This window comes from Streptomyces sp. RLA131 (assembly GCF_056270125.1).
The window spans coordinates 3,372,437-3,429,437 of sequence record NZ_JBWDOQ010000002.1; the positions used below are offsets into that span (position 1 = coordinate 3,372,437).

Consider the following 57,001-nt stretch of genomic DNA (forward strand, 5'->3'; position numbering starts at 1 on the left):
CGACGGGCGGCTGCTGCTGGTCGACACCGCCGTGGAGGACGGCACCGGCGAGGTCACCGAACTGACCCGGTCCGCCAACGGCCCGGTCCGTGACCTGGCGTTCTCCCCGGGCTCGGCGTGGCTGGCCTGGTCGCACCCGGGCATCGGCCGCTCGCTGCGCCAGATCAGGATCGCCAAGCTCGCGGACCGGACCGTCATCGACGTCACCAACGGCCGTTTCGAGGACGAGCAGCCCGTCTTCACCCGCGACGGCCGCTACCTCGCCTTCCTGTCCTGGCGCGGCTTCGACCCGGTCTACGACGTGCACACCGGCGACCTGTCCTTCCCGCTGGGCTGCCGCCCCTATCTCGTCCCGCTCAACTCGGCCACCCCGTCCCCCTTCGCGCTGCCCGTCGAGGGGCGCCCCGCCGTCGGCGGCATGGACCCGGTCGACGGCGGCAACGGGCCGGTCGCGGTGGAGGCGCAGGGCCTGCCGAGCCGGGTGACCCCGTTCCCGGTGCCGGCGTCGAAGTACAGCTCGCTGGAGCCCGTACGCGGTGGCCTGGCCTGGCTGCGCTGGCCGATCTCGGGGGCGCTCGGCGAGACCTTCACCAATCCCACCGACCCCTCGGCCCGGCCCACCCTGGAGTACTTCGACCTGGCCAAGTCCAAGCGGACCGAGCTGGTGCAGCACATGGACTGGTACCGGGTCAGCGGCGACGGCACCCGCCTGGTGGTGTACGACGAGGGCGAACTCACCGCGCTGCCCGCCAACGAGCTCGGCGACCGCGACTCGACGGTCTACATCGACATGCGCCGGATCCTGCACGACGCCGACCCGGCCGCCGAGTGGCGGCAGTCCTTCGACGAGGCCGGCCGCATCATCCGTGACTACTTCTGGGCCCCCGACATGTGCGGCATCGACTGGCCCGCCGTCCTGGACCAGTACCGCCCGCTCGTCGAACAGGTCGCCTCGCCCGACGAGTTCGCCGACCTGCTGCGCGAACTCCTCGGCGAACTCGGCACGTCGCACGCGTACGTCTCGCCGGCCCGCCGCAACGAGGGCCCGCCCCACTACCAGCGGCCCATCGGGCTGCTCGGCGCCAACTTCAGCCTCCGGGACGGCGCGTGGGTGCTCTCGCGGATCCTGCCCGGCGAGTCCTCCGACTCCAAGGCCCGTTCGCCGCTGGCCGGCACCGGCATCCGTGAGGGCGCCGCGCTGACCCATGTCGACGGCCGCCCCGTCGACCCGGTCGCCGGGCCCACGCCGCTGCTCGCCGCCGCCGGCGGCACGACCGTGGAGCTGACCTTCACCTCCCCGGACGGCAACGGCGGGCCCCCGCGCCGGGTCGCCGTCGTCCCCCTGATCGACGAACGGCCGCTGCGCTACCACGACTGGGTCGCCAAACGCCGCGAGGTCGTCCGCGAGATGAGCGGCGACCGGTGCGGCTACCTCCACATCCCCGACATGGGCGGCTCGGGCTGGGCTCAGTTCAACCGCGACCTGCGCATGGAGGTCGCCCTGCCCGCGCTGATCGTCGATGTACGCGGCAACGCCGGCGGCCACATCAGCGAACTGGTCGTCGAGAAGCTGACCCGCACCATCCTCGGCTGGGACCACACCCGCAACGCCGAGCCCGTCTCGTACGCGGGCAACGCCCCGCGCGGCCCGATCGTCGCCCTCTGCGACGAGGCGACCTCCAGCGACGGCGACATGATCACCGCGGCCTTCCGGCTGCTCGGCCTCGGGCCGGTCGTCGGCACCCGCACCTGGGGCGGGGTGGTCGGCATGACCGGCCGCCACAAGCTCGGCGACGGCACGGTGATCACGGTGCCGATGAACGCGGCCTGGTTCGACGCCTACGGCTGGTCCGTCGAGAACTACGGCGTCGAGCCCGACATCCCCTCCCTGCGCACCCCGCTGGACTGGGCCGAGGGCCGTCACATCGAGATGGACGTCGCCGTCCGTACCGCCCTCGACCTGCTGGAGAAGCACCCGGCCTCCACCCCGCCCGACCTGTCGGAACGCCCCGACCGGCGGCGGCCCCCGCTCCCCCCGAGGTCCTGAGCCCCCCGAGGTGCTGAGCGCGGCCGAGGTGCTGAGCGCGGCCGCGCTCAGCACGGCGGAAGGGGCGCGCCCCGTCGGGCGCGCCCCTTCGTCAGCCTGACGGCTCAGCTGTCCCAGCGGTCCTCGCCGGACACGCCCTCGTCGGGCATGTCCTTCTGCGACGACTTACGCCCGCGCTGCTGCTCGGACGGCCGACCGGAGCGCTGCGGGTCCTGCGGCCGCTGCGGGTCCTGCGGCATGACGCCCTGGTCCATGTCCATGTCGTCGAGGTCGCTCAGCGGGTCCTGCACGCCACGCCTCTGCTGCGCCTTCTTGGCGTGGTCGCCGGCGTTGCCCTTCATCGGGTCGTTCTTGCCCATGATCACTCCTTTGGGATGTGCGGGATGGGCCCCGACCAGAGTGACACGGCGTGGCCGCGCGCGCACTTTCTGCGACTACACGCAGCTCAGCGGCTTACGGAGGCGCTGTCTCCGCCGCCGCTACCGCCGGCGCGACTGCGCTCGTCCGCCTCACCGCCCCGTCCGACCAGTCCGCGCCGTACGCCGCCCGCGACGGCCACCCTCCGCTCCAGCCGCCGGACCTCCCGCTGCCCGAGCGCGCCGCCGATGATCCCGGGCAGATATCCCCGCACGGACTGCATGCCGCGCAGCCACCTCTGGGCGTAGACGTGCGCCGACCGCCGCTCCACACCGGCGGCGATCCGTTCGACGGCCGGGTCCAGCGGATACGTACGGTTCGCGGGCCACGGCAGCCGCCGCCGCGCCTCCCGCATGACGTCGTCCTCGTCGGCGCCTCGCACCATGTCGGTGTCGGTCCAACTGAGGTAGCCGACACCGACCTTGACGCCCTTGTGCCCGACCTCGGCCCGCAGGCAGTGGGCGAAGCTCTCGACGCCGGCCTTGCTCGCGCAGTACGCCGACATCATGGGCGCCGGGGCGATCGCGGCCAGCGAGGCGATCTGCAGCAGATAGCCCTTCGACTCCAGCAGCGCGGGCAGGAAGGCACGGGCGGTGGTGACACTGCCCAGCAGGTTGACCTGCACGACCCGTTCGAAGTCCCGGGCGTCGACCTCCAGGAAGGGGCCGCCGGTGGCGACTCCGGCGTTGGCGACGACCACGTCCACCGCCCCGAAGCGCTCGACGACCTCGCGGGCCACGCCCGCCATCGCCTCGTGGTCGGTGACATCGGCCGTCCAGTACGCCGCCTCCGGCCCGAGGCCCTCGGCCACCGCCTTCAGCTCGTCCGGCTCCAGCCCGACGAGGGCCAGCCGGGCGCCCCGGGCCGCGAGTTTGCGCGCCAGCAGCTCGCCGACACCACGGGCCGCGCCGGTCACCACGACGACCTGGCCCCGCAACGACGTACGGCTCATGCCGTGGTCTCCTCTGCTTCTGCTCCTGCTCCTGCTCCTGCTCCTGCTTCCGCTCCGGTCCCGGTTCCGGCGGACGCCAGGTGGTCCCGGACCAGGGCGCGGACGGCGCCGGCGACGGCGGCCGGGTCCTCGACGGGGGTCATGTGGCCCAGGCCCGGAAGTTCGGTCAGCCCGACGCAGTTGGCCAGCCGGGCCACCATGGCGTGGGAGTGGACGGGCGGGGTGAGCTTGTCGGCGCCGCCGACCAGGACGGCGGTGGGCGCCTGGATGGCCGCGATACCGGCGTCGAGGTTCAGCTCGGCCAGCACCCGGCCCCAGGCGGCCCGTGGCCGGCGCCCGCAGGCGTGCACGACCCGCGCGGTCGCGGCGACCTGCTCCCTGGTGGATCCGGGCGCCATCACGCCGTACTTCAGGGCGGCCCGGGTCAGCGCGGTCCGCGGCCCCAGCGGGGCCGTCGAGATCAGCAGGAACCGGTGGAAGGCCCGGCGCAGCCGCGCCGACCGCACCCCGGGCGGCAGTACGGCCGTCTCGGCGAGCAGCCTCCCGCTGCCGGTACTGACCAGCAGCACGGCCGCCGTCCGGGCCTGTACGCCGGGCCGGTCGCCGGCCGCCATCACCGTCATACCGCCCATGGAGTGCCCCACCAGCACGGCGCGTTCGTCCGCGGCCAGGAAGGCGTCGAGCACCGCCGCCAGGTCGTCGGCCAGCGCCTCGGTGCTGTATCCGCCCTTGCCGGGGGTGTCGCTGCCGCCGTGCCCGCGCTGGTCGTAGGCCACCACCCGGAAGTCCCCGGCCAGCCGGCGGATCACCGGGGCCCAGAAGAGCGTCCCGCAGGTCCAGCCGTGGATGAGCACCACGGCCGGCGCGCCGTGCGGGCCGTACTCCTCCACATGGATCCGGGTGCCGTCCGCCGAACGTACCGAGCCGGTACGGCGGGCCTCGGGAAGGTCGTACTCGCCGGCGGTCGTGGTGGCGGTCATGAGGCCACCTCCACCGGGGTCGCCGAAGTGCCGGCGGTCGTGGGTTCCTTGCGCAGCACCGCGTACTCCTCCAGTTTCAACCGCCGGGTCGCACGCCGGAATTGGGCCGTCGTGCCGGGCCAGGCGGTGGTGTTGCGGCCCTCGGAGTCCAGATACCAGCTCTTGCAGCCGCCGGTCGTCCACACCGTCCGCGCCATCCGGCGCCGCATCTCGGTGTTCCAGGACCGCACCGCCCCGGGCCTGGCGTCCAGGGCCGCCGCGCCCGTCTCGCCCAGGGCCCGCAGATACGCGGAGACGTAGTTCAGCGAGGACTCGATCATCAGGATCATCGAGCTGTTGCCCAGCCCGGTGTTGGGGCCGATGATCAGCAGCAGATTGGGGAAGCCGTCGACCGTGCAGCCACGCAGCGCGGCCATGCCGTCCTTCCAGTGCTCGGCCAGGGTGAGCCCGTCGGCGCCCACGACGCGGTCGCCGATCGGCATGTCCGTCACATGGAAGCCGGTGCCGAAGACGATCGCGTCGACCTCGCGTTCGGTGCCGTCGGCCATCACCAGGGTCGAGCCGCGCACCTCCTTGAGGCCGGAGGCGACCAGTTCGGTGTTGGGCCGGACGAGCGCCGGATAGTAGCTGTTGGACAGCAGGATCCGCTTGCACCCGATGGTGTAGTCGGGGGTGAGCTTCGCCCGCAGCTCCGGGTCCTTGACGGCCCGGCGGATGTTGTTCTTCGCGAGCTGCTCCACCGCCTTCATCAGCTTCGGCCGCTTGACGAACGCCCCGACCTGGAACTCCCGCACGAGCCAGAGCAGTCCGCGCCGCGCCCTGGCGGTCGCCGGGATCTGCCGGTGCAGCCACTGCTCGGCCCGGTTGATGCCCCGGTCCATACGCGGCATCACCCAGGGCGGGGTGCGCTGCACAACGGTCAGCGACTTCACCCGGGGCTGGATCGCCGGGACGATCTGGATCGCCGAAGCCCCGGTGCCGACGACCGCGACCCGCTTGCCGGCGAGGTCGTAGTCGTGGTCCCAGCGGGAGGAGTGGAAGACGGCACCGGGGAAGCCGTCCAGGCCCGGCGCGTCGGGCAGTTTCGGGTCCGACAGCGGGCCGGTGGCGGAGACGACGAGGTCGGCGGTCAGCTCGCCCTTCGTCGTACGCAGCCGCCAGTGCCGTGCCTCGTTGTCCCAGCGGGCTTCGAGGAGTTCGGAGCCGAAGCGGATGTGCGGCCGCAGCCCGAAGGTGTCGGTGACCCGCTCCAGGTACTCGCGGATGTGCGGCTGGCCCGAGAAGGCGCGCGGCCACTCGGCGTTCGGCGCGAAGGAGAAGGAGTACAGATGTGACGGCACGTCACAGGCGCAGCCGGGATAGCTGTTGTCCCGCCACGTCCCCCCGACGGACTCCGCCCGCTCCAGCACGACGAAGTCCGTCACGCCCTCACGCCGCAGGCGTACCGCCGCCCCGAGCCCTCCGAAGCCCGAACCGATCACCGCCACCCGCACATGCGTGCCGCCGCTGCGCTCAGCCATCCCGCCTCCGTCCCAACACCCCAACGATCGCGCCAGCAATCACTGGCATGGTTGGAGGGTAGGCCAATCCCGTTACCAGCGGTAGAGGGCTGTACCCGTCCTCGTCCTGGTGATCGCACGGCCCACGTAGGCTGCAGGCGTGGCGAAGGACGACAACGACGGAACGCACAACGACGGAACGCGGCAGCCGCCGGCAGGCGAATACCGCATGGACGAGCTGGCCCGGGCCGCCGGCGTACCCGTCCGCACGGTCCGCTTCTACCGCGAGCGCAAGCTCCTGCCGCCGCCCCGCCGGGAGGGCCGCATCGCCTGGTACAACGAGCACCACCTCGCCCGCCTCCGCACCATCACCGGCCTGCTCGACCGCGGGCACACCCTCGGCGGCATCGCCGAACTGCTGGCCGCCGCCGAGAGCGGCCGCGACGTCGCCGAGGTGCTGGGGCTGGACGCCGTCCTGGCCACCCCCTGGTCCGAGGAGAACCCCGTCCGGCTGCCCCCCGAGTCCCTCGCCGACTACTTCGCCGGCCAGGCCACCGCCGACAACCTCGCCACCGCCCTGGAGATCGGCTACATCGCGGTCGACGGCGACGACGTGGTCCATGTCAGCCGCCGCCTCCTCGAAGCGTCCTCCGCCCTCGTCGAGGAGGGCATCCCGCTCGCCGACGTACTGGCCGCCGGCCGCGACATGCGCGGCCGGCTCGACTCCCTGGCCGACCTGTTCGTCGAGCTGGCCCGCACCCACATCCGCAGCTTCCCCGAGGCCGAGGCGGGCCTCCAGGCCGGCGACCCCACGGCCCTGACCGACGCCATAGCCCGGCTCCGCCCGCTGGTGAAGAACATCGTCGAAGCGGAACTGGCGCTCGCCATGGACCGCCGTATGCGCCACGAACTCGACAAGGCGCTGCGCGAGCCCGGCGCTTGACCTGACCCTGCCGGTGATCTTGGTTCCTGGTGCGGCAGCGATCTCGCGCCGGGGACCGGGGACACCGATACGGCCGTCCGGTCCGCCTGGGCAAGAACCCCCCGGCCCGAGACCAGGACCAACACCACCGGCAACGACGCCGTCCGGCTGCTGGAGCACCTCCACCAAGCGTACGCAGGCGATCAGTTCATCCCGCCGACTGAGAACACGTCAGCCCTGCGCCTCGGCCACTGCCCTGCGGGCCGCCTGTAGGAAGATTGGCACAGCGCCCACATGGACCACGGCGACGTCCGTACCGAACACGAGCACCACAGGATGGCGTCGAAGCAATGAATATGAGGGGATCGGAGAGTGATGAACACTACTGGAGCGCAGGCCGACGGCGCGCGCGGGGGGTTCTCGGTGGACTCGACCGCCCCGGGCGCCGCACCGCGGGGACTCGACGCCTTCCGGAGCGGGTGGGAGGCGCAGATCGGCGACGATGTCTTCCAACTGCCGGCCTTCAGCCCGGACACGATCGGTGACTTCCGGGTCAAGGGCCGCGTGGCCAAGGTGCACGGCACGGCGATCGCCGATCTTCACGCCGCTTCGGCCACCCGGACCACGGACGCCCCGGGCGGCGATCAGGATCTGGTGGAAATGTACGTGGTGCGGCGCGGCGCATGGACTTTGGGCGGCCCGCCCGATCGCGGCGAACAGACCGTATCGGCCGGGCAGTTCCTCCTCCGGCACGCCGGGCGCCAGTCGGCCTTCGAGACGACGGCGCACCTCACGGCGCAGTTCTTCGTCCTGCCCTCCGCGGAGCTCAAACCCCTGCTCGGGAACCGGACCCTCACAGGGTCGGCGGACTCGGCCGAGATACGCCTGCTGACGGCCCTCACGGACATGATCCACTTAACCGTGGCCGACCTCGGCCCGGCCGGTGTGGAAGCCACCCACGGCGCCCTGATCGAGCTGGCCAAGGCGGTGGCGAAGGGCCGGTTCGACGACGTGGAACCCCGGCTGGCTCCCGCGCTCACCCAGGCGGCCAAGGACCTCGCGAACCGCAGGCTCGCTGATCCCGAACTTTCTCCTGCGATGCTCGCGCGTGAGCTCAACGTCTCCGTCCGTACCCTGCACCGGGCATTCGCCGCGGTGGGAGAGCAGGTGACCACCTACATCCGCCACCGGCGACTGCAAGAGGCCCGGCTCGCCCTCACCGCGCCGTCAGGTCGCCTGAGCATCTCGGAACTCGCCGCACACTGGCAGTTCGCGGACAGCAGCCACTTCACCCGGACCTTCAAGAAGCACTACGGTCAGACTCCCACCGCGTACGCCCGCTCGACCGGAGCAGCCTCGCTCTCGCCGAACCGCCACCCGCCGGGCCAGGGGCCGGCCGAAAGCGCGTGACCAGGGGTACGACCGCAGTCCAGCGGATGCCGCCTACGCGGCGTTTGACCGCGGCGGGATGCTGTCGACGAGGGCGCGGGGTCTCATTGGGGTCTCGCTCACGCGAGGCCCCACGACGGGATCAGACGGTGAGGACGAGATTGCCCTGGAGGTGACCGCCGTCGAGCAGCCGGTGCGCGTCCGCGACGCGCTCGAACGGGAACGTCTCCTGCACGTGGACCCGGAGCTTGCCCTGTTCGACGAGTTCGACGAGACCTCGCAGGGCGACCGGATCGGGGTCGACCGCGATGCCGCTGAACCGCATGCCGGCCGCCTCGTACTTGGCGATGAGCTTCGAATCCTCCTCGGCGACCGCCGTCACCAGGTGACCGCCTGGCCGGAGCACTTCGAGCGACCGCTCGACGGTGTCGCCGCCGATCGTGTCGAGCACGACGTCGATGTCGCGGACCGCCTCGGTGAAGTCGACCGCCGTGTAGTCGATCACCTCGTCGGCGCCGAACCCCTCGACGAACTTCCGCTTGCTCCCGCCGGCGGTCGCGATCACGTGCGCGCCGAGCGCTTTCGCGATCTGGATCGCGACGTGGCCGACCCCGCCACCACCGCCGTGGACCAGGACGCGGTCGCCCTCGGTCACGCCGCCGAGGTCGACGAGGCCCTGCCACGCCGTCAGCCCCACGACCGGCAGTGCCGACGCCTCGACGTGCGAGAGCGACACCGGCTTGCGTACCAGGTGCAACGCCGGCGCCGACACGACCTCGGCGTACGCGTTCGCCGCCCGCGGGAACAGCGGCATCCCGAACACCTCGTCGCCGGGGCTGAACCGCCACGTCTGCGACGCCTCCTCGACCACGCCGCTGATGTCCCAGCCGAGGATGAACGGCGGCCGGCCGATCAGCGGGAACTCACCGGCGCGCAGGCGCGCATCCAGCGGGTTCAGCCCGATCGCCTTGACGCGGACGAGAACCTCGGTCGGGAGGGGCCGGGGCTCGGGCGCGTCCACGACGGTGAGCACCTCGGGACCGCCGAGCGACTGCTGGGTGATGACTCGCATGACTCTCCTGGCTTTGGAAGGGGGGAGAGAACCCAGGCTAGGTTTCCGATAGGAACCAGCAGGTACCTTTGGCGCCATGAGCGGTTTCGGTCCCGGTGATCCCTTCCTCGCCGACTGTCCGGCGCGTCTGGCCGTCGAGCTCATCGCCGACAAGTGGACGGCGGTCGTGCTCTACGGCCTCAGCAAGGGCCCGGTGCGCCATGGCGAGCTGATCGAGCTGATCGGCGGCATCTCCCGCAAGATGCTCACCCAGACGCTCCGACGGCTCCAGGCGCACGGACTCATCCGCCGCCACGCCTACGCCGAGGTGCCGCCCCGCGTCGAGTACGAACTCACCCCGCTCGGGGCGACGCTGATCGATCCGATCCACATGCTGACCGAGTGGGCGAGGGCGAACGGCGACGCAGTGCTCGATGCGCTCGACGCCGATCCCGAGCCGGTCGCCCATAACGACTGAGGCCCCCGCCAGGGCACTGAGTGTTTTCTCGGTCGCTACCCGGTATCGGCCCGGCCATGCTCGGTCCGCAGGCTCTCGACGCGTTGGACGCTCTGCCACATCGGGGTGGTGGCTCCTGGCGCGCCCTTCCGCGTTCTCACGGCGGGCCGACCTGCTGACGGATCGTAGGCGGGGGCCGGTCGCGGGCGCAGCCGAACCCGGCATCCCGCCGGAGCCGGACCTGCCCGATGATCTACGCCGTGGTCATCGGCCGCCGACCGGCACGAGTACCCGACTCGCCATCCACACCAGACCCGTGACCTGCGACTTCAGGATGCCGGCAGCTGGTCGAAGACTTCGACCAGCTGCCGGCGGTCCGGGCGTCGGGGATGAGCGCGTTGTGGAAGCGCCGTGGGCGCTGCCGAAGGCTCAGTCGATCAGTTCGGCGGCCCGTTCGGCGATGGCGTAGACGGTCGCGTTGGTGTTGGCCGAGGGGATGGACGGCATCACCGAGGCATCCGCGACCCGCAGTCCGGCTATTCCGTGCACGCGAAGGTTCGCGGGGTCGACGACGGCATCGGCGTCGGTTCCCATGCGGCAGGTGCCGGTGAAGTGGAAGTAGGGGCCGGTGGCCTTGCGGATGAACTCGTCCACGGATTCGCCGCTTGTCCCGGAGCCCGGCACCGCTTCCTGCTTGCGCCAGTCGGCGAACGCGTCGGCCTCCCCGATGCGGCGTGCCAGGGCCAGGCCCTTGCGCATGACCTCCAGGTCACGGTCGTCGCTCAGGTAGCCGGGGTCGACGACGGGAGCGCTCCCGGGATCGGCGTCCGCCAGGCGCACGGTGCCACTGCTGTGCGGAGCCATCGCGGAGAAGGCGATGGAGTAGCCGTTGGCCGGCGGCTGGCCCCATGCCGACGGGAGCGGTGCCGCGACGATGTAGACCTGAAGGTCCGGCCGGGCCGCGTCGGGGTCGCTGTACAGCAGGCCCATCATTTCGGCCGGCGGGTTGGCAGGAACGAACGGTACGGGCTGGATGGCCTCGTACACCACGCCCGCCATCGGATGGTCCTGCAGATGGGAGCCGACTCCCGGCAGGTCGGCGACGACGTCGATGCCGTGTTCCTCAAGGTGTTGTGCCGGGCCGATCCCCGACAGCATCAGGAGGTGTGCGGAACCGATGGCTCCCGCGGTCAGTACCACCTCGGCGCTGTCGACGGACAGGTGCTCCCCACCGATGGTGTACTCGACGCCGGTGCAGCGGCCCGCGGTGGTGCGCAGCCGCTGCACGGTCGCGTCCGTGACGACGTCCAGGTTCGGCCGGTCGAGGAACGGACGGATGTAGGCGTCGGCCGCGCTCTGGCGGGCGCCGCCGGGCAGATTCATGTCACTCCACCCGAACCCGGTCTCCAGCCCGCTGCCGATGTCATCGGCGCGTGCGAACCCGGCCTCCACCGCGGCGTCGACACCCGCCGTGGCCAGGGGATGGGGTTCCGGGACCGGGGCCACCACGACCGGGCCGTCCGTGCCCCGCACGGAGGCATCACGGCTGCGAGTGCTCTCGCTGCGGCGGAAATAGGGCAGCAGATCGTCGAAACCCCAGCCCGCAGCACCGAGGCCGGGCCATTCGTCGTAACCGGAGCGGTGCCCCCGCAGGTGGTAGAGGCCGTTGATGCTCGACGATCCTCCGAGCGCCTTGCCGCGCAGCACGTCAGCGGCCCTGCCTGTACCGGCCTGCACGGTCGAGGCGCCCAGCCAGAGGGATGACGGGTCGAACCCCAGGAAGCCCCAGGGAGCTGCCATCGTCTCGGTCGCGTCCCGGGCTCCCGCCTCCAGCAGCAGCACCCGCACGCCGGGGCGTTCCGAAAGCCGGGAGGCAATCACGCATCCCGCTGTCCCCGCTCCCACCACGACATAGTCATAAGGACTCTTGCCCATCATGTCTCCGCTTTCCACGGCAGCCTTGTCCGACCACCGGATTTCAGATAATCAGCTCCTCGACGATCAAGGAGCTGATTATGCTTATGTACTAAAAGGGCCTGAAGTTGGGATGGTTGTCTTCGCGTCAGCCCTGCGGGTCGCCCAGCCGCGTCCGGGCTCGGCGCGCAGGAGGCGTGGAACCGGCTGATCAGCAGCGAGCGGGCTCCGGTGGAGCACGGTTGTCCGACTGGAGGCCCGCCACGCGCCCCTGCTGGTGTGGGCGTTGCTGGTGCTGACGGACACCGAGGTGACCCGGTGGTGAGCGATCACCTTGATCCGGCGGGCCTGGGGACGCCCGATCCGCACACTGCCGATCACCCCGTTGGGGATGTCCATCTCGGCGCCGGTGCCTGCGATGACGGCCACGCGGCCGGAATTCTCTTGGTTCACGAGTTTCTCGTCTTTGGTGTGTACCCGTCCAGGAACAGCCCGGGTGTTCCCTCTGCCGTCGAAGCTTAGGAAAACCGACACAGCACGCACTTGAACCACCGCGACGTCCGTTCGGAACCTGAGCGCCACAGGACAACGCGGGCAGGGTGGCGAGAGCGCCGGCGTCGCACAGCACCGCGGCAGACTGCTCGTACGCGCCGGCCAAGTTCTTGCCCTGCCACCGCGTCAACCTGGGCCGGCTCTTCCAGAGCCTCATCCGGACGGACGTGCGGGCGGGCGGGGCGCGCCCGTGGGGGTGAGGGTGGACGCATGGCCGACCTGCCGTCCCGCCCTCCGTACGGTGTCTACGGGATCCACCTGGCCCGGAGCACGTACTGGCTGTTCGCCGCGGCCCTGATCACCGCCGCGCCGGCGGCGGCACTCGGCCTGGGCCTGTCCCGGCAGACCGCCGGCAACGCGGTGGGCCTGGCCGCCCTCTGCTGCGGAATGCTGGTCTGGCCGGCCAGGAAGGCCGCCGCCCAGCTCGGCCCGGCCGGGCCGCTGCGGCTGGCGCAGGCCGGCCTGGGGGTGTTCGTCGTGGGCGCCCTGCTGGCCGCCGTCGCCCCGGACGGGGCGACGCTGCTGGCCGGGCGGGCGCTGCAGGGCGTGTCGGGGGCGATGGTGCTCCCGTACGCGGCGCTGCCGGGCCTGCCCGCGCTGGCGGGCCTGCCGGGCCTGCCCGCGCCCGCGCTGCCCGCGCTGCCCGCGCTGTTCACGATCTGGGCCGTCGCCGCCCCGGCGGCCGTACTGCTGGGCGGGCTGCTGACCTCGGCGCTGGGCTGGCAGTGGGTGTTCTGGCTGTCGCTGCCGGTCGCGGTGGCGGCGCTCGCCGCGATCACCCTGGACCCGGCGTCCGGGACCCCACCGGACGGGCGGGCCATACGCAACGAGCACTACACGCCCCTGGTCCTGCTCGTCCCGGGTCTGCTCGCCGCCTACGCCGTCCTGACCCAGGGCAGTGCCTGGCACTGGGGTTCCGCCCGCACCCTCGTGCTGATCGCGGTCGCCGTCTTCGCGCTCGCCCTGTTCGCCCGCTGGGAGCGCGAGCACGCCGAGGACCCCCAGCTGGACCTCTCGCCCCGCCCCGCCGCCGTCTTCCTGCTGCACTTCGCGGTCGTCGCCGCGCTCTATGTACTGCTCGGCTATCTCCAGGCCCCGCGCGACGGACACGGCCTCCCCGCGCTCACCGCCGCCCTGTTCGGCCTCCCGCTCGCCGCCGGCGCGTACGCGGCCCGCGCCGCCCGCTTCCCGGCCGCCGTGCCGCCCATGGCCGGCGCCGCCCTGGCCGCGCTCGGCCTGGTGCTCACCGCCCTGACCGGGCTCGGCCCGGCCGCGTACTACCCGCTGGTCCTGATCGGCACGGCCCTGACCGGCGCCGGGCTGGCCCTGGGCGTACCGGCCGGGGACCCGCATCCGGCCGCCGGCCGGCTCGGGGCGGCGGCCGGGATCGCGGTCGCCGTCGCGGTCACCACCACGATCCTCGCCCCGGACCCCACCGCCCTGGGCCGTGCCACCGCCTGCGCCCTGCTGGTGTGCGCCGCTTTCGCGGCCCTGTCCGTGTTCACCGCCGTGCACGCGACGCACACGGCCGACGGGGGGAGCGACCCCGCATGACCACAGTCACGAAGCCGAACCCGAACCCGCCGGCCACGCCCCCGTCCCTCACCCGCCGCCAGACCAACATCGTCTTCGTCACGATCGTCCTGGGCATGCTGCTGGCCGCCCTGGACCAGACCATCGTCTCCACCGCCCTGCCGACGATCGTCGCCGACCTCGGCGGCGCCGGGCACATGGCCTGGGTGGTCACCGCGTATCTGCTCGCCGAGACCGTCTCGACCGTCCTGGTCGGCAAGTTCGGCGACCTCTTCGGCCGCAAGATCGTCTTCCAGCTCAGCGCCGTGGTCTTCATCGTCGGCTCGGTCATCGCGGGCGCCTCCAACAGCATGCTCGTACTGATCGTGGCCCGTGCCGTGCAGGGCCTCGGCGGCGGCGGTCTCATGGTCACCGCGATGGCGCTGATCGCCGACGTCATCCCGCTGCGCGAACGCGGCAAGTACCAGGGCGCGCTGGGTGCCGTCTTCGGCGTCACGACCGTCGTCGGCCCCACCCTGGGCGGGCTGTTCACCGACCACGCCACCTGGCGCTGGTGCTTCTACGTCAACGTGCCCATCGCCATCGTCATGGTCGCGATGGCCGCCCGTACGATCCCCTCCGTCAAGGCCGCCGTGAAGCCGCTGATCGACTACGCGGGCATCGTCCTGGTCGCGCTGGGGGCCTCCGGGCTCGTCCTCGCCCTGGAGTGGGGCGGTAACGAGTACGCCTGGGGATCGGCCGTCATCATCGGCCTGTTCGCCGTCTCGGTCGCGCTGCTGGTCGCCTTCGTCCTGGTGGAACTGCGGGCCGCCGAACCGATGCTGCCGATGCACCTGTTCCGCAACCCGGTCTTCAGCGTCTGCTCGGCCCTCTCCTTCATCGTGGGCTTCGCGATGCTCGGCGCGATCACGTATCTGCCCACGTACCTCCAGTTCGTCGACGGGGTCTCCGCCACCGCCTCCGGCCTCCGTACCCTGCCGTTGATGGCCGGCCTCCTCGGCACCTCCATCCTGTCCGGCGTCGTCGTCAGCCGCACCGGCCGCTACAAGGTCTTCCCCATCGTGGGCACCGCCGTCATGGCCCTCGGGCTCTACCTGATGTCGACCATGAACCGTTCGTCGGGCGTGTGGCTGGAGTCCCTCTACATGTTCGTCCTCGGCCTCGGCATCGGCCTCGCCATGCAGGTCCTGACCATCGCCGTCCAGAACACCGTCTCGTACGCCGAACTCGGCTCCGCCACCTCCGGGGTGACCTTCTTCCGCACCCTCGGCAGCGCCTTCGGCACCGCCATCTTCGGCACCCTGTACAACAACCGGCTCGGCCCCAACCTGGAACACGCCCTGGCCCAGGTACCCGGCGTCCCCGCCACCGCCGCCGAATCCCCCGCCGCCCTCCGGCAACTCCCCGCGGCCCAGGCGGCGCCCATCATCGACGCCTACGCCGACACCATCAACCACGTCTTCCAGTGGGTCGTCCCGGTGGCCGTCGTCGGCTTCGTCATCGCCTGGTTCCTCAAGGAGGTCCCGCTGCGCGACTCCGCCCGTGCCGGGGCCGCCGACATGGGCGAGGGCTTCGCCGCCCCCGACTCCCCCGACGCCGTCAAGCAGCTCGAACGCGCCATCGCCGGCGTCATGCGCCACGCCAAGGCCGACGCCCCCGTCTCCGGCCAGATCCTCGCCGACTCCGGCTCCCTCCTCAGCCCCGCCCAGGCCTGGGCCCTCGGCCAGATCCACTGGCGCACCCGGCTCCAGGGCGGCGCCTCGCTCCCCGACATCGCCGTCGCCCACCGCATGCCCCCCGAGGTCCTGCACCCCGTCTTCGCCGACACCGCCGCCGCCGGCTACTCCACCCTCTCCCCCAGCGGCGACCACCTCGACCTCACCCCCTCCGGCCAGGCCGAACTCAACCACCTCCACGCCGCCTGGGCCCGCTGGCTCGACTCCCGCCTCGACGACTGGACGGTGACGGACCCCGCCGACCGCGCGCTGCTCGACCGGGCCATCAACAACATCGCCGCGAAGCTCCTGGAGGAGGAGCAGACCAACCGCGAGCGCACGGCGGTGTGATCACACCGGTCACGGGCGCCGACCCCTGCGGTCGGCAACTTCCCTGACGGCATGGGTCTTTGTGGGGACCATCGCATAGAGTGACCGGAGCCGCACACCCTGATCCGGAAGGACAGCCGCGATGGCCGAAGGCATACAGGGCACCGACGACGCCGGGATTCCCGGGGTCGACCCGACCAGGCCGAGCATCGCACGCACCTACGACTACCTGCTGGGCGGCAAGGACAACTACGCCGTCGACCGGGCGCTGGCGGACCACTTCATCAAGGACCTGCCGGGCTCGCGGGCCATCGCCTTCGACAACCGCGCCGTTCTGGTCCGCGCCGTGCGCGAGATCGTGGTCAACACCCCGGTGCGGCAGTTCATCGACCTCGGCAGCGGCCTGCCCACCTCGGACAACGTCCACCAGGTCGCCCAGCGCCACGCGCCCGACGCCAAGGTGGTGTACGTCGACAACGACCCCGTCGTCCTCGCCCACGGCCGCGCCCTGCTCGCCGAGAACGAGAACACGACCGTCTTCCAGGCCGATCTGCGCGACCCCAAGGCCATATACGACAGCCCGGACACCCGGGCGCTCATCGACTTCGACCAGCCGGTCGCCATCATCCTCAGCGCGATCCTGCACCACCTCAACGACGACGAGGACCCGGCCGCCCTCGTGCGCTTCTGGTACAACCGCGTCCCGTCCGGCAGTTACGTCTTCATCAGCCACTTCCGCAGCGAGAACGACCCCCGCAGCGCCCATATGCAGGAGCTGCTGCAGGCCTCCCTCGGCCGTGGCCGCTGGCGCACCGACGAGGAGATCCTCGCCCTCTTCGGCGACGGCCTCGACGTCCTGCCCCCGGGCATCGTGCCCGCCGCGGAGTGGCGTCCCGCCGGCCAACCCCACGAACTCACCGTCTGGGAACGCCTGATCGCCGCCGGCCTGGCCGTCAAGCCGTAGGGCCCGCGTCACGCCGCGAGGCGCAGAATCACCCACACCCGTTTGCCGTCCGCCACCAGCTCGGTGCCCCAGCGGTGCGCGAGGCCGCCGACCAGCAGCATCCCGCGCCCGTTCTCCGCGTACGGACACGGCGGCACCACGCCGGGCCGGAGCGGCGAACGGTCGCTGACGGCCGCCCGCACGCCGCCCTCCGGCAGCCGTTCCAGGGTGAGTTCGCACTCCGGGGACTCCACATGCCGGTGGACATTGGCCAGTATCTCCGTCACGCACAGCTCGGCGGCCTCGGCCAGCCCCTCGCTCCCCCAGGCCCGGAGCTGCGTACGCACCTCCCGCCGCACGCCCGCGAACTCCTTCGGGTCGGCGGTCAGCCGCCGCGTGTACCGCTCGGGTGGGATCTCCTTCTGCATACCCATACGGTCCCGGGTCGGAGCCGGGGCGGCCAGCACCGGCCTGACCACACGTCAGTCTGTGCACGGCACCCCAGCCCGCTGTGAACACCCTGTGCCCGGCGGGAGTTCGGCTGTGCCGGCCCCGGACCGGCGCGCGCCGACGCCCGGCGTGGTCACCCTGGGCCCCCACGGGGCAGCGGAGTTCCGTCCGGCCCTGCACAAAAGTACCGATACAGTAGTCACTCAATCACGCTTCGCGCACGACGAAGCGGCCCCCAGTGGTGCGCCAACACCGGTCTGAGGGCCTTCACCGCCAGGACCCCCAGAAAGGCCCCGGAGATGCTTCAGCACTCTATCCCGCCCACCCGTTTCTTCTCCCAGACGCCGAACGACATCATCCGGCACCCCCGTCTGAACGGCCTCGCGGTGCGCCTTCTCCAGTGGGCGCTGTCCCTCCCTCCCGGCTCGCGGGAGACGGTCCAGTCGATCGGCACGAAGATGCCCGAGGGCCGCGTCGCCCTCCGCAACGCCCGCCGGCAGCTCGAAGCCGAGGGCTTTGTCCACACACAGCGCAGCCAGGACCCGGCCAGCGGCCAGTGGTCGACGCAAGTGCTGGTCTCCAACGTCCCGTTGCGCACCCCGGAGGAGATCGCCGCCGCCTTCTCGGCACCCCCGGCCGACAGGATCCCGCCGGTCGGTGAGCCGACCGGGCAGGCCGTCGGCGCATCCCCCAAGGGGGAGAACACGGAATCGGAGAACACCCCCCACCCGGAGTTCGGCCGGGCCGCCACCTTCCTGGCCGGACTGGGCACGCACGAACCCCGCCTGAGGCTCAGCCTCCCCGAGGCGTTCCGGCTGGCGCCCCTCGCCGCCGAACACCTCGGCGACGGGGTGGGCGAGCGCCGGCTCCGCGGCGTCCTGACCGCCGATCTGCCCGCCGCCCCCATCCACTCCCCGGCGGGCTTCCTGACCCGGCGGCTGCGCCTGGCCCGCTTCGCGCCCGCACCCGTTCCCGTTCCCGTTCCCCTCCCCGCCGTGCCACCCCGGGCCGAGTGCGGGATCTGCCGTGACCCGCTGCCCCTCGGGCGGAGTACCGGCATCTGCACACCCTGCTCGGGGCTGGGCCCGGCGCCGTCCGGGGCGCCCGCTCCGCCGCTGCGGGGCGCGGCGCTCGTCCGGGCGGCGCTCGGGTCCGGGTTTCAGCAGCGGCGGTGACGGCCGCGCGCGACGCCGCGAGGGCGGCGGACGAAGGACACCGCCGCGGCGGCCGTGGCGGCGAAGAGGCCGGCGCCCGCCAGGACTTCGGTGGAGTCGAGGCGGCCGGAGATGCCGTCGAAGCCACCGGCGACGGCCGCGGTCGGGGCCGTGGTGAGACCCGGGGTGGCGGCCGCGTAGGCGGGCTCCGGGGCGGGGGTGCCGACGATGGTGAGGGCGGCGGTGCCCTCCTCGCCCTTGCAGGTGAAGGCGACGGCGTACTGTGCGCCGGGCCTCGCGTGGGGGTCGACACGGGCCAGCCGCGGGTGGCCCGCGGTCAGCCGTACGGTGCCCAGGACACCGGAGGAGACGGTGACGGAGGGGACGCCGCAACCGTCGGAGCTGAGTTTGACCAGGCCACCGGGTCTGATGGTGCCGGGGGCGACGGAGAAGCCGAAGGAGGTGCCGCCGCTCGGACCGGTGCCGGCGGCGGAGGCGGAGGCCGACCCGGCGGTGAGCCCGAGCGCGGCCATGGCTATGGCCGCGGCTATGAGGGCGGTCGGGGCGGGGCGGGGCGAGCGCGGTCGCATGCGGGACCTCCGTGGACGCGGGCGGGGTGCCGGGCACTTGCGACGTTATGTCCGGTTCGGCGAGGTCGCGATCGATCGCCGGTCAGACGGGTGAGAACGGGGGAACTCCGTAAAGTTACCGGCCAGTTAATCAATGTTCGGTCAGCGATCACCCGCAAGGGCCAAGGTGTCCTCATGAACACATCACGTTGGAGACGAGGTATCGCGGCTGCGGCCGTGGTCGCGGCCGTCGGTTTCGGAGGAGTCGCGCTCCCGGCGGTGCCCGCCATGGCGGCCACGGCGACCGCGACGGCGACGGCGAGCACGCCGTCGTACGACACCTGGGTGCAGGAGGTCGCAGCCGTGACCGACGCCGCGCAGGCGGATGTCGCCGAGCGGGTCGCGCACAAGGCGAGCGGCGAGAAACCGGCCATCGTGCTCGACATCGACAACACCTCGCTGGCGTCGTACTACAAGGGCGGCTACCCGACCCCGGCGACACCGGGCACCCTGGCCCTGGCCCAGCAGGCGCACCGGCTGGGCGTGAAGGTGTTCTTCGTGACCGCGCGGCCGGACTTCATCTACCTGGTCAGCTCCTACAACCTGACGCACGTCGGCTACACCGTGGACGGGCTCTACGGGCGATCGCTGACCGACCTCTTCGGCGAGGTCGGCGCCTTCAAGACCGCGCAGCGCGAGAAGATCGAGGCCGCCGGCTACACGATCATCGCCAACGTCGGCAACAACACGACCGACCTGACCGGCGGCCATGCCGAGAAGACGTACAAGCTGCCCGACTACGACGGCACCCTGGACTAGGCCGGCAAGCACGCCCGCAAGCGCGCAAGCGCGCAAGCGCGCAAGCGCGCAAGCGCGCAAGCGCGCAAGCGCGGCGCCGCGCTAGATGTTCTGTCCCGGGAGGTTGTGGACGGTGAGCAGGATCTCGGTTGGGGGATCTTGAAATGGGTGAGGGCCTTCCGGTTCGGTGTGGATTGCGACGTCTACACCAACAGAAAGGCCCTCGTGTCCCACCGTAATGCACCCCTGACCGAGACCGGACGCCTGCGCCTGGCCCGCTGCGTGGTCGAGGACGGCTGGCCCCTGCGCCGGGCCGCCGAACGCTTCCAGGTCTCGCCCACCACCGCGCAGCGCTGGGCCGACCGCTACCGGCGACTCGGCGAGGCCGGGATGCGGGATCTGTCCTCCCGCCCGCACACGAGCCCGCGCCGCACCCCGACCCGCATCGAACGCCGGATCATCAAGGTCCGCATCCTGCGCCGCTGGGGCCCGGCCCGCATCGCACACCTGCTGCACCTGGTGCCCTCGACCGTGCACCGCGTCCTGACCCGCTACGGCCTGGCCCGCCTCACCCACCTGGACCGGGCCACCGGCCGTGTCATACGCCGCTACGAACGCGAGCGGCCCGGCGAACTCGTGCACGTCGACATCAAGAAGCTCGGCAACATCCCCGACGGCGGCGGACACAAGGTCCTGGGCCGCCAGGCCGGCCGCAAGAACCGCAAGAACGCCGGCTACAGCTACCTCCACACCGCCGTCGACGACCACTCCCGCCTCGCCTACAGCGAGATCCTCTCGGACGAGAAGAAGGAGACCGCCACCGGCTTCTGGACCCGCGCCCACGCGTTCTTCGCCCAGGCCGGGATCACCGTCGAGCGGGTCCTGACCGACAACGGCTCCTGCTACCGCTCACGCGACTGGCGCGACCTGCTGGCAGCAGCCCAGATCACCCACAAACGCACCCGGCCCTACCGGCCACAGACCAACGGCAAGGTCGAACGCTTCAACCGCACCCTGCTCGACGAATGGGCCTACGCCCGCCCCTACCGCTCGGAGACCGAACGCCGCGAGGCGTTCCCCGGGTGGCTGCACACCTACAATCACCACCGCGGACACACCGCGCTGAAAGGCCAACCACCCGCCAGCCGCGTCCCCAACCTCTCAGGGCAATACAGCTAGAGCGCGGCGCGGTCGCCCGTGTCGACGGCACGGGTGGCCGTGGCGGCGCGCGCGGCGTCGTCGGTGACCTCGTCGGCGGTCAGCGCGTAGCCGGTCGTGGCGTCGGTGGTCGAACGGGCGAAGACCACGCCGTAGACCTCACCGCTCGTGGTCAGCAGGGGGCCGCCGGAGTTGCCGGGGCGGACGGTGGAGCGGATCTGGTAGATGTCGCGGGTGACGGTGCCGTCGCCGTAGATGTCCTGGCCGTTGGCGCGGATACGGCCGGCGACGGTGGCGGCGCGCAGATCCAGGCCGCCGTTCTCGGGGTAGCCGGCGACAACGCCGCCGTCCCCGCGGCCGGCCTCGCCGGCGAAGCTGAGGACGGGGGCGTCCAGACCGGGGACGTCCAGGACGGCGAGGTCCTTGGCGGGGTCGAAGAGGACGACCCGGGCGGTGTAGGTGCGGCCGGTGCCGCCGATCCGGACGGTGGGGGAATCGACTCCCGCGACCACGTGGGCGTTGGTCATGACGTGTTCGTCCGCGTAGACGAAGCCGCTGCCCTCCTGGCCCTGGTGGCGGCCCTCGACGTCGGCGATGCCCTCGATCTTGACGGTGCTGCGCTTGGCGCCCGAGGTGGCGACGGCGGTGACGTTGTCGCCGGACGGCTCCGGGACGCCGTTGACGGGCTCGGACTCGAAGGGGTTGAAGACCTGCGGGAAGCCCGCCGCCGCGAGGGCCCCGGAGGCCCGGCTGAACCAGGTGGGCGCCTGTGAGGGCATCGTGTCCTGGACGGCACCGAGAACCACCGAGCCGCGGATGGCCTGGTTGAGGGCCATCGAGGCCGAGGAGACCAGGACGCTGGCGGCGACCCAGGAGACCAGCAGTACGGCCAGGACGTTGGCCGCCGCCCCGCCCGCGCCGTCGATCCAGCGGGCCGGGCCCCACTGCAGTCCGGCCCGCAGTTTCCAGGCGAGCCCGGAGGCGACGGCATGCCCCGCGGCGGCCGGGAGCAGGACGGTCAGCAGTGCGAAGAAGGTGGCCTGCGAGGTGCCGGCCTCGACGTGTTCGAGGACGTACGGAAGCAGCCACACGCCCAGCACCGCGCCACCCACGAAGCCGGCCAGCGAGACGAAGGCCGCGACGAGGCCGCGACGGTAACCGGCGACGGCGTAGGCCAGCACCGCCAGCAGAAGCAGCAGGTCGAGCAGGTTCAACAGAAGACCCTTTCCGGCATGTACGCCCCGCTACAGGAAACGCACATTAACCGACAATCAGTTCCGTTCTGTGACCTATGGCACGCGACACGACGGCGGGCCCGGTGCTCGAAAGCACCGGGCCCGCCGTCCGCGCCCGCCCCGTCCCCACAGGTGGGCGCGGTCACCACATGCCGCTCACATGTGGACTGTGGGGGCGGCGTCGGCGTCGACCGCCGGGACACCGCGCCGGTAGAGCAGCACCGTGATCAGCGCCCCGGCCGCGAAGAAGCCGGCCGACCACCAGTAGGCGGTGGAGTAGGACTCCAGCGCGGCCTGGGCCTGGACGACCTTGTTGGTGGGGTCCTTGCCGACCAGGTACGAGGTGGCGGCGCTGGCGGCGAGGGTGTTGAGCAGGGCGGTGCCGATGGAGCCGCCGATCTGCTGCATGGTGTTGACGGCGGCCGAGGCGACTCCGGCGTCGTCGGGGCCCACGCCGGCCGTGGCCAGGCTCATCCCGGGGGCCATGATCAGGCCGATGCCGAGGCCGATGACCAGCAGCGGGGGCAGCACGTTCGCGGCGTAGGTGCTGTCCAGGCCGAGGCTGGTGATCCAGGCCAGACCGGCCGCCCCGAGGAGCATGCCCAGCGGGACCACGATCTTCGGCCCGATCCGCGGGATCAGGAAGTTGGTGGAGGCCGTGGCGCCGACCATGAGGGCGGCGACCATCGGGAGGAAGGCCAGGCCCGTCCTGACGGCGCTGAAGCCGAGGCTGAGCTGCAGGTAGTAGGTGAGGAAAAGGAACACACCGAACATTCCGGCGCTGGCGATCAGCATGGCGGCGAAGGACGCGCCACGGGTCCGGTCCAGGAGCACACGCAGCGGCAGCAGTGGGTGCGAGGCCCTGGTCTGCCACCAGGTGAAGCCGGTCAGCAGCACCGCGCCGGCGGCGAGGAAGCCCCAGGACAGCGGGGAGCTCCAGTCGTGGGACTCGGCGTTGGAGAAGCCGTAGACGATGCCGAAGAGGCCGGTGGTGACCAGGACGGTGCCGGGGATGTCGAGCTTGGCGCTGCGGTCGCGGGCCGTGCGCTGGAGCAGCATCACGCCGCCGATGATGGCGAAGACGGCCAGGAACAGGTTGACGTAGAGGGTCCAGCGCCAGTTCAGGTACTCGGTGAGGACCCCGCCGAGCAGCAGGCCGACGGCCGCGCCGGAGCCGGCGATGGCGCCGAAGATACCGAAGGCCTTGGCGCGTTCCCTGGCGTCGGTGAAGGTGGTGGTCAGCAGGGAGAGCGCGGCGGGCGCGAGCAGGGCGCCGAACAGGCCCTGCAGGGCGCGGCCCGCGACCAGCATCTCGAAGTTGGTGGCGGCGCCGGCCACGGCCGAGGCGACCGCGAAGCCGCTCACGCCCACCAGGAAGGCGGGCTTGCGGCCGAAGAGGTCCGCTATCCGGCCGCCGAGCAGTAGCAGGCTGCCGAAGGCGAGCGAGTAGGCGGTGACGATCCAGGTCCGGTTGCCGTCGGAGAAGCCGAGGTCGGCCTGGGCGGACGGCAGGGCGATGTTCACAATGGTCGCGTCGAGCACGACCATGAGCTGGGCGAGCCCGATGACGGCGAGGATCCACCAGCGGTGGCGGGGTCCGGCGCCGGATTCGGGGGCGGGGCTGTGACCGGTCTGCGCGGTCTGACCCGTCGGCCGGGTCTTCCCGAGGGGCACCGCGGCCTCGTCGGCAGCTGTCTGGGGCATGGGGGACGTACTCCAGTCGTCGGCTGAGTTACGAACATGTGAAACGAAACCGTTTCGTACGTTCGCCAGCCTAGGCCAGTCCTCTGCGAAACGCAACCGTTTCGATCGCGGGGGCCCTCAGGGCTGCCTAGAGTGGGCCGTGAAGCTTGCGACAACCGTGGGAGAAGACGTGGCACAGCAGCACGGCGACAGCCCGGAACACGCGATCCTGGCCCGGATCAGCGCGATGGTCACCGACGAGAAGACCCTGCGCGACCTGCTTTCCGCCGGCGACATCGACGGCGGCACCGAGCAGCAGCGGCTCGTCGCCCTGGAGCGCGAACTCGACCAGTGCTGGGACCTGTTGCGGCAGCGCCGCGCCAAGTCCGAGGCCGGCGAGGACCCAGGCGAGGCACAGGTGCGGCCGTCCTCGACGGTGGAGGGCTACCAGTCGTGAACCCGGAAGTGACCGACGTCCCCGGCCAGAAGCGCTTCGTGGCCCGGGTGGACGGCGGGCAGGCCGGCTACGCCACGTACATCCGCACCCCGGAGCTGGTCGCCTTCCTGCACACCGAGGTGGAGCCGGAGTTCGAGGGCCGGGGCATCGGCTCCGCCCTCGCCCGCGCCGCACTGGACGACGCCCGGTCACGGGGACAGCAGGTGCTGGCGGCGTGCCCCTTCATCGCGGGCTGGATCGCGCACCACCCGGACTACCAGGACCTGGAGTACCGGCCGCGCAGCACGGTCAGCGACTGAGCCGTCAGCGACTGAGCGGTCAACGACCGAGCGGCCGCATCCGAAGCTGCGACACACCCAGCGCCGGCAGGACGACGGCGTCGATGTACCCGGCCAGGAAGGGACCGTCGACGCTGCGGCCGTCGATCAGGGGCCGGCCCAGGAACGCGCCGATCATCATGTAGGTCAGGAAGCCGAGCGCCTCGCGGTCGGCGGCGATCTCACCGCGCTCCACGGCCCGCTCCAGCATGGTGCGCAGCGCGGCGGCCTCCGGCTCGATCAGGGCCTCGCGCAGCGCTTCTCCGAGGTCCGGGTTCTGGACGGCGGCGTGGGCGAGGGCGCGCATCACGGCGGTGTCCGGATCGCCCTTGTCCGCGATCTTCCGGGCCAGCTCGTACAGATCCGTCGCGACGGAGCCAGTGTCGACGGTGTCGGCGTGCACCGCCTTGCAGGCGCGCAGGGCGGTGGCGACCAGCTCCGGCTTGCCGTTCCACTGACGGTAGAGGGTGGCCTTGCTGGACCGCGTACGGGCCGCGACGGCGTCCATGGTCAGTGCCTCGTACCCGACCTCGCGCAGGAGGTCGACGACCGCGGTGTAGAGCTCCAGCTCCCGCTCGGGGGTGAGCCGGGTGCGGCGTGGGGCGGCCGGCGGGTGGGTGGTCATGCTCACCCCTTCCTCATTGTCATCGACAGGCACCAGCATCGAAACGGTTCCGTACACCACGAGGATAGACCGCCGCCTGCCGGAACCCAAGCGGTCCGGCAGGCGGCGTCCGGCCCGTGCTCAGCCCAGTTTGGCGGTCAGCGTGATCGTGGTTCCCGAAAGCGCCTGGCTCACCGGGCAGTTCGCCTTGGCGTCCTCGGCCGCCTTGACGAAGGCCGCCTCGTCCAGACCCGGCACCTTGGCCTCCACCGACAGGTGGATGCCGGTGATGCCCTCGCCGGGCTGGAAGGTCACCTCGGCATCGGTGCGCAGGGTGGTCGGCGGGGTGCCCGCCTGGGCCAGGCCGTGCGAGAGCGCCATCGAGAAGCAGCTGGAATGAGCGGCCGCGATCAGCTCCTCAGGGCTGGTCTTGCCGTTGGCCTCCTGGGAACGGGCCGCCCAGGTCACCGGATACTCCCCGACCCCGGACGAGTCCAGGGTGACGACCCCCTTGCCTTCGAGCAGACTGCCTTCCCATGCGGTGTGGGCAATGCGCTTGGTAGCCATGTCGGTTGACTCCTCTAGATCGGGATCCCTGGTCCGGGAACCACGCTACGCGTCCCGCGCCCACCGCACCCGTTACCGCCCGCGGTAGACCTGTGTCACTCACACGGGTGGCCGTTGACGGGGATCGCCACACCAGGGCCCCGCCCCGCTTACGTTCGAGACTCCGGACGGCGTCACGCACGCGTCTACGGCGGCGAGGGCGGCAAACGGTCGACGCAACGGTCAACACAAGGATGTGAGCCAGGTGGTGGAGGTCGTGCGGACACCCATCCGCGCCTCGTGGCAGCGATGTCCGGCCCACGGCCTCACCCCCGAACGGCTGGAACCCCGGTACACCACGGATCCGGACCTCACCGGCGAGTTCGTCCGCACCGCCCGCGAGCCGATGGACCGGCTGGAGGCCGCGCTCCGCGGCTCCGGGGTCCGTGTCGCCCTCACCGACGACGCGGGCGTAGTCCTGGACCGCCGGCCGGCCGGCCGGTCCCTGCTCCACGCCCTGGAGGAGATCGGCCTCGCACCCGGCTTCAGCCTCCACGAACACGACGCGGCCACCAGCGGCATGAGCACCCCTCCGGAGGAGCGGCGCCCGGTGCGGGTCGTGGGCGAATACCTCTGCACCGCGCTGAGCCATCCGGCCTGCGTCGGCGTCCCCGTACGCCACCCGGTCAGCGGCCGGGTACTGGGCGTACTGGACCTGACCGGCCGGACCGGTCAGGTCCACCCCCTGATGGGCGGCCTGGCCCGCGAGGCCGCCCTCGCCATCGAGCAGTCGCTCCTCGACAGCTGCTCGGAACGCGAACGCGCCCTGCTGGACGCCTTCCTGCGCGCCGGCCACCGCTTCCGCCGGCCCTCCCTGCTGCTCACCGGCGAGGGCACCGTCCAGCCCCTGGGCGGGCCCGGCGGCCGTGCCGTCACCGGGCGCGACGAGACCCTGCTCACCGACGCCGCCACCGCGCTGATCTCGGCCGGCCGCCGCGCCGCCCTCGAAGTGCCGCTGTCCTACGGCCGTACCGCGACCCTGCTGTGCCGCCCGGTCACCAGCGCGTACGGCGACTCCGGCGCCGTCGTCGAGGTCAGCCTGCCCGAGCCGTACGACCACGCCGGGCCGCACAGCGTCGCGGCGGCCCCCGGGTACGGCACGGTCCCCGGACCCACCCCGCTGCTGGTCGGCGAGGCCGGGGTCAGCAGGCTCGCGACGGCCGCCCGGCACCGGCTGGAGCTGCTGTGCGACGCGGGCGCCCTGATCGGCACCACCCTCGACATCGCCCGCACCGTCGAGGAGCTGGCCGAGGTCGCCGTGCCGCGCTTCGCCGACCGGGTGGGCGTGGAACTGGACGAGCCGGTGCCGCACGGCGAGGCACCCGCCCCCGGCCCGGTGGCCGTCGTACCGGCCGACCGGGACCGGCTGATCACCGCCCCGCTGCGGGCCCGCGGCACCCGGCTGGGCGTCGCCGTCTTCGAACGGGCCCAGGACAGCCCGCCGTACGCGGAGGACGACCTCGTCCTGGCCCAGGAGCTGGCCGCCCGCGCCGCCGTGGCCATCGACAACGCCCGGCTCTTCACCCGCGAGCACCACCTCGCCCTGGAGCTGCAGCGCAGCCTGCTGCCGCAGACGCTGCCCCGGCAGCACGCCGTCGAGGCCGCCTACCGCTACCAGCCGGCCCGGGGGCAGGTCGGCGGCGACTGGTTCGACGTCATCCCGCTGTCCGGCGCGCGGGTGGCCCTGGTGGTGGGGGACGTCGCCGGACACGGGCTGCACGCCGCCGCCGCGATGGGGCGGCTGCGCACCGCCGTCCACACCTTCTCCGCCCTCGACCTGCCACCCGACGAACTCCTCGGCCATCTCGACGACCTGGCCGGCCAGGACGCGGCGGCGGGCCCCGGCGCGGGCCCCGGCGCGCGCCCCGGACTGATGGGCTCCACCTGCCTGTACGCGGTCTACGACCCGGTCTCGCGGCGCTGCGTCATGTCCGGCGCCGGGCATCCGCCACCGTTCCTGGTCCGCCCCGACGGCCGGGCGGAGATCCTGGAACTCCCGGTCGGGCCGCCGCTGGGCACCGGCGGACCGCCCTTCGAGACGGCCGAGTTCGACATCCCCGAAGGCAGCGACCTGGTGCTCCACACCGACGGCCTGACCAGCGGAGCCGACCTCGACCCCCGGACCGGGATCCGCGTACTGCGCCAGGTGCTGACCGAGCGCGCCCACCGCACCCCCGAGGAGGTGTGCGCGGCCGTCGAGGAGGCGCTGCTGCCCTCCTCGGCCGCCGGGTCCTCCGACGACGCCGTACTCCTGGTGGCCCGCACCCGCGCCCTCGACAGCGGCCGGGTCGCCTCCTGGGACGTGCCCGACGACCCGGCCGCCGTCTCCGAGCTACGCGCCGCCATCATCGGCCGGCTCACCGACTGGGGCCTGGCGGAGCTGGCGTTCACCACGGAGCTCATCGCCAGCGAGCTCATCACCAACGCCATCCGGCACGCCGCGGGCCCCGTCCAGGCCCGCCTGCTGCGCGACCGGGCGCTGGTCTTCGAGGTCTCCGACGGCAGCGGCACCTCACCCCGGCTGCGCCGCGCCGCCAGCACCGACGAGGGCGGCCGCGGCATCTTCCTGGTCGCCCGGCTCAGCGCCCGCTGGGGCACCCGGCACACCGCGCGGGGCAAGGTCATCTGGACGGAGCAGCCCATTCCGGGCGGCGCGACATGACAGACGGAGTCGCGCCGCCCGGCCAGCCAGCCTCAGTGCTGGTGGTGCGGAGACGTCGCGTAGTGCCGGGACGTACCGGTGGTGCTCGCGCCCGACGGGCAGGCGCCGGCCAGGGGCCCGGGCGCCCGGCAGCCGAACTCGCTCCAGCTGACCGGGCTGTACACACGGAAGGCACCCGCCAGGGAGACGTCCCCGGCCTTGGTGGCGGAGGTGTCGGCGACCGCCGTGCGGCTGACCGCCTCGCCCGCCGCCCGGTTGATCCTGCGGATCCTCTCCGTGGCCTCCAGGCCGTCCGTGCTCGGACCGTCCTTCAACAGGGCTGCGCCAAGGGCGATCCGATCGTCCGAAACACCATCACGGCGGACGGTGAACAGGTCCTCGACCCGTTTGCCGTCCGTGGCCGGCCCGAAGAACTCCTCGGCCTCGGTCGTCATCGAAGGCCCCCTTCATCATGAGCACGTCCATCCGGACGGCCCGTCCCGACCTTCATCCCTCAACCTGAGCCTCGGCTGAATCCCAGCTGAGGGTTGCCGTCAGCGAAGGAAAGCCGGTTCCGTGACCGGGACGATCGCCGGCCGGACCGGGAACCGCACCGTGAACAGGGTGCGGCCGGGGACGCTCTCGACGGAGATGGAGCCGCCATGGGCCTCGACGATGGCGGAGACGATGGCCAGACCGAGCCCGGAACCGCCCGGGGAGCCCGCGCCACGCGAGCGGGAGGCGCCGGCCCGGCTGAAGCGGTCGAAGACGGTGGGCAGCAGGGCGGCCTCGATACCGGGGCCGTCGTCCTGCACCCGTACGACGCAGTCGGCGCCGGCCTGCGCGACCTCGGCCACCACGGCGGTCCCCACCGGGGTGTGGGCTCGGGCGTTGGCCAGCAGATTCGTCACGACCTGGCGGATCCGCGCCTCGTCCCCCGGGACGACCACCGGCCGGGACGGCAGCCGTACCTGCCAGCGGTGGCTGTCGCCGGCCGCCGCCCGCGCGTCCCAGACCGCCTCGGCGACCAGCGAGGTCAGATCGACCTCGCCGGACTCCAGCGGACGGCCCTCGTCGAGCCGGGCGAGCAGCAGCAGGTCCTCGACCAGCCCCGTCATCCGGGACGCCTCCGACGACACCCGCTGCCAGGCCCGCGTCAGGTCGACGGCGGTGGCGCCCCGGTTGGCCAGTTCCGCGTATCCGGCGATCGAGGCGAGCGGTGTGCGCAGCTCATGGCTGGCGTCGGCGAGAAAGCGCCGCATCCGGGCCTCGCTCTCCTGGCGGACCGCGAGCGACGCCTCGACGTGGTCGATCATGCGGTTGAGCGCGGCCCCGACCTGGCCGGCCTCGCTGCCCGGATCCGTATCGGGCTCGGGCACCCGCGTGAGAACCGCGACCTCGCCGTGGCCCAGCGGGGACCGGGACACCTCGACGGCGGTGGCGGCGACCCGGCCCAGGGGGCGCAGCTGGCGCCGGATGACGACGGCGCAGGCGACGCCCGCGACGACCAGGACGGCCAGGGCGACGACGGCCTCGGCGACGACGAGCTTGTTGATCAGCCGCTGCTCGGCGTCGAACGGCAGACCCGCCAGCACGCCCGGCCCGCCGGCGGCGAGCCGGGTCACCCGGTAGTCGCCCAGCGAGGGGATCGTACGGGTGTGGACGGCGCCGTCGGCCCGCACATCGGCGAGGACGGCGAACTGCTCGGCGCCGAGCCTGCGCAGGCCGCCCTCGGTGACGACGCCGGCCGCGCTGATCGTGCCGTCGGAGCCATAGCGGGCGGCAAGCGTGCCGACGGCCTGGCCGCGTTCGTAGAGGAAGCTGAGGTTGGTCTCGTCACCGGGGACGATCTGCAGACCGCCCTGGCTGCGCGCGGCGGCGTTGCCGACGCGCGTGTCGAGCCCGTGCATCAGGAAGAGCCGCTCGGTCAGTACCGTGGTCAGCGCCATCGCCGCGCACACCACCACCAGCGTCCCGCTGATCAGCACCAGCAGCCTGACCCGCAGCGACCTGCGGCCCGGCGGGAGCGCGATCCTCACGACGGCTCCTCGGGGCAGCGCAGCGCGTAACCGACCCCGCGCACGGTGTGGATCATGGGGGCGCGTCCCTTGTCGATCTTTCTGCGCAGGGAGGAGATGTAGACCTCCACGAGATTGCCCCCGGCGTCGAAGGAGTCGCCACCGCCGCTCCACACCGCGCCCAGGATCTGCGCCTTGCTCAGTACCTGCCTCGGGTTGCCGATCAGATACGCGAGCAGGTCGAACTCCTTGGCCGTCAACCGCACCGGCTCACCGTCCCGGTGCACCTCACGGGTGTCCTCGTCCAGCAGCAGCCCGCCCAGCGCCAGCACCGGCCCGGCGGCCTGCTGCGGAGCGGCCCCGCAACGGCGCAGCAGGCCGCGCAGCCGCAGCACGACCTCCTCCAGGCTGAACGGCTTCGTCACATAGTCGTCGGCCCCCGCCGCCAGGCCGTCGATGCGGTACTCGATCGAGTCCCGGGCGGTGAGGAAGAGCACCGGCAGCTCCGGATGCTCCGCGCGCAGCCCGCGCAGCACCTGCAGACCGTCCATGTCGGGCAGCATCCAGTCCAGGACGACGGCATGCGGGGCACACCGCCGCGCGGTGCGCAGCGCGGTGAGACCGTCGCCCGCGCGGAACGGCTGCCAGCCCGCCTCGGTGACGGCCAGGGACAACAACTCCGCGATTCCGTCCTCGTCATCGACGACCAGAACGCGTACGGACTCAGCAAGTACGGCCATTTCACCATCTTGGATGAGGAGTTTGGGCGTGCACTTCGCGTCCGCTGTGTGTTTGCTGAGCACATGGAGACTTATGACGTCATCGTGATCGGCGGCGGACCCACCGGCGAGAACCTCGCCGACCGGACCCGGGCCGCCGGACTGACCACGGCCGTGGTGGAGAGCGAACTGGTCGGCGGCGAATGCTCGTACTGGGCGTGCATGCCCAGCAAGGCGCTGCTGAGGCCGGCCGTCGCCCTGGCCGAGGCGGCCGCGGTGGCCGGTTCACGCGAGGCGGTCGCCACGGCGAAGCTCGATGTGGCCGCCGTCCTGGCCAGGCGCGACGCCTTCGCCTCCCAGTGGAAGGACGACGGCCAGGTGGCCTGGCTGGACTCCGTCGGCATCGACCTCGTACGCGGGGTGGGGCGCCTCGACGGCCCGCGCCGCGTCGCCGTGGAGACCCCCGACGGCGGGGCACCGGCTGCTCACCGCCCGCCATGCCGTCGCCGTCTGCACCGGCAGCCGGGCCGTCCTCCCCGACCTTCCCGGGCTCGACACCGCCCACCCCTGGACCAGCCGCGACGCCACCAGCTCCCCCGAGGTGCCGGGCCGGCTGCTGGTGGTCGGCGGCGGCGTCGTCGGCGTCGAGATGGCCACCGCCTGGCGTGCTCTCGGCTCCGAGGTCACCCTCCTGGTCCGGGGCGACCGGCTGCTCCCCCACTGGGAGCCCTTCGCCGGCGAACTGATCGCCGAGGGCATGCGGGCCGCCGGCGTCGACATCCGTACCGGCGTCTCGGTCACCGGCGTCACCCGCCCCTCCGAGTTCGACCCGGTGACGGCCGAGCTCTCCGACGGCTCCCGGCTCACCGCCGACGAGATCCTCTTCGCCACCGGGCGCGCCCCGCGCACGGACGACCTCGGCCTGGAGAGTGTGGGCCTGCGGCCCGGGGCATGGCTCGACGTCGACGACACCCTGCTCGTCCAGGGCGTGGCGGACGACGGCTGGCTCTACTGCGCGGGCGACACCAACCACCGCGCCCTCCTGACCCACCAGGGCAAGTACCAGGGCCGTATCGCCGGCGCCGCCATCGCCGCCCGTGCCGCCGACGGGCCCGTCACCGACGGCGCCACCGGGCCCGCCCCGCAGGTCGTCTTCACCCACCCCGAAGCCGCGTCCGTCGGCCTCACCGCCGACGCGGCGGCCCGCGCCGGCCGCCGTGTCGACATCGTCGACTACGACCTCGGCAACGTCGCCGGCGCGTCCCTCTTCGCCGACGGCTACCGCGGCCGCGCCCGCGCCCTCATCGACCCCGACCGCCAGATCATCCTGGGCCTCACCTTCGTCGGCCCCGGCGTGGGCGAACTCCTCCACGCCGCCACCATCGCCGTGGCCTGCGAAGTCCCGCTCTCCCGCCTCTGGCACGCCGTCCCCGCGTACCCCACCCTCAGCGAGATCTGGCTCCGCCTCCTGGAGACCCACCGAGGCTGACCCCCACGGGGCCGCGCCCCGGACCCCCTACGCCCTGACGGGCGTGGGGGCGTGGGCCTGGCGCAACCGCGGCCACCGGCCCGCGGGTACCGACGAGAGCGCAACCACCCGCCGCGCACGCGGCGCGCGGACGGCGCAGGAGAAAAGCGGCACCGACCGGCCGGCGCCACGCAGTAGCCTGTGGCACCCCGAGGGGGCCAGGGGGCGGGGGCGGCGCACCCGCCCGGGGTGAGGGAGGGGGCGGGGTCCGGAGATGCGGGTACGGCTGTTGGGCCCGGTGGAGCTGACGGACGTCCGCGGCGCGCCGACCACGATCGCGGCGCCGAAGCGGCGCGCCGTGCTGGCCGCCCTCGCGCTGGAGCTCAACCAGGTGGTGCCGGTGGACCGGCTGCTGGACCTGGTCTGGGACGGGGATCCGCCACCGCGTGCCCGCACCGCCCTGCAGGGGCACATCTCGGCCCTGCGCCGCCTGGGCCTGGACCTGGTCACCAGGGATCCGGGCTACGCCCTGCTCGGCACCGCCGACGACGTCGACCTGCATCTGTTCCGCGGCCTGACCACCCAGGCCCGCACGGCCCCCGACGACCGCGCCGCCGCCGTCCTGCTGGGCCGCGCCCTGGGCCTGTGGCGCGGCACGCCCCTCGCCGACGTGCCGAGCGCCGCCCTGCGGGAGGAGGCCGCGAGCCGCATCACCCAGGACCGGCTGGCCGCGCTGGAAGCGTGGGCGGAACGCAAGGTACGCCTCGGCGAGGGCCAGGACGTGGTGCCCGCGCTGAGCGAGGCCGTGGAGTCGGAGCCGTACCGGGAGCCGCTGATACGTATCCTCGTCCTCGCCCTGTACGGGGCGGACCGGCGGAGCGAGGCGCTGGACCTGTACCACCGCACCCGTGAGCTGCTGGACAGCGAGCTGGGGGTGTCCCCCGGGCCGCCCCTCCAGGCGGCGTACGAGACCGTGCTGCGCGGGCCCGGCGGCCAGGCGCGGGCCCCGGCGCCGGCCGCTCCGGCACAGCTCCCCCGGGAGAGCGCCGGTTTCGTGGGCCGCGACGACGAGCTGGCCGCGCTGGACGGCGCCGCCGACGGGCCGGGTATCGCCCTGGTCGTGGGCCCGGCGGGGGTGGGCAAGACGGCGCTCGCCCTGCGCTGGGCGCATGCGCATGCGGCCGTTTTCCCGGACGGGCAGCTCTTCGCGGATCTGCGCGGCTTCTCCGAGGCCGGTTCGCCCGTCTCGCCGGCCTCGGTCCTGGCGGGGTTCCTGCGGGCGATGGGACCCGCCGACCGTCCGGTCCCGGCGGATCTCGACGAGCGCACCGCGCTGTACCGCTCGCTGCTCGCCGACCGCCGCGTGCTGGTGGTCCTGGACAACGTGCGCAGCGTCGGTGACGTCCTCCCGCTGCTTCCCTCCGGGCCGGGCTGCGCGACCGTGGTGACGACCCGTAATCTGCTGGGTGGTCTGGTGGCCCGCGAGGGCGCGGCCGTGCTGCGCGTCGAGGCGTTGCCGGCCCAGGAGTCGCACGCCCTGCTGGCGCACACCGTCGGCCCGGACCGGATGGCGGCCGAGGCCGGGGCGGCGGCCGAGCTGGTCCGGCTCTGCGAGGGGTTGCCGCTGGCCCTGCGGGTGGCGGGGGCCCGGCTGGCGATGCGCCCGGCGTGGTCGGTGTCCGGGCTGGTGACCGACCTGTCCGACGAGCAGGCCCGGCTGTCGGTGCTGACCACGGACGACGCCGACGCCGGTGTCGAGGCCGCGCTCCGGCTCTCGTACCGCGTGCTGCCCGGCCCCGCCGCCGTACTGCTGCGCCTGCTGGGCCTGCATCCGGGCACAGACGTGGACGCCTGGACGGCCGCCGCACTGTCCGGGCTGTCGCTGGCGGAGGCCTCCCGAGCGCTCACCGCCCTGGTGGCGGCGCATCTGCTCCAGGAGACCTCCCCGGGCCGGTTCGCCCGCCACGACCTGGTACGGCTCTACACCGTGCGCCTCGCCGAGCAGGAGGTGACCGCCGCCGAGCGCGACGCCGCGTACGACCGGCTGCTGGACTACTACCTGGCGGTGACGGCGGTGGCCGCCGGGCCGGTCGTCTCGCGCAAGGAACTGCTGTACACACCCGCGGCCGGCCCGGCCGCCGGGATACCGGCGGCGGCCTTGGACGCCGACGCCTCGCCGGGCTGGTTCCGCGGCGAGGTGCCGGCCGTCCGGGCCCTGATCGACGCCTGCGCGCAGGGCCCCCGGGCGGGCCGGGCCTGGCGGCTGGCCTCCAACACCATGCCGATGTACTTCCGTACCGAGCATGTCGACGACTGGGTCAGCACCAGCCTGGCGGGGCTGCGTGCCGCCGAGCACTCCGGGGAACCGGCCGGGCGGGCGCGCCTGCTCACCGATGTCGGGATGGCGCTGTGCGAGCGCGGTGACGTCGACGAGGCCATGCCGTATCTGCTGCGGGCCGTCGAACTCGCCGACGCACAGCCGGACGGCGGTCACGAGATCCGCTACCTGGCCGTCAGCCGGCTCGCCATCGGCCGGATGGAGGCCGGGCAGCACGAACAGGCCCGCGAGACCATGCAGGACGCCCTCGGCATCGCGCGTGCCATGGGCGACCTCCCGTCGCAGGCCGCGGTGCTCAACAACCTCGGGCATGTCCTCAATCTCCTCGGCCGCCCTGACCAGGCCCTCGAATCCGCCGATCGGGCCCGGCAGTTGACCGCCGGTATGCCCTCGTCGCACACGCATCTGGCGGCTCTGGCCACCACCGCGGAGGCCCTGCACGCGCTCGGCCGGCCCGCCGAGGCCATCGCGCGGGCCCGGGAGGCCGGCCGGCTCTCCCACCGTTACGGCAATCCCGCGTACGAGGCGCTCGCGCTGCGGCTGATCGGCCAGATCCAGCGTGATCTCGGCCAGGAGGCCGAGTCGGCCGAGTCGTTCCGCCGGTCGCTGGGCGTCCTGGCCCCGCTCGGGGACCGTACGGAGGCGGACGCCGTCGCCGCTCTCCTCGACGACGGCACCACCGAGGGCGGTCACGCGACGCGTTGAGCCGGTGCCTTCACCACCGCGGGCGCCGGTCCGCACCGTGGACACGGTCTGCACCTGGGTCCGCCCGACCCCGGCACCAGCCGTCCGTCATCCAGCTCGATGACCTCTCCCCAGCCACGGCACACCGGGCATCCGTGCTCCTCGCGAAACGCGCATGCTCGGCACATGACGGCACCTCCGTCTCCTGGAGGTGCGGCCGGGCAACCCAGGTGCGTGGGGGGAAGGATGCCCGGCCGCGTGAACTCCCTGTGCTCACCCTTCCGTGTCCCGCTAACGCGCCGCCGACGCCGCGCTAACGCCCCGCGCCCCGACCGCCCCGGCCGCCACGACGCCCCCGCCTCCTACGCCCCCGACGCCGCCGTCCGGCTCACGCCTCCGCGTCGACCCGCGGCAGAATCCGGTCGAGCCAGCGCGGGATCCACCACGCCTCGCGCCCGAGCAGCGTCATCACCGCCGGCACCAGCAGCAGCCGGACGATCGTCGCGTCGATCAGCACACTGACCGCCAGCCCCAGGCCCAGCATCTTCACCACGATGTTGTCGCTGACGACGAACGCGGCGAAGACGCTGACCATGATGAGCGCCGCGCAGCTGATGACCCGGGCCGTGATCTCCAGCGCGTGCGCGACGCTGGCCTTGCTGTCGTGGGTCCGCAGCCACGCCTCGTGCACCCGCGCCAGCAGGAAGACCTCGTAGTCCATGCTCAGTCCGAAGACGATGGCGAACATCATCATCGGTACGTAGCTCTCGATCGGCACCTTGTCCGACACCCCCAGCGCGGGACCGCCCCACCCCCACTGGAAGACGGCGACGACGACCCCGTAGGACGCCCCGATCGACAGCAGGTTGAGCACCGCCGCCTTCACCGCGACGAGCAGGCCCCGGAAGACGATCAGGATGATGACGAAGGCCAGCCCCACCACGACGGCGATGATGGCGGGCAGCCGGCCGGCGACGATGTCCAGGAAGTCGACCTGCGCGGCCGTCGTGCCGGTGACATAGCCCTTGGCGGCGGTGCCCCGTAAGGCCTGCGGCAGCGCGTCGTCGGTGAGCCGGTTGACCAGGTCGGTGGTGCTCGCGTCCTGCGGGGCGCCCTTGGGGATCACCGTGGAGATCAGTACGTCGCCGTCGCCGGTGCTCTTCGGGGGGCTGACGCCCGCCACGTCCGGCAGCCCGGTCAGTGCCTTGCCCACGCTCGCCGACAGCGCGGCCCGGTCGGCGGACGGCACGCCGGTCTGGTCGACGACCACGGTCAGCGGCCCGTTGGAGCCCGGCCCGAAGGCCTGCGACATCAGGTCGTACGCCTTGCGGTCGGTGAAGCTCTTAGGGTCGGCGCCGTCCCCGATGTGCCCCAGCCGCATGGAGAACAGCGGGATGGTCAGCACCACCAGCACCAGCACCCCGGCCGCCAGGAACCACCACGGCCGGCGCTCCACCCGCAGCGCGTACCGGTGCCAGGTGCCCTGCTCCGGCCTGCCCGGTCCGGCGTCGGTCTCCGCGACGGGCCCGCGTACGTGCCAGCGGTCGATGTGCCGGCCGATCAGGCCCAGCAGCGCCGGGGTCAGGGTCAGCGCGCCCGCCACGGCGGTGACCACGGTGACGGCGGCGGCGACCCCGAGCTTGCTGATGAACGACACGCCCGACACCGACAGCCCGGCCAGCGCGATGATGACCGTGCAGCCCGACACCACCACCGCCCGCCCGCTGGTCGACACCGACCGGCCGGCCGCCGCCGCCGGTTCCACGCCGTCCATCAGCAACTGGCGGTGCCGGGTGAGCAGGAACAGGCAGTAGTCGATGCCGACGCCGACGCCGATCATCGTGGCCAGCGTCGGCGACACACTGGCGAACGTCAGCAGCGCCGCCAGCAGGCTCAGCAGACTCACCCCGATGACCACGCTGACCAGCGCCGTCACCAGCGGCAGCAGCGCCGCGACGACGCTGCCGAAGCCCACCAGCAGCACCACGACCGCCACCGCGAAGCCGATCGTCTCGCTCGTCCGGTCCGCCGGTTTCGGCCGGGCCAGTTCGCCCAGCGGCCCGCCGTACTCCACCTGTACCCCGGCCTTGCGCAGCGGTTCGACCGCGTCGTCCACCTGGTCCAGGTAGGCGTCGCCGAGCGAGGTCGGATTGGCGTCGAACCGCACGGTGATGTAGCCGGTCCGCCCGTCCGCCGACAGCGCCCCGGAGCCCTGCGCCAGCGGATCGGTCGCGCTCAGCACATGCGGCAGCTTCCGCACCGACCCGACGACCTGGCCGACCTGGTCCTGAACCCCCGTCAGCGGCTCCTTGGCGTCGTGCAGCACGACCTGCGCGCTCTGCCCGCCCACGCTCGGCTCGTGCTCCCGCAGCACGTTCAGCCCCTGGTTCGACTGGGTGCCGGGCAGCGAGAAGTCGTCGGAGTACGTGCCGCCGAAGGTGTGCTGCGCCACCTGGAGCCCGGCCAGTGCCACCACCCACAGCACGGTCACCAGCGCACCGTGCCGCGCGCACCACTCACCGAGGCGCCGGAGCAGCCCGGCCTTCTCTTCGGAGTTCACTTTTCCGACGATATGTTCGCGACGGTCCCCGCCCCCGCCGGACCAGGGCCGTCCAGGTGAACGGTGGACCAGTAGGGTGCCGACCCATGGCGACCTGGCAGCGCACCCTCGACCGTGCGGGCATCACCGATCCCCGGCTGCGCGCCGACTACACCGGCGTGCGCCGGCTCGTCGCCGCCTTCGAACGCGGCCCCTATACCGCCGTACGCCTGCTGCTGCCCGACTCCGCCGTGCCGCACGTCATAGCCGCCACCGGCTTCATGCACCATAGCGACACCATCCTGGACCGGGGCCCGCTGGACGGGCGGGTGGCCGGCTTCACCGAGTGGGAGAAGCGGGTCCGTACCGCCCTGGAGACCGGTGAGGCCTCCGGCGATCCGGTGCTGGGCCCGTTCCTGCACACCGCCGGCGTCCACCCGAGGCTGCGTCACCAGGCCGAGGAGTACCTCGCGGCCGCGCCCCGGGAGCTGCACTTCGACGGCTTCGCCACCGAGGCCGACTACCAGGCCTACGTGGACGGCTACTCGCTGCCCGGCTTCCTGCTCGTCGCCTGCCTGCTCGGCCCCGGGACGGACTCCGGCGGGTACGAGGAGTTCGTCACCGGCGCCCGGACCTTCGTCGAGGCCTGGCAGCGCCTGGACTTCCTCGACGACCTCGCCGAGGACCTGCGGGAGGAGAACCGCCTCGGCCTCCCCGCCGACGCCCTCGCCCGCCACGGCGTCACCCGCTCCGACCTGGCAGCCGGCCGCGCCACCGACGGTTTCCGCGGCCTCGTCCAGGACGTCGCCGACCGGATCCGCCCCGGCCTGCGCGCGTCGCACACCCTGCTCGGCCTCGTCCCGGAGGGCAGCCGGCCCTTCGTCCGGGCGCTGGTCACGCTCCAGGAAATACGTCTCCGGGCCGTGGAGAAGAGGGGTACCGCCCTTCTCCACGGCCCCGCGCCGACGGCCTCCCCCGCCGCCCTGCGCGTCCTCGCCCGCGAGTACCGCCGGGCGAGGGCTCTACGCCGCCGTCACTGATACGTGATGGCGGACGTGCTGTAGAGGCAGTTCGTACTGTCCGGACCGCTGCCCAGTTCGGTCGGCTCGGCGCCCGTGCTGTTGCCCTTGAAGCGCTCGCAGACGACGATCTTCCGCTTGGTGTCGCCGACGATCGTCACGCCCGAGATCTTCGCCGTGTCACCGAGGTTGGAGTTGATCCCGGCCAGCACCTTGCCCGGGCTGGTGGCCTTCACACCGCTGATCACGACGTGCCGGGTGAACTGCGTCTTGCAGTTGCCGCACGAGCGGTACAGCTTGCCGAAGTCCTCGACCTGGAAGTTTCGGATCGTCAGCGTGCCGGCGCCGTTGTGCTGGAAGACCTTGTCGTCCGCCTTCCTCGCGCCGCCGCCGTCGACCAGGTACGTCGCCGAGGCCGACTTGCTCTTGAAGGTGGCCGCGTCCTCGCCGACGTCCTCCCACCACACGTTCTGCAGCGTGCAACTGCCCAGGCAGTGCACGCCGTCGGCCGCCGGGGCGCCCAGGATGACGTTCTTGAGCGTGGCCCCGTCGGCGAGCTCGAAAACCGGCCCCTGGTCCTCGGACTGGCTCGCGCTGCCCAGATCCCCCGAACCGAAGAACCGCTTCAGCCCGCCGTCGTAGCTCCCCGACACCTCGATGGTGGCGGTCACCGCCTTCTCGGCGGTCGCGGTGGGCCAGGCGGCGAAGGTGGTGGAGGAGGACGCGGAAGCGGAGGCCGACTTGGTGGCCGTGGCCGACGCGGAGGCCGAAGCGGAGGCCGACTTCGTCGCCGTGGCCGACGCCGTGGCCGACGCGGACGCCGAAGCGGAGGCCGACTTGGTCGCCGTCGCCGACGCCGACGCGGACGCCGAGGAGACGGATCCCGTCACCACCGTGAGTGCCCAGCTCTTGCTGCTCGCCGAGTCACAGGAGTTCTGCTGGGCCAGTCCGGCCTTCACATTCAGGCACTTGCCACTGCCGGCGTTGACCAGGTGGTACTTCTCGCCCACCTCGCTGAGCTTCCACACCTGCGACGACTCACCGCCGGCGCAGGTCTGCTGCTGCACCGCCTTGCCGTTCGACGCCGACGCGTCCTTCACCCCGGCGCACAGCCCGCTGTGCGCGGCCTTCACGGTGAAACCGGCGCCCGAAGCGGCCAGCGTCCAGGTCAGGTTTGCCGCGTTGGCGCACCCCGCGCCGGCCAGCTGCACACCGCTCGCCCGGCTCGCCGACGGCACCCCGAGGCAGCTGCCGTCGGCCCCGTTCACCAGCCGGTACGTACCCGCGCCGGGCCCGGAGGCGTTCGCCGTCATCAGTACACCGCCGGCCACTGCGCCGCCCGTCAAAGCGGTGGCCAGGGCGCCGATCAGCACGGTCCGGCGACGATTCGTTCTCCTGCGGCGAAGCTTGCGCAGGGCTGCTCGTGTGCTCACGTGGTGTCTTTCGTTCAGGTATTCGAGGGTTCCCTCACCCCGCCAGTCGTCACCACTCACGCAAAGGTTGCCGTCGGCCTCGTACGTTCTGTCCGCCGAGGCCCGGTCGGAGTCCCGCCGGGGTCGGTCCCGCTACGCGAAGAGCGCCCGCACCGCGTCCCCCTGTGCCGACGCGGGCCCCGCGGCTCCCGGTCCGTCCCGGTACCGGAAGTACTCCGTTCCGAGCGCCGTCTCCCGCAGCTCGGGGTGCCGGTCCAGTGCGGCGACCCGGGCCCCGCGGGCGAACTCCGACTCGTGGGAGCGCAGCGCCCGCCACTTGACGTCCAGCCACTTCCGTACGTCCACCGCCACATCCGGCCGTCCGCCCGCGCCGACCAGGGCCCGGGCCTCACCGGTCGCGTCCGTCAGCTGGTCGGCCCGCTCCTGCGGCACCGTGGCAAGCCACACCTGTCCGACCGCCCAGCCGTCGGCCGCCGCCTCGACCGCCGCCGGCGTCGCCTCGTGGACCCGGATGTGGTCCGGGTGGCCCGACACCCCGAACGCGTCGTACGTCACCACCGCCACCGGCCTCAAGCTCCGGATGTACGAAGCGAGTTGCTCGGCCAGCGCGTCGAGCGGCACATCGCTCAGCCCTCCGTCCGGGTACCCCAGGACGTGCGGCCCCCGCGCCCGCAGTTCGGCGAGCGCCCTGGTCAGCTCCGCCGTCCGCGTTCCCGGCGCCGCGAACGAACTGCCGTTCTGGAGCTCCCCGTTCGTGCAGGTCACCACGGCCGAGGGGATCCCGGCGTCGGCCGCCCGGGCCAGCACGCCGCCGGTCCACAGGGATTCGTCGTCCGGATGGGCGTGGACCGCCAGCACCGGCACCTGGGTCACAGTGCCTCCAGCACGTCACGCACCTGGCCGGTGGGGTCCGCCCCGACCGGCCGGAGGACCACCGTCGTGGCCCCGGCGTCCCACAGGCCACGGATCCGCTCGGCGGCCGTCGCAACGGGCCCGGCGGCCAGGAACACGTCCTCGGCGGGGATCCGCAGCCAGTCCGTGTACTCCTCGACGACGGGCGCCGTGAGCTTCGCGATCCGCTCGGCGTCGTCCCCCACGCACAGGTGTGTGAAGACCACCGTCTCGTGCGGCCCGGCCGTACCGCCCCCGCCGGCCTCGGCTGCCGCCCGGCCCCTGCCGATGTGCGCCAGCGCCGCCAGGACCTCGCGCGGCCCCTGCCCCTCGGCGATGACCGTGCCGTCGGCCACCCGGCCGGACAGCTCCAGGGACTTCGGCCGTACGACGCCGGCGACCACCGGCGGCGCCTGGGCGGGCGGGTGCTCCAGCCGTACGGCGTCAAGGTGCACGACGCGGCCGTCCAGCGTCACGGTCTCCCCGCGCAGCAGGGCCCGTACCGCCGTGACGGTCTCCTCCAGCAGGGCCAGCTTGTGCGGGGTGGCCGCACCGACCTGGGCCATCCACTGCGGCGAACCGTGCCCGACACCGGCGACCAGCCGACCGGGGAACACCCGCTCCAGCATGGCCAGTTCCATCGCCAGCAGCGCAGGATTGCGCAGCGGCGCGGGGGCGATGCCGATGCCCACCCGGAGCCGGCGCGTGGCGGCCAGGGCGAGTGCCGCCGAGGACATCGCCCCGGCCCAGCCCAGATCCTCGACCACCCACAGGTCGTCCACCCCGAGGTCCTCCATCTCCCGCGCGAACGCGGTGAGTTCCTCCGGCTGCCGGTCCCTGTCGAACATCACGCCCGTGCGGCGGCTCTGCCGCGAACCATCGGTCACCATGCCGTCACCCTAGTGCGGTGACCGCTTCCGTTCCGGCCGGTGGCCGGTTCGTCCTCAATCGCCGGACCGGCTGATTTCCAGCCCCCCCGCGACCCGTCACGCGAGTGGGATCGAACGGTTCTCCTCGACCACCTGATAGCCGGCGCTCGTGTAGAGGCTCATCGCCACATCGTTGCCCCCGAAGACGTTGAACATCAGCGCGGCGTCGCCCGCGGCGAGCGTGGCCCGTTCACCGACCGCCATCGCCGCCCGCCCGAAACCGCGGCCGCGGTGCCGCTCGTGCACCTCCAGGGAGTAGCCGAAGGTGACCCCCGGCAGGAAGCCGTGCCGCAGCCAGCCGGTGCCGATCGGGGCCCCGGCCGCCTCCAGCACCAGGAAGGAGTGGTCCGGTGTGGCCAGGCCCTCCGGCAGCAGCCGTGCGAAGTCGCGGTCGGACTTGAGCCGGGCCTCCTCCGGCGTCAGTGCCCCGGCTCTGACGATGTCCGCGACGTAGGCGTCCTCCTCCCCGGCCAGCCACCGCGGGTACTCGTCCGGGGTGAGCGGCCGCGCCGTGACGCCGTCGGGCAGCGGCGCCGGCCCGTCGCCCGGGGCGAGCGCGCGCATCCGGGTCTGGCCGCGCACCGGAAAGCCGGCGAACGGCCCGCCGCCCCGCGTGGCCGCCCCGACCAGGCGTACGTCCACCCGCGACGCACCGCGCTCCGCGCACCAGCGTTCCGCCCAGCCCCGGGCGTGCTCCTCGCACCCCCGGCCGCCGTACGCCGGGTCGACCCACAGGTCCCCGATCCGGCCGGCCGGAGTGCCGTTGTCGTCGGCCACCGTCACCACGACGTACCCCGCCCCGGCCCCGTCCGCCGTGATCCCCGCCATGGTCCAGTCACCCACGTCCTCAAGGATCTGGCCGAGTCGCACTTCGACCGCCGCCTCCGAGAGCCCCGCGGCCCGGTAGGAGGCGCGCAACCGCTCCTCGAAGCCTGCCCGCCAAGTCCCGCTTTCGGCCTGGATGTTGATGTCCACCGCACTCGATTCCCGCATCCGGCAACCCTAAGTGCGGGACAGCGGACGTGGTGCGGAGCCGGCGGCCGGCTCAGCAGTCGCCGGTCTCGGGGTGTCCCGCGAAGCGCTCGCCGAGCCAGCCGACCACGTCGTCCACCGCCTGGTTGTCGGCCAGCAGGTGATCGCCCGGGTAGAGCTTCCACGCCGTGGGCACACCGGCCGCGCAGTACGCCTGGTGCGTGGCGTCCTCCGTCGAGATGGCGATGACCTCCTCGAACGCGCCCCGGTACTGCAGCACCGGGAAGCCGATCCGGTACGCCGTCCCGGCCGGGGCGACACCGACGCCGACGCCGAGCTTCTGCGCGTCGAGCACCTCGCCCCAGGTCCGGCCGTCGCTGCCGGCCTGCGCGTAGAACCGGTCCAGGGTGAGCCCGGCCGTCGTGTAGTCGCCGATGTCGGCGAACGCGAAGCCGGCGAGCGTGTCGACGAGACAGCCGCTGCGGGCCCTGGCGACCGCCGCGCGCCCGTCGTCGTTGAGCAGCGCGTCGAACGGGAGCTTCGGATACGCCGCGGAGATACCGAGTGCCGCGTCCATCAGGAAGCCCGCGAACGCCTGGCCGTTGAGCCCCTCGGCCGTCACCCGCAGGTCACCGGGCACCCCGCCCGAGGCGTCACCCGCCACCTTCAGCCCGGGCGCGTAACCCGCCGCGAGCTGCGCTGCCCACAGGCTCGCCGCCCCGCCCTCCGAGTAGCCCCACAGGCCCACCGGGGCCTGGCCGCTCAGCCCGCTGCCCGGCACCCTGGAGGCGGCCCGGGCGATGTCCAGCAGCGCGTGTCCGGCGTCCGCCCCGGAGACGTAGCGGTGGGTCTGCCCGTCCAGATAGCCCGCGCCGTCGGTCGCGGCCACCGCGTAGCCCGCCTTGAGCAGCGCCGCGATGTTGTCGCCCTCGTACTCGTCCTGGTACGCCCCCGCCAGCTGCTTGGAGAACGCGCACTTGGCGCCCAGCCCCAGCGTTCCCGGGCTGAAGGCGACCACCGGCCGCGCCCCGGTCCCCGTCCACGGGGCCACCGGCACCGCGACCGTCCCGGAGACCGCCACCGGTGTGCCCCGGTTGTCCGTCGAGCCGTACTGGACCTGCCAGCCGGTCATCGCGATGTTCCCCGGCACCTGGCCGAGCGTCACCTGCCGGCAGGCCAGTACGGAGCCGGGGCCGCCCGGGACCGTCGCCGGCGGCGTGTAGACCGCCTCGGCCGACGCGGAACAGGCGGCAGCCGTGGCACCCGCCGCCGTGCCGGACATCATGAAGGTCCCGGCCAGCAGGGCCAGAGCGGCGGACAGGGCGGCGGGCAGGGCGGCGTGTCGTGTCCTCATGGCGGCGCGTCCCTTCGCAGCACGGAAGTGGACGGCCGGCCGTCTCCGCGGCAGCCGTCCACCATGTCACGGGGACAGTAAGGAGCCCGGCGTCCCGGCAGATAGCCACCGGCCGCGCGATCTCGCGCCGCCGGCTGTCCTTCAGTGAGTGATGACGCCCGCGGCACGTGCCGCCACGAGCCACTGCGGGAACTCGCTCGTCAGCGCCTCGTACAGCCCGGCGTCCGACACCGCCGACGGATCGCTGCCGGCCGGGAAGAACCCGGCGTTGTCGACGACCCGCTTCGCCGGGACCGGCAGCTCGTCCAGCTTGCGCAGGAAGTCGAACTGCTTGTCCTCCGGGTCGCCGAAGCCCACGAACTGCCAGAAGAGCGGCAGCCGCGCCGCCGCGCACAACTCCCTTTCGGCGGCGGCCCTGGACGTCGGCCCGCCGTCGGTCTGGAAGACCACCAGCGCCGGATCGTTCGCACCGGACGCGGCGTAGTGGTCGGTGACCGCGCGCATGGCCAGGTGGTAGTTGGTGCGGCCCATCCGGCCGTATCCGCCGTGCAGGGCGTCGATCCGGCCCTCGTACGACTCCAGGCCGATCTCGGCGACGCCGTCCACATCGGTGGAGAAGAACACCACCGGCACCGTGCCGTCGTCGTCGAGATTCACCGCCAGCCCCAGCACCTGTTCCGCCAGCCGCTGGACGCTGCCGTCCCTGTAGTACCGCCGCATGCTCCCCGAGCGGTCCAGCACCAGGTACACCGCGGCCCGCTGCCCGGCGACCCCGGCCTTCTCCAGCGAGACCTTCGCCGCCCCGTACCGGCCGACCAGACCCGGGGCGGTGGCCCGCACCTTCTCCAGGCTGATTGCCGGTGTGCCCGCGTCCAAAGCCATGCGGTCACCGTACGCGGCAGCGCACTCGTCGGACACACGCGGCACGGCACGCGGCACGGCACGGCACGGCACGGCACGCGGCACCGTACGCGGCGCAAATCCGGATGTGCGAGGGCCGGGAGGCTGATAGTTTCCGGTTCGTGCCGAAGCTCAATCAGATAATCGCCGTGGAAAAGGGCGTCAAGTCCAAGTCCCTCCAGGAGCTGACCCAGGCTCACCATGACGTCCAGAAGCCCGCGTTGCTCGCGGGTATCTCCCGGACGTACCAGCCCAAGGACGAGGAGGGCGAGCAGCTGCCGCCCGAGTCGACCCGGGTCCAGGTCAAGGCCGAGGACATCCTGCGGAGCACCGCGGCGACCCTCACCAGGCTCTTCGACGTCACCGCGACCAAGGACTGGGCGAACCGCAGCGCCGCGGCCGACATCGTCGTCGACGGCACCGTGCTGCTGGCCCGGGTGCCGGTCCCGTATCTGCTCTTCCTGGAGAAGCAGCTCACCGATCTGCACACCTTCGTGCGCAAGCTGCCGGTGCTGGACGCCTCGGAGTCCTGGAACCTCGACCCCTCCACGGACTCCTGGAAGACCGAGGCCGTGCGCACCATCCGTACCAAGAAGGTGCCGCGCAACCACGTCAAGGCCGAGGCCACCGAGAAGCACCCGGCCCAGGTCGAGGTGTACTACGAGGACGTCCCGGTCGGGTACTGGACGACGGTGAAGTTCTCCGGTGCCCTTCCCGCCCGGCGCGTCAACGAACTGCTGGACCGGGTCGAGAAGCTCCAGCAGGCGGTCAAGTACGCCCGCGAGGAGGCCAACAGCACCGATGTCACCGACCAGCGCGTCGGCGACGCGGTGTTCGGCTACCTGTTCCGGTAGCCTCATGATCGCCCCTTGCGTGAGCAGGGGGTGCGCGAAGAGCGCAAGCTGAAACAGAAGTTGAAGCTGAACCAGGGGTATCAGTTGGGGGTTCGAATCCCTCCCCCGGCACACGAGCCGGGGTGGCCCAAGCCAGGCAGAGGCGGCCCCCTGAATCTCAGACTCTCGCTCAAGTCTCAGCATTCGCCACCGAACGCCGGATCGACCGAGTGCGGACGATCATCGACGGATGGGGGTTCAAGTCCCTCCTGTGCCTCTCTCGTGGCACGGTAGTTCAAAGGCAGAACACGTCGATCTCAGAATGATCCGCGACTCTTAAACGCCGTCGGCGTGCGCAATTGGGTGGCACCTCAGGGGCCCGGGACGCTGGATACCGCGCCCGGGTCCCGTCACCCGACTCTCGTCCCCGCTCTCGCCGGCCCGGGGAGACTCAGTCCGATGCGGGCCGCGCCGGTATCTCGAACCACATGGTCTTGCCGGTGGCCGTACGGGTGCAGCCCCAGGCCTCGCTGAGCAGGTCGAGCAGTTCGGTACCGCGTCCGCCTTCCGCGTCCACGTCGGCGACCTGCCGTACGGGGCCGGCGGGGTCGGTGTCCTCGACCTCGCACCGCAGGCGGGAGCCGCGCACATGCAGGTTGAGCCGCAGAGGCCCGCGCGTGTGGCGCAGGGCGTTGGTGACCATTTCGCTGACCAGGAGCTCGGCGGTGTCGGCCAGGCCCTCCGGACCCTCCGGATCCCAGTCGTCCAGCTGCGCGGTCACCAGCCGCCGGGCCTGGCGGACCGAGGTCAGTTCCCGCCGCAGGGGCCAGGAGGCGTCCCAGGCGTGGACAGGGGCGCGGGGCGCGTCAAGCGGTCGCAGGGGCTCCAGGACGCGCGCCCACAGAGCCCGGTTCCGGGCGACCCACGACATGGGGGCGGCCTCCGGGGACCGGGACGGCCGCTTCCCCCGGTCGCCGTCCCCGGCGCCCTGGCGGCACCCGGGAACGTATCCCTCGTGAGAGCTCGTGCTGCGGTCGATGGCCGGGGAGGCCATGGGAATCAGTCCCTTCTGAACCGCTGGCGACCATGCCATGACTGCCGGGGCGGTGGAGATCCGTCTGACCGGGCCGGGCAGACGCCAGGTCCCGCATTCACGTAGCACTCGCTACACCTAAAATATACATGTAGCGGGTGCTACGGTAAATACCAGAGCGAACATCACTAAACCAGACATACGGGATTCGTTCCAGCCCGCCCGCGCAGCACAGCCGCCACCGGGAGCCTCCATGCCGCGCCCGCCCGACCCGGCCAAACGACACGACCTGCTGGACCGGGTCCGTGAGTACATGATCCGCAACGGCCTCGCCGACCTGTCCCTTCGCCCGCTGGCCCGGGCACTGGGCACCAGCGACCGCATGCTGCTGTACTACTTCGGGACCAAGGAACGCATGGTCGCCGAGGCACTCGCCCTGGACGAGAGGCGACCGCTGCTGCGGGCCCGTGGCCTGCTCGTCGCCACCGGCCCGGCCAGGGACCCGGCGTGGCTCCGCCGCTTCATGGAGGAGACCTGGCAGCAGCTCAACACCCCCGGCCTGCGCGCCGCGCTCCCCCTCTACCTGGAGATCACGACCGCCAGCGTGCTCCACCCCGGCCGGTACGGTCCCGCCATGCGCGACATGCTCACCGAGTGGACCGGCCTGCTCGTCTCCGTCTTCCGCGGCCTGGGCATGCCCGAGGCCCGAGCCGGAACGGAGGCGGCCCTGCTGATCGGCGCGTCCTTCGGCCTGCTCATCGCACCCCTGGCCGACGGCGACTGGGACCGTGCCGACGCCGCCTTCCACGCCCTCCTCGACCGCCTCGAACCCGGCTGGCACGCCACCTGACCGAGCACTCAGGCCAGCAGCCTGGTCTTGGCCCGATCGAACTCCTCCTGGCTGATGTCGCCCTTGTCCCTGAGCGCCGAGAGCTTGCCCAGCTCATCCACCGGGCTCCCGCCCCCCGCCGTCTCCTGGATGTACTGACGGACAGCCGCCTCGTGGTCCTGGACCTGCTTGACGTCCCTCTCCCCCATGCCCTTGCCGCGGGCGATGAGGTACACGAGGACACCGAGGTAGGGCAGCACGAGCACGAAGATCAGCCACCCCGCTTTGGCCCATCCGCTGAGCTTGTGGTCACGGAAGACATCCGTGATGACCTTGAACAGCAGGAAGAACCACATGGCCCACAGGAAGAGCCACAGCATCGTCCAGAACACGTCGAGGAGGGGGTAGTCGTCCATGGTTCACTCCGATCATGGATGCGCTACTCCATTCATACAGTCGGTCCGATGAGGCCGCATGTGCAGAGCACGCCGGCGCGGCTCGTTCCCCGGGGTCGATTCGACGGCCGGCCCGCTCTACGGCTCCGCCGAGCGGGGCTGGGCCGTCGGAATCCGGTGGGTGAAGAACAGCGCGAGGACCGCGGCGAGGGCGAGAACGGCGAGCGCGGCGCGCAGACCGTCGAGCCTGGCCTCGGCGTTCGCGTCCAGCGCGGCAGTGGTGACCTCCGCACTGGTGCCGGCCTCGTCGAGGGCGGTCCTGAGCTGAGCGTCCGACAGGAAGGGCGCACCGCTCTGGAGTGCGACGGTCGTCCGGTTCTTGACCTCGTCCGGGACCGCCGGATTCGCCACGACGCCGGTCAGGAACGAAGACGTGAGCGTGGCGATCATGATCGACCCGGCAAGCGCCGTACCGATCGAGGCGCCGAGGTTGGTGACGGCGTTCTGGACGCCTCCGACTTCCGCGCTCTGCTCCTCCGGCACCGCGGACACGGTGACCGACCCGAGCTGGGACGCCAGCGAGCCCATGCCGAGCCCGATCAGCAGAAGCGGGAGGGTGACGATTTCCGCGCCGGCGTCCGCGTCGAGCGCGGCCATCAGAACCACCGCGCCCGCGAGCAACGCCAGGATCCCCAGCCGTACCACGCGCCGCGGGGAGACATCCGGGAACAACCGCGGGATCAGGACCGCGGCCGCCAGCAGCGTGAGCGAGAGCGGCAGGAGGCGGGCACCGGTCACGAGCGCCGACAGGCCCAGAGCGACCGACAGATAGAGCGGTACGACGAAGAACACGCCCATCTGGACGAGGTACTGGAAGAAGAACATCGTCAGCCCGCCGGTGAGCTGCTTGTTCCGCAACATGGCCGGGTCGACGAGCGGCTCCCTGCCCCGCTCCACGAGGCGGGCCTCCCAGCGGAGGAAGAGCCAGACCAGAAGCAGACCTGCCAGCATCAGCCACACGACCAGCGAAACCCCGAGCCACGAAGGCGCGTCGGGCTTCGGCCGGAACCAGCCCCACTCGTCCGAGCGGAGCACCCCGTAGACGAAGACCCCGAGCCCGAGCGCGGACAGCACGGCACCGACAAGATCGAGGCGGGGCCGCCCGGCACTCGCGGCGTCAGCGATGCGACGCGCGAGCACCAGGATGCCGAGCACCACCACGACCTCACCGGCGAATACCCACCGCCAGGAGAAGTACGTCGTCGCGACACCCCCGATGAGCGGCCCGAGCGCGATCGCCACGGCCCCCGCGGCCGCGACGAGCCCGTAGGCGGCGGGACGGCGCTCAGCGGTGAAGTTGCCGGCCACGAGCGCCACGATCGCGGGCAGGATGAGCGCCGCGCCGACTCCCTCGAGGAATGCCCAGCCGAGCAGCAGCACGGGCAGGTTCGGCGCGAGCGACGTCGTGAGCGACCCGCACCCGTAGATGACGCAGCCGATCATGAACGCCCGCCTGCGGCCGATCAGCGCCCCCACCTTGCCGCCGGGGATCATGAACATCGCCATCACGAGGGTGTAGGCCGTGATGGCCCCCTGGATGCCCGTCACCGTCGTACCCACGTCCTCGGCCACCGTCGCGATGGCGACGTTCATGACCGAGCTGTCCAGCGCCATCAGGAACTGACCGGCCGCGAGCGTCAGCAGGACGAGTCGCGCCGTCGCCGAACCCTGCGCGGTGCCTGCCCTGGATGCCATGGGCGGATCGTCCCAGCCACCCCGGAGAGCGCATCCGCGACCCGCCACGACATCAACCGGTTGGCCTACCGCCGCACTGACCGCGGACCACGACGCGGACCACGCCCCGGCGCCCGGTCCCCGAGCCCTCGCACGACCGCGGGCCGCGGCGACCGGCCGCACCCCCAGACCTCTCGCCCAGCCCGAAAACGAGTAGACCCCCGCCCGATCGAAGCGATCGGACGGAATCTCGCGGACCGCTCCCGAGCTGACTCGAGAACAGCCCTGTTGTGCTGTGCTGTGGACCTGAGGGGATTCGAACCCCTGACCCCCTCGATGCGAACTACGGGCGGGGCGGTCGCTGAGGTCTGCTGGGCTGGTCAGCCGGTTGGTGGGGGTTGCTGAGGGCCGGCGGCGGTTGCTGGGGTTGCTGTACTTCCCTGCTGTACAGCTTCGGCTTCTCGGCGGGCGTACGCGAGGTTGTGGCGGCTGCCCAGGGTGGAGGGGTGGGTGTCACCCAGCACCCGTTCGCGCTGCGCGAGGGTGGCCTCGTACAGCCGGATGGCCCGCTCCAGATCCCCCGCCTCCTGGTAGGCGCCCGCGAGGTTGTTACGGCTGGTCAGGGTGTCGGGGTGGGTCTCGCCCAGCGCCCGTTCGCGCTGGGTGAGCGTGGCCTCGTACAGCCGGATCGCCCGCCCCACATCCCCCGCCGACTGGTAGGCGCCCGCGAGGTTGTTACGGCTGGCCAGGGTGAAGGGATGGGTGTCCCCCAGCACCTGTTCGTCCTGGGCGAGGGTGGCGGTGCGCAGGGTGATGGTGTGGGCGTCGCGGCCTTGCCGGTACAGGTACTGGGCGGCCTGGTAGTAGGTGTCGGCGGTGTCGGCTGAGGCGGGTGTGTCCGGTGGTGTGGACTCGGCCAGGGCCAGGACGTGCGGGAGCAGGCGTTCCCACGGGGCGGTGGGTTCGGGCAGGGGGCCGTCCGGCGGTGTGGGCAGGGCCTGCCTGACGGTCTGTTCGGCCTCCGCGCGGCCCGGGGCGTAGGCGTCGGGCTCTGAGTCGGCAGGCGGGCGGGTGCGGAGGACGGTCTGTACGAGTCGGTGGACGCTGACGCCCTGGCGGTCGTCGGTGAAGGCGATCATGTTGTAGGCGTGGAGGTCTCCGAGGGCGTTGTCCAACGCGATCGGGCTGGGGGCGAGCGGGGCCAGGAGGGTGCGGGGGATGTCGTTGGGGGCCAGCCAGGCCATGGTGTGCAGGAGCGTGACGGCCAGCGGGTCGTGGCCGGTGAGGGTGGTGAGTGTCTGGTCCCAGATCCGGGCGATGGTCCGCTCCGGGTCGACGACGTCCCGACCCTCGTCCAGGACCAGTCCCAGGGACCGGCGGTAGGTGTCCAGGTCGATGCCGGTCCGGTACACGTAGGCGCCGGCCTGTTCCAGGGCCAGCGGCAGACACCCCAAAACCTCGGCCAGCTCCCCCGCCGCGTCCCGCTGCCCTTCGGTGGGGATGAGGCCAGGGAAAGCGATGGTGCACAGCAGGTCGGCGGCCTCGTCCAGGAGGAGCAGGCCAAGCGACATGGTAGGGGCCAGGGCGTGCCATCCGGTGGCCCTGCGGCTGGTGGCCAGATGGTGCCCGCCGGCCAGCGTGCCCAGGTAGGGGCGCAGGTGGGCCGGGTCCTCGACGTTGTCGAAGACCAGGAGCCAGCCCGGGTGCGCCTGCAACCAGGTGATCGCCCACGCCGCCCGCTCGTCCGGACCGACCGTCCCAGCCCACTGCGGACACAGCCTCATCGCCAGCCCCGCCATACTGGTCACGATCGACTCGGGGGACTCGGCGGTGATCCACCACACCAGCGTGTACGCGCTGCGGTAGCGGTCGGCGTAGTGCAGGGCCAGGGTGCTCTTGCCCACTCCGCCGAGCCCGTGAATCGCCCGCACCCGCGACTGCACCACCGCCGCCGAGCCCCCGCCCGCCAGCATCCCCCGCAGGTCGGTCAGTTCCTCCTCCCGGCCGACGAAGATCCCCGACACCGACTCCGGCAAGAACCCCGCCCCTGGCGGCGCCTGAATGGTCAGGGCCCAGTGCACGGCCTCAGCCGGCAGCATCACGACCCGCGCGTTGTCCCCGCTGATCGCGACCCCTATCGACTCCGCTCCGATCGGCCGCTCCCCGGACACCTCCACCCGCACCGGCTCCCCCGGAACCGCCGCGCTCACCGCTGTGGCGGGTGGACGGTGGCGTGGTCGCCGGAGACCGCGATACCGATGTGCTGCGCGCCGATAGCCCGCGTCCCCGACACGTTCACCGTCACCTCACCCGCCGCCGGCAGCAACCCGGCCACTTCAGCCGCCAGCTCCGCGTCCTCGCGCAACGCCCGCTTGATCTGCTGCCGCAGCGCACCCGCCGCATCCGGATCCTCCGGCTCCTCTACGGCCTCCCGCACCGCAGCCTCCAACTCGGCGCGGCCCTGGTCGTCCCGTCGGTGCCACACCGCCCGCAGAATCCGCTGCCCCAGGCTCGCCGTCGCATCGGCCGCAGCGTCCTCGGCCCGGCTGAACACCGCCGCCCCATACGCACCCACCGCCGCCGACAGATACGGCCCGGCCTGCTCCACCAGCTGAACAATCTCCGCACTCATGCCCGCCCCTGACCAACCATCACCCAACCGCATTGGCGACTCAGCGTAGGAATACACAACGCTCCGTGAGTACAAAACGCCAAACCACCCGCCGTGGTTCCGCGACACGACCCCGCGACCCGTACACCTGGCCACGGCCCACCGGCAGAGGGACACGGCCGCTGCCCGCTCTCACCAAGGACCGGGGTGCGCGTGGAGGCCCACATCTGCTTGCGCACGCTTTCCAACTGTGTTGGCGGGCCCTGAGGCGGCAAACAGGCCGTTCACCTGCGTTCACGGAAGGACGACCCGGGGAGCGGCTACCGGCTTTGGTCTCGTCTGAACGACCATGAACGACGCTGAATGAGACGGAAACTGAGACGGGGGCCGGCGGCGCGCTGAGTGCGGGTGTCGTGGCTGGGCGCCAAGGGATCGAAGGTCAATGGAGGGATGCCGAGTTCTTGGCGCATGGCGGATGCGGTGGCCTGAACGGCCTTGAAATAGGTGTGCTGTGCGGTCTGGAAGGTGCCGTCCGTAACGTGCGCACCGTCCGCGAGTAGATCGCGCAGGGTGCGCACGGTGCGGAACGCTTCGACGCCCAGCTCGGCCACGCGAGGCGGGGCGAGCATCGTCAGGCTGAACCGTTGCTCGAACAGACCGGACTCTGAGAAGGCGGCACGGACTACCCGCCTGCGCTCTTCAGGTCTGTCGTAGGCAGCCTCTGAGGCGAAGCGCATACTCTCTGTCGCGCGGGCCAGGTGAGAGAGGTAGATCACGAAGGCCTCGCGCAGAACGGTCTGCGCGTCCGCCTGTTGGGCACGCTTCCAGCGGTCTCGGTCCACAACGAACGTCGCGACGATGCCAGCGAGTGCGCCGGCTATGGCGCTCAGAGGTGCAGTCCAGTCCATAAGACGGACTGTATTCAGTACACGCTGTTGCGCGTTGTGAAGGAAGGCAACCCAAGCGCTGATGCTCTCAGCTTGGGCAGCTTGAATCCTTCAGGAACGATTGCTCCACTGACCTGCGGCGGAACGGTGCACTAGCCTCCCGGGACCGCAGTTGAGTTCCCGCTGGGCGGGCCTCCGCCTCGGACTCGGGCATCTCTTACCTGCCTCGATGGGTCCGCCGGCGTTCGCGCCTTGGAGAGCGCGCTTGCCCGCAACCTGTACCGTCCTTCACCCGGATCGTCCAGCTGGCCGGCCTCCGGGTCGTCCGGCTGCACGACACCCGGCACACCTGCGGGTCGCTGCTCGCCGCGCTCGAAGTGCATCCCCGGATCACGATGCAGATCCTCCGGCACGGCAAGATCGCGGTGACGATGGAGGTCTACACGCACGTGCCGTCCAAGGCGACGCGTAAGGCGCTGCGCAAGCAAGCTCGGGAAGCACCTGGGGCAGCAAGATCAGAAGTGGTTGCTGTACTTCGCTGCTGTACGGCACCAGAAAGCCCCTGGCGGATTACCCCGCCAGGGGCTTTGAGCTGCTGTGGACCTGAGGGGATTCGAACCCCTGACCCCCTCGATGCGAACGAGGTGCGCTACCGGACTGCGCCACAGGCCCTTGCAACGAGGAAAACTTTAGCATCCCCGGTGCCGTGGTCCGGTCACTCGTTGGCGGCGCGGGGGCGGTCGGGGTCGGAGTACTGGTCGAAGAGGGGGGTGCCGCGGGAGGCGGAGGAGCGGTCGCGGGGGCGGCGGGGGGTTACCGGGGCGGTGGCGAAGGTCGGGCGGGGGGCGGGGACTTCCCAGGTGTCCTCGGACGGGGCGCGCTGCTGGTCGACCCATTCGGCGTGGTCGGTCTGCTCGACGAGGGCGCGGCGGTCGGCCGCGGCGGGCTGCTCCGGGACGGGGACGGGCTCGGGGGCCGGTTCCTCGCGGGCGGGGCGGTCGCGGAGGCGCTGGGCGGCGTCGGCGGCGCGGCGCTGGTCGATCTTGACCTCGAAGCGGCGGCGTTCCTGGGCGCGCAGGTGGGCGATGTAGAGGGTGAGCAGTACGGCGGGGACGGCGGGGGCCCAGAGCAGGGCAAGGCCGCCGACGGCCGCGACGATGGCGCCGGAGGTGAAGGCGAGGAAGAGCAGGGTGGTGGTGCGGCGGCGGCGGGCCAGGACCTTCGCGCGGGGGTTGACCGCGGGCTTCCTGGGTTTCTTCGCCTTCGGTTTCGGGTTCGGCTTCACCCCCGGCGCCGGCGTGGACGCGGACCCGGACCCGGACGCCGTCGCGGGCTGGATCTGGGTCGCGGGCACGGCGAGGGACCGGACGTCGACCGGTTCCGGTTCGGCGTGCTCCGGTTCGTCCGGCTCGGCGTGCTCCGGTTCGTCTTCCTCGTCCAGCGCCTTGGCGATCTTGCGCTCCATCGCCGCCCGTCCGGACAGGAGCCGGATGGCGGTGCTGAAGCGTTCCGTCGGACGGGCCTCGTTGAGCTCGTCCTGCCTACGGAGCCACATCGGCACCAGATAGGCAGCCCAGGCCCCGACAATGACTGCGTAGATGAGGCCGCTACTGCTCACGCTTCACACGGTAGGGGGACATGGCCAGGGCCATACGCAATTTGGCCCGGTGTGTCGCACGATCTGGTTGATACGCCGAAAGTTTTTTGTGATTGTGGTCGCGGATGCCAGAAATTTCGAACAGACATTTTATTTGTGAGGTGTTCCGGGTCTCGCCTGGTGCCAGCGGGTGAGCAACCCCCCGGGGACCTCCTCGGCGGTGAGGGCGAAGACGAGATGGTCGCGCCAGGCACCGTCGATATGCAGATAGCGGGGGCGCACTCCCTCGTCGCGGAATCCGAGTTTCTCCACGACGCGGCGGCTGGGGCGGTTCTCGGGCCGGATGCAGATCTCGATGCGGTGCAGGCCGACGTGGCGGAAGCTGTGATCGGTGGCGAGGGCGACCGCGGTGGGCATGACGCCGCGCCCGGCGACGGCCTGGTCGACCCAGTAGCCGATGTGGGCGGAGCACATCGAGCCCCAGGTGATGCCGGCGATGGTCAGCTGGCCGGCCAGCCGGCCCTGGTACTCGATGACGAAGGGGAGCATCCGTCCGGCGTTGGCCTCGGAGCGCAGGTGGCGCACCATCTGGCGGTACGTGGGCCGCTGGGCGAGGTGGCCGGGCGGGGCGGGGGGCACGCTGGCCTCCCAGGGGCGCAGCCAGTCGCGGTTGCGGCGGTTGACCTCGCGCCAGGCTCGCTGGTCGCGCAGCTTTATCGGGCGGAGGAGCACGTCCCCGTCCGCCAGTTCGGCCGGCCAGGACGCGTTCAGCTTGGTCTCCCTGAGGTTGCCCCGGACGACGGGTGGTCGCCGCCGTGGATCTGGTCGACGGCGTGGATCAGGATCGGGGCGACCACGGCGAGGCCGTCCTTGACGCCGCCGGTCGATCCGGGGAGGTTCACCACCAGGGTGCGCCCGGCGACGCCCGCCATGCCACGCGAGAGAACGGCGGTCGGGACCTTCTGGCGTCCGTAGGCCCGGATGGCCTCGGCGATGCCGGGGATCTCGTAGTCCAGGACGCCCCGGGTGACCTCGGGGGTGCGGTCGGTCGGCGAGATGCCGGTGCCGCCGGTGGTGATGACGACGTCGTACTCCTCGGCCACCGCCGTCTGGAGGGCGAGCGCCACCGGCTCGCCGTCGGGGACGACCTTGGGGCCGTCGACGGCGAAGCCGAGCTCCCGCAGGGCGCTGACGATCAGGGGTCCGCCGCGGTCCTCGTAGGTACCGGCGGAGGCGCGGTTGGACGCGGTGACCGCGAGCGCGCGATAGGTCCTGGGGGATGTCATGCGGCACCTCCGGCCGACGTGGGGCGCAGCCAGTCGCCGGACTTGCCGCCGGTCTTGTGCTCGACCCGTACGTCGGTGATGACGGCGGCCTTGTCGACGGCCTTGACCATGTCGACCACGGTCAGGGCGGCGACGCTGACAGCGGTCAGGGCCTCCATC

General features: G+C 72.2%; 49 protein-coding genes, 1 tRNA gene and 1 pseudogene (2 of these 51 cut by a window edge). 18 read left to right on the plus strand and 33 right to left on the minus strand.

Annotation, left to right across the window (positions count from 1 at the left end):
- Positions 1-2,047: the 3' portion of a S41 family peptidase gene (locus RWE79_RS16185; protein WP_475940778.1), read on the plus strand. 1,337 nt of this gene lie to the left of the window's left edge; the window shows 2,047 of its 3,384 coding nt (coding positions 1,338-3,384); its start codon lies off the left edge, out of view; it ends in the stop codon at positions 2,045-2,047.
- A gap of 104 nt (positions 2,048-2,151) precedes the next feature.
- Here the strand turns inward: RWE79_RS16185 and RWE79_RS16190 are convergent, their stop codons facing one another.
- The 4 genes from RWE79_RS16190 to RWE79_RS16205 form a co-directional block, all read right to left on the minus strand.
- Complete coding sequence (locus RWE79_RS16190; RefSeq protein ID WP_475940779.1) at positions 2,152-2,406, minus strand: hypothetical protein; 255 nt, start codon at positions 2,404-2,406, stop codon at positions 2,152-2,154.
- An 86-nt stretch (positions 2,407-2,492) separates the two neighbouring features.
- Positions 2,493-3,416: an SDR family oxidoreductase gene (locus RWE79_RS16195; protein WP_475940780.1), complete on the minus strand. Its 924-nt coding sequence runs from the start codon at positions 3,414-3,416 to the stop codon at positions 2,493-2,495.
- The gene (locus RWE79_RS16200) at positions 3,413-4,396 is read right to left on the minus strand and encodes an alpha/beta fold hydrolase (protein WP_475940781.1); all 984 of its coding nucleotides are present in this window, start codon (positions 4,394-4,396) and stop codon (positions 3,413-3,415) included. The genes RWE79_RS16195 and RWE79_RS16200 overlap by 4 nt, the downstream gene beginning before the upstream one ends.
- Positions 4,393-5,916: a flavin-containing monooxygenase gene (locus RWE79_RS16205; RefSeq protein WP_475940782.1), complete on the minus strand. Its 1,524-nt coding sequence runs from the start codon at positions 5,914-5,916 to the stop codon at positions 4,393-4,395. Before RWE79_RS16205 ends, RWE79_RS16200 begins: the two co-directional genes overlap by 4 nt.
- 208 nt (positions 5,917-6,124) lie before the next feature.
- On the opposite strand from RWE79_RS16205, the gene RWE79_RS16210 reads away from it, so the two are divergent.
- On the plus strand, positions 6,125-6,838 hold the full coding sequence (locus RWE79_RS16210; RefSeq protein WP_475945854.1) for a MerR family transcriptional regulator: 714 nt from the start codon (positions 6,125-6,127) through the stop codon (positions 6,836-6,838).
- Positions 6,839-7,192: 354 nt separating this feature from the next.
- Positions 7,193-8,227 (plus strand): helix-turn-helix domain-containing protein, encoded by a 1,035-nt coding sequence (locus RWE79_RS16215; protein WP_475940783.1) that lies wholly within the window; start codon positions 7,193-7,195, stop codon positions 8,225-8,227.
- 121 nt (positions 8,228-8,348) lie between these two features.
- On the opposite strand, the gene RWE79_RS16220 is transcribed toward RWE79_RS16215, so the two are convergent.
- The gene (locus RWE79_RS16220; protein WP_475940784.1) at positions 8,349-9,278 is read right to left on the minus strand and encodes an NADP-dependent oxidoreductase; all 930 of its coding nucleotides are present in this window, start codon (positions 9,276-9,278) and stop codon (positions 8,349-8,351) included.
- Positions 9,279-9,354: 76 nt separating this feature from the next.
- Between RWE79_RS16220 and RWE79_RS16225 the strand changes: the two genes are divergently transcribed.
- Positions 9,355-9,735, plus strand: coding sequence for a winged helix-turn-helix transcriptional regulator (locus RWE79_RS16225; protein WP_475940785.1), 381 nt, complete (start codon positions 9,355-9,357; stop codon positions 9,733-9,735).
- A 408-nt stretch (positions 9,736-10,143) separates the two neighbouring features.
- Here RWE79_RS16225 and RWE79_RS16230 read toward each other — a convergent pair whose 3' ends face one another.
- Entirely contained in the window at positions 10,144-11,649 is a 1,506-nt protein-coding gene (locus tag RWE79_RS16230; protein WP_475940786.1) for a GMC family oxidoreductase, read from the minus strand.
- A 741-nt stretch (positions 11,650-12,390) separates the two neighbouring features.
- Here RWE79_RS16230 and RWE79_RS16235 point away from each other — a divergent pair.
- The 3 genes from RWE79_RS16235 to RWE79_RS16245 all read left to right on the plus strand — a co-directional run bounded on the left by RWE79_RS16235 (position 12,391) and on the right by RWE79_RS16245 (position 16,722).
- On the plus strand, positions 12,391-13,734 hold the full coding sequence (locus RWE79_RS16235) for a hypothetical protein (protein ID WP_475940787.1): 1,344 nt from the start codon (positions 12,391-12,393) through the stop codon (positions 13,732-13,734).
- The gene (locus RWE79_RS16240; RefSeq protein ID WP_475940788.1) at positions 13,731-15,779 is read left to right on the plus strand and encodes an MDR family MFS transporter; all 2,049 of its coding nucleotides are present in this window, start codon (positions 13,731-13,733) and stop codon (positions 15,777-15,779) included. Before RWE79_RS16235 ends, RWE79_RS16240 begins: the two co-directional genes overlap by 4 nt.
- A 121-nt stretch (positions 15,780-15,900) precedes the next feature.
- Entirely contained in the window at positions 15,901-16,722 is an 822-nt protein-coding gene (locus RWE79_RS16245) for an SAM-dependent methyltransferase (RefSeq protein WP_475940789.1), read from the plus strand.
- 8 nt (positions 16,723-16,730) lie between these two features.
- On the opposite strand, the gene RWE79_RS16250 is transcribed toward RWE79_RS16245, so the two are convergent.
- The gene (locus RWE79_RS16250) at positions 16,731-17,129 is read right to left on the minus strand and encodes an ATP-binding protein (protein WP_475940790.1); all 399 of its coding nucleotides are present in this window, start codon (positions 17,127-17,129) and stop codon (positions 16,731-16,733) included.
- 321 nt (positions 17,130-17,450) lie between these two features.
- Here RWE79_RS16250 and RWE79_RS16255 point away from each other — a divergent pair, with 321 nt between their 5' ends.
- The gene (locus RWE79_RS16255) at positions 17,451-18,326 is read left to right on the plus strand and encodes a hypothetical protein (protein WP_475940791.1); all 876 of its coding nucleotides are present in this window, start codon (positions 17,451-17,453) and stop codon (positions 18,324-18,326) included.
- Here RWE79_RS16255 and RWE79_RS16260 read toward each other — a convergent pair.
- Complete coding sequence (locus tag RWE79_RS16260; protein WP_475940792.1) at positions 18,311-18,895, minus strand: hypothetical protein; 585 nt, start codon at positions 18,893-18,895, stop codon at positions 18,311-18,313. The genes RWE79_RS16255 and RWE79_RS16260 overlap by 16 nt on opposite strands.
- A 174-nt stretch (positions 18,896-19,069) precedes the next feature.
- Between RWE79_RS16260 and RWE79_RS16265 the strand changes: the two genes are divergently transcribed.
- Together RWE79_RS16265 and RWE79_RS16270 are read left to right on the plus strand one after the other, a co-directional pair.
- On the plus strand, positions 19,070-19,693 hold the full coding sequence (locus RWE79_RS16265) for an HAD family acid phosphatase (protein WP_475940793.1): 624 nt from the start codon (positions 19,070-19,072) through the stop codon (positions 19,691-19,693).
- Between the two features lie 204 nt (positions 19,694-19,897).
- A complete protein-coding gene (locus tag RWE79_RS16270; RefSeq protein WP_475938753.1) occupies positions 19,898-20,851 on the plus strand; it encodes an IS481 family transposase in 954 nt (317 codons plus the stop codon).
- Here the strand turns inward: RWE79_RS16270 and RWE79_RS16275 are convergent.
- On the minus strand, positions 20,848-22,044 hold the full coding sequence (locus RWE79_RS16275) for a MarP family serine protease (protein ID WP_475940794.1): 1,197 nt from the start codon (positions 22,042-22,044) through the stop codon (positions 20,848-20,850). The genes RWE79_RS16270 and RWE79_RS16275 overlap by 4 nt on opposite strands.
- A gap of 177 nt (positions 22,045-22,221) precedes the next feature.
- Positions 22,222-23,769: an MFS transporter gene (locus RWE79_RS16280; protein ID WP_475940795.1), complete on the minus strand. Its 1,548-nt coding sequence runs from the start codon at positions 23,767-23,769 to the stop codon at positions 22,222-22,224.
- Positions 23,770-23,938: 169 nt separating this feature from the next.
- Here RWE79_RS16280 and RWE79_RS16285 point away from each other — a divergent pair, with 169 nt between their 5' ends.
- Positions 23,939-24,205 (plus strand): DUF2630 family protein, encoded by a 267-nt coding sequence (locus RWE79_RS16285; RefSeq protein ID WP_475940796.1) that lies wholly within the window; start codon positions 23,939-23,941, stop codon positions 24,203-24,205.
- The gene (locus RWE79_RS16290) at positions 24,202-24,504 is read left to right on the plus strand and encodes a GNAT family N-acetyltransferase (protein ID WP_475940797.1); all 303 of its coding nucleotides are present in this window, start codon (positions 24,202-24,204) and stop codon (positions 24,502-24,504) included. Before RWE79_RS16285 ends, RWE79_RS16290 begins: the two co-directional genes overlap by 4 nt.
- A 19-nt stretch (positions 24,505-24,523) precedes the next feature.
- Here RWE79_RS16290 and RWE79_RS16295 read toward each other — a convergent pair whose 3' ends face one another.
- Both RWE79_RS16295 and RWE79_RS16300 read right to left on the minus strand, forming a co-directional pair.
- Positions 24,524-25,147 (minus strand): TetR/AcrR family transcriptional regulator, encoded by a 624-nt coding sequence (locus RWE79_RS16295; RefSeq protein WP_475940798.1) that lies wholly within the window; start codon positions 25,145-25,147, stop codon positions 24,524-24,526.
- Between the two features lie 120 nt (positions 25,148-25,267).
- The gene (locus RWE79_RS16300) at positions 25,268-25,693 is read right to left on the minus strand and encodes an OsmC family protein (protein ID WP_475940799.1); all 426 of its coding nucleotides are present in this window, start codon (positions 25,691-25,693) and stop codon (positions 25,268-25,270) included.
- 256 nt (positions 25,694-25,949) lie between these two features.
- Between RWE79_RS16300 and RWE79_RS16305 the strand changes: the two genes are divergently transcribed.
- Entirely contained in the window at positions 25,950-28,394 is a 2,445-nt protein-coding gene (locus tag RWE79_RS16305) for a SpoIIE family protein phosphatase (RefSeq protein WP_475940800.1), read from the plus strand.
- A 32-nt stretch (positions 28,395-28,426) separates the two neighbouring features.
- On the opposite strand, the gene RWE79_RS16310 is transcribed toward RWE79_RS16305, so the two are convergent.
- The 3 genes from RWE79_RS16310 to RWE79_RS16320 form a co-directional block, all read right to left on the minus strand.
- Positions 28,427-28,828: a hypothetical protein gene (locus tag RWE79_RS16310; protein WP_475940801.1), complete on the minus strand. Its 402-nt coding sequence runs from the start codon at positions 28,826-28,828 to the stop codon at positions 28,427-28,429.
- Positions 28,829-28,927: 99 nt separating this feature from the next.
- Positions 28,928-30,412 carry a sensor histidine kinase gene (locus RWE79_RS16315; RefSeq protein ID WP_475940802.1) on the minus strand — a complete coding sequence of 495 codons (1,485 nt, stop codon included), beginning with the start codon at positions 30,410-30,412 and terminating at the stop codon, positions 28,928-28,930.
- A complete protein-coding gene (locus RWE79_RS16320) occupies positions 30,409-31,131 on the minus strand; it encodes a response regulator transcription factor (protein WP_475940803.1) in 723 nt (240 codons plus the stop codon). The genes RWE79_RS16315 and RWE79_RS16320 overlap by 4 nt, the downstream gene beginning before the upstream one ends.
- A 63-nt stretch (positions 31,132-31,194) precedes the next feature.
- Between RWE79_RS16320 and RWE79_RS16325 the strand changes: the two are divergent.
- Both RWE79_RS16325 and RWE79_RS16330 read left to right on the plus strand, forming a co-directional pair.
- Positions 31,195-32,599, plus strand: a pseudogene (locus tag RWE79_RS16325) (dihydrolipoyl dehydrogenase family protein).
- Between the two features lie 253 nt (positions 32,600-32,852).
- Complete coding sequence (locus tag RWE79_RS16330) at positions 32,853-35,621, plus strand: AfsR/SARP family transcriptional regulator (protein ID WP_475940804.1); 2,769 nt, start codon at positions 32,853-32,855, stop codon at positions 35,619-35,621.
- A 367-nt stretch (positions 35,622-35,988) separates the two neighbouring features.
- Here RWE79_RS16330 and RWE79_RS16335 read toward each other — a convergent pair whose 3' ends face one another.
- The gene (locus RWE79_RS16335; protein WP_475940805.1) at positions 35,989-38,160 is read right to left on the minus strand and encodes an MMPL family transporter; all 2,172 of its coding nucleotides are present in this window, start codon (positions 38,158-38,160) and stop codon (positions 35,989-35,991) included.
- Between the two features lie 86 nt (positions 38,161-38,246).
- On the opposite strand from RWE79_RS16335, the gene RWE79_RS16340 reads away from it, so the two are divergent.
- Positions 38,247-39,179 (plus strand): squalene/phytoene synthase family protein, encoded by a 933-nt coding sequence (locus RWE79_RS16340; protein ID WP_475940806.1) that lies wholly within the window; start codon positions 38,247-38,249, stop codon positions 39,177-39,179.
- On the opposite strand, the gene RWE79_RS16345 is transcribed toward RWE79_RS16340, so the two are convergent.
- The 6 genes from RWE79_RS16345 to RWE79_RS16370 form a co-directional block, all read right to left on the minus strand.
- Positions 39,173-40,591 (minus strand): pectate lyase, encoded by a 1,419-nt coding sequence (locus RWE79_RS16345; RefSeq protein WP_475940807.1) that lies wholly within the window; start codon positions 40,589-40,591, stop codon positions 39,173-39,175. The two genes, RWE79_RS16340 and RWE79_RS16345, sit on opposite strands and share 7 nt — an antisense overlap.
- Before the next feature lie 132 nt (positions 40,592-40,723).
- Complete coding sequence (locus RWE79_RS16350; protein WP_475940808.1) at positions 40,724-41,464, minus strand: PIG-L deacetylase family protein; 741 nt, start codon at positions 41,462-41,464, stop codon at positions 40,724-40,726.
- Positions 41,461-42,372: an LLM class flavin-dependent oxidoreductase gene (locus RWE79_RS16355; protein ID WP_475940809.1), complete on the minus strand. Its 912-nt coding sequence runs from the start codon at positions 42,370-42,372 to the stop codon at positions 41,461-41,463. Before RWE79_RS16355 ends, RWE79_RS16350 begins: the two co-directional genes overlap by 4 nt.
- Before the next feature lie 96 nt (positions 42,373-42,468).
- A complete protein-coding gene (locus RWE79_RS16360) occupies positions 42,469-43,404 on the minus strand; it encodes a GNAT family N-acetyltransferase (RefSeq protein WP_475940810.1) in 936 nt (311 codons plus the stop codon).
- A gap of 52 nt (positions 43,405-43,456) precedes the next feature.
- Positions 43,457-44,737 (minus strand): lipase family protein, encoded by a 1,281-nt coding sequence (locus tag RWE79_RS16365; RefSeq protein WP_475940811.1) that lies wholly within the window; start codon positions 44,735-44,737, stop codon positions 43,457-43,459.
- Positions 44,738-44,878: 141 nt separating this feature from the next.
- The gene (locus RWE79_RS16370; RefSeq protein WP_475940812.1) at positions 44,879-45,619 is read right to left on the minus strand and encodes a vWA domain-containing protein; all 741 of its coding nucleotides are present in this window, start codon (positions 45,617-45,619) and stop codon (positions 44,879-44,881) included.
- Between the two features lie 140 nt (positions 45,620-45,759).
- On the opposite strand from RWE79_RS16370, the gene RWE79_RS16375 reads away from it, so the two are divergent.
- A complete protein-coding gene (locus tag RWE79_RS16375; RefSeq protein ID WP_475940813.1) occupies positions 45,760-46,491 on the plus strand; it encodes a DUF7873 family protein in 732 nt (243 codons plus the stop codon).
- Positions 46,492-46,921: 430 nt separating this feature from the next.
- Here the strand turns inward: RWE79_RS16375 and RWE79_RS16380 are convergent, their stop codons facing one another.
- Positions 46,922-47,401: an ATP-binding protein gene (locus tag RWE79_RS16380; protein ID WP_475940814.1), complete on the minus strand. Its 480-nt coding sequence runs from the start codon at positions 47,399-47,401 to the stop codon at positions 46,922-46,924.
- Between the two features lie 355 nt (positions 47,402-47,756).
- On the opposite strand from RWE79_RS16380, the gene RWE79_RS16385 reads away from it, so the two are divergent.
- Entirely contained in the window at positions 47,757-48,353 is a 597-nt protein-coding gene (locus RWE79_RS16385) for a TetR/AcrR family transcriptional regulator (RefSeq protein ID WP_475940815.1), read from the plus strand.
- A gap of 8 nt (positions 48,354-48,361) precedes the next feature.
- Here RWE79_RS16385 and RWE79_RS16390 read toward each other — a convergent pair whose 3' ends face one another.
- From RWE79_RS16390 to moaC, 10 genes are all read right to left on the minus strand, one after another.
- Positions 48,362-48,748, minus strand: coding sequence for an SHOCT domain-containing protein (locus tag RWE79_RS16390; protein WP_475940816.1), 387 nt, complete (start codon positions 48,746-48,748; stop codon positions 48,362-48,364).
- A 117-nt stretch (positions 48,749-48,865) separates the two neighbouring features.
- Positions 48,866-50,482: an MFS transporter gene (locus RWE79_RS16395; RefSeq protein ID WP_475940817.1), complete on the minus strand. Its 1,617-nt coding sequence runs from the start codon at positions 50,480-50,482 to the stop codon at positions 48,866-48,868.
- Positions 50,483-50,841: 359 nt separating this feature from the next.
- Positions 50,842-52,671 carry a tetratricopeptide repeat protein gene (locus RWE79_RS16400; protein ID WP_475940818.1) on the minus strand — a complete coding sequence of 610 codons (1,830 nt, stop codon included), beginning with the start codon at positions 52,669-52,671 and terminating at the stop codon, positions 50,842-50,844.
- Positions 52,668-53,093: a hypothetical protein gene (locus RWE79_RS16405; RefSeq protein WP_475940819.1), complete on the minus strand. Its 426-nt coding sequence runs from the start codon at positions 53,091-53,093 to the stop codon at positions 52,668-52,670. Before RWE79_RS16405 ends, RWE79_RS16400 begins: the two co-directional genes overlap by 4 nt.
- Positions 53,094-53,392: 299 nt before the next feature.
- Positions 53,393-53,980 (minus strand): hypothetical protein, encoded by a 588-nt coding sequence (locus tag RWE79_RS16410; protein WP_475940820.1) that lies wholly within the window; start codon positions 53,978-53,980, stop codon positions 53,393-53,395.
- Between the two features lie 577 nt (positions 53,981-54,557).
- Positions 54,558-54,631: transfer RNA gene (locus RWE79_RS16415), tRNA-Ala, on the minus strand.
- A 43-nt stretch (positions 54,632-54,674) separates the two neighbouring features.
- Positions 54,675-55,577: a divisome protein SepX/GlpR gene (gene sepX / locus RWE79_RS16420; protein WP_475940821.1), complete on the minus strand. Its 903-nt coding sequence runs from the start codon at positions 55,575-55,577 to the stop codon at positions 54,675-54,677.
- A gap of 129 nt (positions 55,578-55,706) precedes the next feature.
- A complete protein-coding gene (locus tag RWE79_RS16425; protein ID WP_475945856.1) occupies positions 55,707-56,327 on the minus strand; it encodes a GNAT family N-acetyltransferase in 621 nt (206 codons plus the stop codon).
- The gene (locus tag RWE79_RS16430) at positions 56,324-56,842 is read right to left on the minus strand and encodes a MogA/MoaB family molybdenum cofactor biosynthesis protein (RefSeq protein ID WP_475940822.1); all 519 of its coding nucleotides are present in this window, start codon (positions 56,840-56,842) and stop codon (positions 56,324-56,326) included. The genes RWE79_RS16425 and RWE79_RS16430 overlap by 4 nt, the downstream gene beginning before the upstream one ends.
- A protein-coding gene (gene moaC, locus RWE79_RS16435) for a cyclic pyranopterin monophosphate synthase MoaC (RefSeq protein WP_475945858.1) crosses the window boundary here: on the minus strand, positions 56,839-57,001 show its final stretch. 299 nt of this gene lie beyond the right edge of the window; the window shows 163 of its 462 coding nt (coding positions 300-462); its start codon lies beyond the right edge, outside the window; the stop codon is at positions 56,839-56,841. Before moaC ends, RWE79_RS16430 begins: the two co-directional genes overlap by 4 nt.

Excerpts from the sequence above, each read along its gene's own strand:
- RWE79_RS16200 (WP_475940781.1), bottom strand. The coding sequence starts at position 4,396 with ATGACCGCCACCACGACCGCCGGCGAGTACGACCTTCCCGAGGCCCGC.
- RWE79_RS16395 (WP_475940817.1), bottom strand. The coding sequence starts at position 50,482 with ATGGCATCCAGGGCAGGCACCGCGCAGGGTTCGGCGACGGCGCGACTC.
- RWE79_RS16215 (WP_475940783.1), top strand. The coding sequence starts at position 7,193 with ATGAACACTACTGGAGCGCAGGCCGACGGCGCGCGCGGGGGGTTCTCG.
- RWE79_RS16210 (WP_475945854.1), top strand. The coding sequence starts at position 6,125 with ATGGACGAGCTGGCCCGGGCCGCCGGCGTACCCGTCCGCACGGTCCGC.
- RWE79_RS16220 (WP_475940784.1), bottom strand. The coding sequence starts at position 9,278 with ATGCGAGTCATCACCCAGCAGTCGCTCGGCGGTCCCGAGGTGCTCACC.
- RWE79_RS16385 (WP_475940815.1), top strand. The coding sequence starts at position 47,757 with ATGCCGCGCCCGCCCGACCCGGCCAAACGACACGACCTGCTGGACCGG.
- RWE79_RS16360 (WP_475940810.1), bottom strand. The coding sequence starts at position 43,404 with ATGCGGGAATCGAGTGCGGTGGACATCAACATCCAGGCCGAAAGCGGG.
- RWE79_RS16365 (WP_475940811.1), bottom strand. The coding sequence starts at position 44,737 with ATGAGGACACGACACGCCGCCCTGCCCGCCGCCCTGTCCGCCGCTCTG.
- RWE79_RS16330 (WP_475940804.1), top strand. The coding sequence starts at position 32,853 with ATGCGGGTACGGCTGTTGGGCCCGGTGGAGCTGACGGACGTCCGCGGC.
- RWE79_RS16380 (WP_475940814.1), bottom strand. The coding sequence starts at position 47,401 with ATGTCGTGGGTCGCCCGGAACCGGGCTCTGTGGGCGCGCGTCCTGGAG.
- RWE79_RS16355 (WP_475940809.1), bottom strand. The coding sequence starts at position 42,372 with ATGGTGACCGATGGTTCGCGGCAGAGCCGCCGCACGGGCGTGATGTTC.
- RWE79_RS16405 (WP_475940819.1), bottom strand. The coding sequence starts at position 53,093 with ATGAGTGCGGAGATTGTTCAGCTGGTGGAGCAGGCCGGGCCGTATCTG.
- RWE79_RS16195 (WP_475940780.1), bottom strand. The coding sequence starts at position 3,416 with ATGAGCCGTACGTCGTTGCGGGGCCAGGTCGTCGTGGTGACCGGCGCG.
- RWE79_RS16240 (WP_475940788.1), top strand. The coding sequence starts at position 13,731 with ATGACCACAGTCACGAAGCCGAACCCGAACCCGCCGGCCACGCCCCCG.
- RWE79_RS16205 (WP_475940782.1), bottom strand. The coding sequence starts at position 5,916 with ATGGCTGAGCGCAGCGGCGGCACGCATGTGCGGGTGGCGGTGATCGGT.
- RWE79_RS16410 (WP_475940820.1), bottom strand. The coding sequence starts at position 53,980 with ATGGACTGGACTGCACCTCTGAGCGCCATAGCCGGCGCACTCGCTGGC.
- RWE79_RS16320 (WP_475940803.1), bottom strand. The coding sequence starts at position 31,131 with ATGGCCGTACTTGCTGAGTCCGTACGCGTTCTGGTCGTCGATGACGAG.
- RWE79_RS16260 (WP_475940792.1), bottom strand. The coding sequence starts at position 18,895 with ATGCGACCGCGCTCGCCCCGCCCCGCCCCGACCGCCCTCATAGCCGCG.
- RWE79_RS16340 (WP_475940806.1), top strand. The coding sequence starts at position 38,247 with ATGGCGACCTGGCAGCGCACCCTCGACCGTGCGGGCATCACCGATCCC.
- RWE79_RS16265 (WP_475940793.1), top strand. The coding sequence starts at position 19,070 with ATGAACACATCACGTTGGAGACGAGGTATCGCGGCTGCGGCCGTGGTC.
- RWE79_RS16295 (WP_475940798.1), bottom strand. The coding sequence starts at position 25,147 with ATGACCACCCACCCGCCGGCCGCCCCACGCCGCACCCGGCTCACCCCC.
- RWE79_RS16230 (WP_475940786.1), bottom strand. The coding sequence starts at position 11,649 with ATGGGCAAGAGTCCTTATGACTATGTCGTGGTGGGAGCGGGGACAGCG.
- RWE79_RS16390 (WP_475940816.1), bottom strand. The coding sequence starts at position 48,748 with ATGGACGACTACCCCCTCCTCGACGTGTTCTGGACGATGCTGTGGCTC.
- RWE79_RS16300 (WP_475940799.1), bottom strand. The coding sequence starts at position 25,693 with ATGGCTACCAAGCGCATTGCCCACACCGCATGGGAAGGCAGTCTGCTC.
- RWE79_RS16310 (WP_475940801.1), bottom strand. The coding sequence starts at position 28,828 with ATGACGACCGAGGCCGAGGAGTTCTTCGGGCCGGCCACGGACGGCAAA.
- RWE79_RS16255 (WP_475940791.1), top strand. The coding sequence starts at position 17,451 with ATGCTTCAGCACTCTATCCCGCCCACCCGTTTCTTCTCCCAGACGCCG.
- RWE79_RS16250 (WP_475940790.1), bottom strand. The coding sequence starts at position 17,129 with ATGCAGAAGGAGATCCCACCCGAGCGGTACACGCGGCGGCTGACCGCC.
- RWE79_RS16245 (WP_475940789.1), top strand. The coding sequence starts at position 15,901 with ATGGCCGAAGGCATACAGGGCACCGACGACGCCGGGATTCCCGGGGTC.
- RWE79_RS16370 (WP_475940812.1), bottom strand. The coding sequence starts at position 45,619 with ATGGCTTTGGACGCGGGCACACCGGCAATCAGCCTGGAGAAGGTGCGG.
- RWE79_RS16225 (WP_475940785.1), top strand. The coding sequence starts at position 9,355 with ATGAGCGGTTTCGGTCCCGGTGATCCCTTCCTCGCCGACTGTCCGGCG.
- RWE79_RS16280 (WP_475940795.1), bottom strand. The coding sequence starts at position 23,769 with ATGCCCCAGACAGCTGCCGACGAGGCCGCGGTGCCCCTCGGGAAGACC.
- RWE79_RS16430 (WP_475940822.1), bottom strand. The coding sequence starts at position 56,842 with ATGACATCCCCCAGGACCTATCGCGCGCTCGCGGTCACCGCGTCCAAC.
- RWE79_RS16235 (WP_475940787.1), top strand. The coding sequence starts at position 12,391 with ATGGCCGACCTGCCGTCCCGCCCTCCGTACGGTGTCTACGGGATCCAC.
- RWE79_RS16190 (WP_475940779.1), bottom strand. The coding sequence starts at position 2,406 with ATGGGCAAGAACGACCCGATGAAGGGCAACGCCGGCGACCACGCCAAG.